This is a genomic window from uncultured Methanobrevibacter sp. (assembly GCF_902801725.1).
GTDB lineage: Archaea > Methanobacteriota > Methanobacteria > Methanobacteriales > Methanobacteriaceae > Methanocatella.
Window position 1 is genome coordinate 1 of sequence record NZ_CADCJB010000010.1, and the last position, 50,383, is coordinate 50,383.

Annotated in this window: 12 protein-coding genes and 1 pseudogene; 1 reads left to right on the forward strand and 12 read right to left on the reverse strand. The window is 35.5% G+C overall.

The features are described 5' to 3' along the window. The 11 genes from QZV68_RS03045 to QZV68_RS03095 all read right to left on the reverse strand — a co-directional run. Positions 1-5,634 (reverse strand): right-handed parallel beta-helix repeat-containing protein (locus tag QZV68_RS03045; RefSeq protein WP_296878468.1); only part of this gene is annotated, 5,634 nt, incomplete at its 3' end. Between the two features lie 642 nt (positions 5,635-6,276). Continuing rightward, positions 6,277-29,688, reverse strand: coding sequence for an Ig-like domain repeat protein (locus QZV68_RS03050; RefSeq protein ID WP_296878470.1), 23,412 nt, complete (start codon positions 29,686-29,688; stop codon positions 6,277-6,279). 1,712 nt (positions 29,689-31,400) lie between these two features. Further along, positions 31,401-42,068: an Ig-like domain repeat protein gene (locus tag QZV68_RS03055; RefSeq protein ID WP_296878472.1), complete on the reverse strand. Its 10,668-nt coding sequence runs from the start codon at positions 42,066-42,068 to the stop codon at positions 31,401-31,403. Positions 42,069-42,568: 500 nt separating this feature from the next. Continuing rightward, on the reverse strand, positions 42,569-43,150 hold the full coding sequence (locus tag QZV68_RS03060; protein WP_296878474.1) for a 30S ribosomal protein S3ae: 582 nt from the start codon (positions 43,148-43,150) through the stop codon (positions 42,569-42,571). Positions 43,151-43,553: 403 nt separating this feature from the next. Beyond that, the gene (locus QZV68_RS03065) at positions 43,554-44,948 is read right to left on the reverse strand and encodes a glutamate--cysteine ligase (protein WP_296878475.1); all 1,395 of its coding nucleotides are present in this window, start codon (positions 44,946-44,948) and stop codon (positions 43,554-43,556) included. Between the two features lie 69 nt (positions 44,949-45,017). After that, positions 45,018-45,338 carry a NifB/NifX family molybdenum-iron cluster-binding protein gene (locus QZV68_RS03070; protein WP_296878477.1) on the reverse strand — a complete coding sequence of 107 codons (321 nt, stop codon included), beginning with the start codon at positions 45,336-45,338 and terminating at the stop codon, positions 45,018-45,020. Between the two features lie 83 nt (positions 45,339-45,421). Next, positions 45,422-46,180, reverse strand: coding sequence for an S-methyl-5'-thioadenosine phosphorylase (mtnP, locus tag QZV68_RS03075; protein WP_296878479.1), 759 nt, complete (start codon positions 46,178-46,180; stop codon positions 45,422-45,424). A 5-nt stretch (positions 46,181-46,185) separates the two neighbouring features. Then, positions 46,186-47,634 carry an RtcB family protein gene (locus tag QZV68_RS03080; protein ID WP_296878481.1) on the reverse strand — a complete coding sequence of 483 codons (1,449 nt, stop codon included), beginning with the start codon at positions 47,632-47,634 and terminating at the stop codon, positions 46,186-46,188. Between the two features lie 133 nt (positions 47,635-47,767). Continuing rightward, positions 47,768-48,715 carry an alpha/beta fold hydrolase gene (locus tag QZV68_RS03085; protein WP_296878483.1) on the reverse strand — a complete coding sequence of 316 codons (948 nt, stop codon included), beginning with the start codon at positions 48,713-48,715 and terminating at the stop codon, positions 47,768-47,770. Positions 48,716-48,814: 99 nt separating this feature from the next. Next, positions 48,815-49,135 (reverse strand): hypothetical protein, encoded by a 321-nt coding sequence (locus tag QZV68_RS03090; protein ID WP_296878485.1) that lies wholly within the window; start codon positions 49,133-49,135, stop codon positions 48,815-48,817. 33 nt (positions 49,136-49,168) lie between these two features. Next, positions 49,169-49,591, reverse strand: a complete 423-nt coding sequence (locus tag QZV68_RS03095) for an archease (RefSeq protein WP_296878488.1) — start codon at positions 49,589-49,591, stop codon at positions 49,169-49,171. A gap of 88 nt (positions 49,592-49,679) precedes the next feature. Here QZV68_RS03095 and QZV68_RS03100 point away from each other — a divergent pair, with 88 nt between their 5' ends. Then, positions 49,680-49,856 (forward strand): hypothetical protein, encoded by a 177-nt coding sequence (locus QZV68_RS03100; protein ID WP_296878490.1) that lies wholly within the window; start codon positions 49,680-49,682, stop codon positions 49,854-49,856. A gap of 116 nt (positions 49,857-49,972) precedes the next feature. Here the strand turns inward: QZV68_RS03100 and QZV68_RS03105 are convergent. After that, positions 49,973-50,383, reverse strand: a pseudogene (locus tag QZV68_RS03105) (AAA family ATPase); the annotation flags it as partial.

The window sequence follows — 50,383 nt, forward strand, 5'->3', positions numbered from 1 at the left end:
ATTAATATAAATAGCTCCACCTTCATCTTTTGCAGTGTTGTGGTCGAAACCAGACCCGATAATGCTTGTATATTTACCTTCCACATAAATGGCTCCTCCCTGGGAACCGTCACTGTTTACAGTACAGTCTGTGAAATTGGATCCTCTAATTGTGGTATTTGTACCGTTGATGTAGATGGAACCTCCATAACGGTTGGATCTTGAATGTTCGAATATTGAATCTGTGATATTGGTAGCCATACCCTTAATATAGATAGCTCCACCGCGAGCCTCATAGTTATTGTCAGCGTGAGTATTCGTGAAGTTGGATTTTTCGATTGATGTGAAGTTTCCGTTAACCATTATCGCTCCACCACCATTATTTACTGAACCGAAAGCATAGGTACTGTCGAATGATGAATCTACAATTGTTGCATTTTCCCCGTGTACATAAATGGCTCCACCGGATAATGTGGCATTGGTATTTTTGAATGCACCGGATATTGTAGAGTTATGCCCATCTACAAAAATAGCTCCACCACAGGTTGCGTTGGAAGTGTCAAAAGTACAATTGTCAATTGTAGTTTCGTTACCAATGATCATAATTGCACCACCATAGTTTAATGCATAGTTATTGCTGAATTCAGTATCTGAGATAGTGATATTGTATCCAGTAATCAGCATTGCACCACCGTCAAGCTTGCTCATGTCAGATCCTTCGCTATAGGAAACATTATTGTAAGTGAATACAGATTTACTGATTGTAATATTTGAACCGATAAGGGAAACTGCCCCTCCTCTGGAAGTGGATGTGTTATAGCTTATACCATGGTTATCATGACATGTGATGTTTACGATAGTACCGTAGTCACCTTCCCAGTAGATTGCACCACCGTCGTCACCGACAACATTGCGTTCGAAAGTGGAATCAATTATCATACATTCATCACCTGCAACATATACTGCACCACCATCGGAGTTGGTGTAGTGGTCATAGAATCTTGAGTTCCTAATGGTAGCATTATAACCTTCAATGAAGATACCTGCACCATTACCATCATTACCAACAATATAATTGGATTTGAAAGTGGAATTTATGAGCTGACCGTTGATTGCACCTAAATACCAGTCGATTGCACCACCATCACCATTTGCAGAGTTGTTTTCAAACCATGAGTTCTTAACTATACCGTCACGGTTTCTTTCAAACTGAATAGCTCCACCACGACCATTAGCTGTGTTATTGATGAATGTACCGTTGTCTACAGTACCATATGAACCCATCCAACAGATAGCTCCCGCATTACCTCCTAAAGATGTTAAATAAGAGCTTCCAGTACGGTTATCATATGTTTGAGTACGTCTAGCATTATTATTAATGAAATTAGTGTCCTTTATTTCAAGATAGTTACCGTTGACATAAATGGCACCTGCAGACCTCAAAGCAGTGTTGTTGATAAAGTGAGAACTTTTTACGGTTGCATTTGATGCTCCGGTAGCCCAGAATATTGCACCACCATTCAATCTTGCCAGGTTTTCTGTGAAATCACAGTCAACGAATGTGACGTTGGTACAGTTTTCAGTTTCAGTACCAGTTAAATAGATTGAACCACCATTATATGAAGCGTTATTTCTATAGAATGTGGTATTTATAACAATACCATGTGAACCAAGCCATTTAATCGCTCCACCATCACCACCAATGATATTGTAACGATTTTCTGTTTCATTCGTATTTGGATTGACAGTTGTTGAGATGAGAGCCCCATTTCCTAAACCTACTGCCTTGTTATTTTCAAATATGGATGCGTTGATGATTCCATAGTGTCCCTCCCAGAATATAGCTCCACCATCATGGATTGCAGTGTTGTTGATAAATGAGACATTATACATAGTAGTGTTGGATGAACCTTCAGCATAGCTGATTGCACCACCGTCACGTGCAGCAGTGTTGTTGATGAATTTTGAGTCTTTGATTATTCCTAAAGTTGCACCTATATCAAATCCAATTGCACCACCATCACCTGTCAATTCCCTATTCAATCCGCTGCTGGTATCATTATCATTATTATAAGTGTTGTTTGCAGTACCTAATGCACGGTTGTTTTCAAAGATACATAATTCAAATGTTACATTGAAATTGTCCTGCAGGAAGACAACTCCACCACGACCGACTGCAGTACAGTTGGTGAATGTAACATTGTAGATATAAATATTGTTTCCTGTAAGCATGATTGCTCCACCGTCACCACCGGTTGTATTGGTATCCCAGTGGCTTGCATCCCATCCTGCGTATTTGACTTTGCCGTCCTTGCTTGCCTCAAGGTCTCCACCATGGGCATAGGTATCCTTGATTATGATGTTTCTGAATTCACCATAGTCCCCGTCGTAGTAGATTGCACCGGCAGAACGGGCGGCTTCGGTATGTGTAAAGTTACAGTCGATTACCATACCGTAGTTAGCACCGGCTAGCCAGTCAAGACCTCCACCGTTGGTACCTGAAGTACAGTTTTCGAATGTGCAGTTGAAGTAGTATACGTGATTTCCACCAGTCATGTATGCTCCACCACCACGACGAGCAGAATCTGAATCCAAGAAATTACAATGAGCTATTACACCATTGTCTCCAGTCCAGAGGATTGAACCTCCGTCACCACCGAAATACTGGTCAATAGCCCAATCAGTAGGTGAAGGTGAAACTTCGGTGGTCTCATCGAGTTTCAACCAGGAGTGGTGGTGGGCTTTATCATTATAGATGGACACATATAATTCGTATTTGACCTTTTGAGTTCCGTTATAAATCTCAAGAACATATAAGTAATCGTCAGTGTCTATGGAAGCCGGAGGCAATTCAGTAACATTAATCACCTGGTCTAAACTGGTTACGTTAACATGGTGAGAATCAATGGCGATTCCAACTGCCTTGTTTCCAGTGAAATTACAGTAGCTAACATTACCGCCGTCACCATCCCAGAAGAATGCTCCACCAGAACGGTAAGCAGTATTGTTGACAAATGAGGAGTTGTAAATAATTCCATTAGCTGACCCCCTTTCAAATGCAATCGCACCTCCGTCACGTGCAGCAGTGTTGTTGTCAAAGTAACAGTTAGCAATAGTACCGTTGAGTGAACCCCTGTAGAAGTCTATTGCTCCACCATTTACACCTGCAATGTTGTCTGTGAATTTGGAATCATCGATTGTAATGTTTTCACAGTTACCGTATTCTAAACTTCCCTGCAGGAACATTGCTCCACCATGCACCTTAGCAGTGTTTTTATCGAATGTGACATTTTGAATAGTACCGTTGTTACCTGTCCACATGATAGCTCCACCGTGACCACCATAAGTCATGTTTCCAAATGAGTTGTTTGCAAGTGCAATACCTAATGCAGAGTTGTTGACGAATTTGGAGTTGATTACAGTACCGTTCATTCCGAACCAGAAGATTGCACCACCAGAACGTTTAGCTGTGTTGTCTATGAATGTTACATTATTCACAATACCGTTGTGGGAACCTTTGTTCCAGTCGATAGCACCACCGTTTGTGCCTGCAGTATTGTTCTTGAAGTAGGAATGTTTGAATGTTGTATTGTCAGAGTCTTCTTCTTCACTGGCCTGGAGGAATATTGCTCCACCACGTTTTGCTGCGGTGTTATTTACTAAGTTACAGTATTCAAGATCTCCTAGTGCTCCGGACCACATTACAGCACCACCATCACCTCCAGAGGTGACAGGACCTACAACACTGGTTGCATTTACTTCACCCAATGCACGGTTATTATAGAATTTTGTGTATCTGATAGTACCATTGTGACCGTTCCAGAAGATTGCACCACCTGAACGTCTAGCTGTGTTGTTGATGAAAGTTGCTCTTTCAACAAGACCATCGTGTGCTCCGGCATGCCAGTCGATAGCACCACCGTTTGTGCCTGCAATATTACCTTCGAAGTAGACATTGGTGAAGGTAGTGTTTTCACAGTTACCATGAGTACAGTTTTGCAGGTATACTGCTCCACCTCTACCACCAAATGTATATGTATCATTGAATTTGGCCTCATTGCCTATGAATCTACAGTTGTCTACAGTACCATTAATACCAGACAATATGATAGCACCACCATCACCAATATTACCATGAGTATCAATAGTTAAACCTTTAGCAGTGTTACTAGTGAAGTTAGAGTCTAATATTTCACCATGGTGACCACTCCAGAATATAGCACCACCATTGGAACCAGCAGTATTTCTGGTAAATGTGGATCTAGATACTTTACCGTCATGAGCACCTTCATGCCAATCTATAGCACCACCATTAAGACCTGCAATGTTACTTTCAAATATACAATCGGTAAATGATGTATTTGTACAGTTATTATCAACACTACTTTGCAGGTATACGGCACCACCATTATGTAATGCATCATTATTGATGAAGTTAGTATATTCAACTTTACCTATAGAACCAGTCCAAAGAATAGCTCCACCATTACCACCAAATGTAGGATAGATTACAATGCCTTTATCATGTGCATCAACTGTACCTAAAGCATGATTGTCTGTGAAGTCACAATGACTTACAGTACCATTAGTACCATACCAATATACAGCACCACCACTACGGTATGCAGTATTGTTTGTGAAAGTTGAATAACTTAGCATACCATTAGTAGTACCACTTTGCCAATCGATAGCACCACCATTAAGGCCGGCAACATTGTTTTCAAATTTACTCTTGGTTACTGTTGTGTTGGTACAATTTTCAGTTGAGTTACCATGAACAAATATTGCTCCACCACGGTATTTTGCAAAGTTATCAATAAAGTTACAGTTATCCTTGACGATACCATGACTACCTACCCATAGCACAGCACCGCCGTCTCCACCACCAGTAACGCCATTGATTTCATTGATGACTTCACCAGTAGCCTTATTGTCTGTGAAGTTGGAAGCGGAAATTGTACCATAATGTCCACTCCAGTGTATAGCACCACCGGAACGTTTGGCAGTGTTGTTGGTGAAAGTTGATTTAATCACTTTACCGTTTTCAGATCCGGCAAGCCAGTCGATAGCACCACCATTTAATCCAGCGACATTGCCATTAAATTCACAGTTTTCAATAGTACTGCTTGTACTATGATCCATATATACAGCACCACCATGACCTACAGCAGTGTTGTTGATGAATTTACAATCTATTAATGTTAATACTCCACTTGAACTTATAGACCCTCCGTTTCCTAGAGCATTACCATTGATAAATGTAATTCCTTTTATTGTTACAGTAGCTCCGCTAGCAATATTAAATACCCTGGCCTGATTTTTAGCATCAATAGTTACTTTTCCTTCACCGTCAACTGTAAGATCAGAACTTATAGTTATTCCGTTGGATAATCCAGAGTCAGTGCTACTGTATGTATAGTTTCTTACTAATTTTCCGCTAGATATATCATCCTGCAAGTCTGAAAATGTTCCTGCTTCTTCACTTCCTGCCTGCAGCTGATTATCTAAATTAGGAAGTGAATATGCAGAGACATCACCATCTGCTGTTAAAACAACAGAATCTGTTGAGTTTCCATCACCTGTTGCCGCAACGGCTTGAAGTGAGAAAAGACAACACATTATTAAAAATATAATTAATATCTCTTTTCTTGACATAATACACCCCCTCCATCTTATAACACATGTTAAATAATAAAACATGGTATGGAGAGTCTATAGTAATTACTATTTTAATATTACCTAATATATAATATTATTCATTTAGCAAACTGTTCAATTTAATGTACAATATTTAATAAATATTGAATTATATAGAACATAAATTGTTTAAATAAAAAAATTGAATTAAAATCATTTCAGTTTTAAAACTAAAAAAATAGAAATTAAACTAAAAAAAAGATTGAAATTTTAAAAATATACAATAAATAATACCCTCCCCATTAGAAAAAAAATCAAAATTGTACTAAATAGTACAAATAAACAAAAAAATTAGAAAAATACTAAACATTAAATAGAATTATTTAATAAAATGTATACTAAGAAATAAGAAAAAAGAAAAAAGATATGCAAATAAATTCTCAAAATCCTTAAAAAAACACTATTAAAAAGCAAAAATGAATATAACAACATATATGTCAATTATATCATACATGAAAAACCACAACAAAATATAAAATAGGAATACAAAAAATAAACAAGACATTCAATAAAAAAAAGTAATTCAAAAAAGAATTCATTGAAATAAAAAAAGAATTACTTAAAAAATAAAAATTAAAGAAGATTTAGTTTAAAAATGAATTATTTTTTAAATCTTCTAATTTGAGTTGATCCGATAGTCAATAGTGCCAACAATAAAATCCACAACGGATTACCGGCAGCATAAGCGGACAATCCCATTCCATCACTAGTGTTTTTGGAAAGTTCTGCATCTTGTTCATGTTCTGTATCATTGCGGGTATTATTATTACCTTCAACAAAGATATCAGTCACTGTAACAGTTGCATTATATTTTGAATCACCAGAATATTTTACAACAGCTTTATAAACTCCTGCAGGCAATCCAGGTATTACCAATATAGCTTTTCCATTTTTAACTTTGGTTGTGAATTTTTTACCGGCAATAGTAACAGTTACAGTTCCTGTTGCATCACTTGGAAGTTTAATTGTAACGGTTGCATCTTCACCAACAGTAACATCATCACTACTAGCGGACATTTTAGATTGTGCCTTTTCAACAGCGAATTGTACTGAAGAAGTCATTGCTTCATACTTGCCGTCACCAGGATATATTACTTTTGCAGTGTATTTGCCAGCATTAAGTTTTGGAATAGCAACTTTAGCTTTACCATTTATAATGTCAGCATAATAACCGACACCATTAATTTCAACCAATACTTGACCGGTTGCATCTTTTGGCAAATTAACATTAATGTATTCAACTTTTCCAACAGTCACATCTTTAGCTGTAGGAGTCATGGATGATTTTACCTTGGATACTATGAATTGAACTGAAGTTGAATTTGCAAGATACATATCATCACCAGAGTATTTTATGACAGCATTCTTATCACCTGCTGTTAAACCAGGAATAGAAATTTGAACTTTACCATCTTTAATGACACCAGTATAGGAATTACCGTCAATTTCAACAGTTACAGTACCAGTAGCATCTTTAGGAACAGTAACAGTGATTATCTCATTTTGACCAACATCAACATCAGTAGATGAAACTGACATTGGAGCTTCATGTTTTGGAATATCCACAGTCACATAAACCTTTTTGCTTGCATAATTACTGTCACCAGAGTATTTTACTTCAGCAGTGTAAACTCCAGGAGTGGTTTTATCCAAGTTGATTGATGCAGTACCGTTTACAACATCCACAACATATTCATCATCACCGATTTTGACAGTTACAGTACCAGTAGCATCTTCAGGCAATGTTACAACAACAGTTCCATTACCTTTATCGACAATGCTCACTTCAGGATCTATTTTAGATACAGTAAAGATTGTAGCATTAGTTGAAGGCAAGTACTTTTGATCACCATTATATCTTACGCTTACGAAGTATTCACCTTTTGGAAGACCGGATATGACCAGTTCTCCTTTTCCGCCACTTACAGCAACTGAATATTTAGTGTCGCCTGACGGAATATTTAATGTTCCGTCATCCAAGTTGAAGTTGTATTCTTCTCCACCTATTATTACAGTTACATTACCTGTTGCATCTGAAGGAACAATCAATTTAATGTTCTCATTTTCACCAACAGCAATGTTCACTGCTGTTGGAATTACGAATGAATCAAGTTTTACAACTTTAAATGATTTTGAAGTGGAACTTGAACCATATTTGTCATCACCAGTATAGGTTACATTCACTTGATATGTTCCTCCGCCCAAGTGTGGGATTTCAGCTACTCCAGTACCGTTTGTTACGTTGACATAATATCCGACACCATCAATGTCAATTAATACTTGACCGGTAGCATCATTTGGAAGTTTTATAGTGACTTTTAAGTTTTCACCAACATCAATATCTTCAATAGTTGCTTCAATAGTTGAATCACATTTGTCAACACGGAATTGTGCTGTAGTAGTATTTGCATTGTGTTTATCATCACCGTCATATTTTACAAATACTGATTTGCTTCCAGCAGTTAAGTTTTCAATAGCGAATGTTGCTTTACCATCCTTAATATCTGAAGTGTATTTTTTACCATCAATTTCAATAGTTACAGTGCCTGTTGCACCTTTAGGAACATTCACAGTAATAATTGCATTATCACCGACATTAATGTTTTCTACGATGACAGACATTGGAGTGTCTTGTTCTGGAACAGTCACTTTGCTTGTTAATGAAGTTCCTTCAGTGTTTTCATCACCGGAGTAGATGACTTCAACATCATGAGGTCCAGGAGTTGAATCATCAACTGTCACAACAGCAGTACCGTTAACAATAGGTGCAGTGTATTCCTTATCGCCAACCTTAATAGTAATATTACCAGTAGCATTTTCAGGAACAACAACCACAACAGTGCCGTTGCCTTTATCAACTACTTTAATATCATCAGCACTGATTTTATCTTTTGCCACTTCTAATTTAGTGGAGTTAACGCTAGATGCATATTTTGTGTCACCATTATATTTAACTTTGACATCATAGTTACCAGCTTCAAGATCTGAAACAACCAATACTCCTTTACCGCCTGAAACAGGAACAGTGTAAGACTTATCACCAATAGTTACAGTCACAGTACCAGTAGCATCACTAGGAACAGTCACTTCAACGATAGCCTTATCACCATAAGTGATATCATCAACTTTAACTGATACCGCTGAAGGAACCTCATCCACTTTAACAGATTTTGATCCTGCTTTAGATGGACCATACTTATCATCACCAGGATATCCGGCAACGACTTCATGATTTCCACCGGTTGCGCCAGGAACTACTAATTGTCCTTTACCATTTGTAATATTTACATAATATCCGACACCGTCAACATCAACAAGAACAGGGTCAGTCACATCTTTAGGTGCAGTGACATCAACAATAATAGTGTCTCCATCGACAAGTACATCAAATTTAATTTCAGGAGCTGCTTTGGATACTGTGATGTTTGCAGTAGTATGATTACCTGCATAAGTATTATCACCGGAATATTCAACAGCAATTGTCTTATCACCATCAGTTAAGTTTTTAATATTGAATGTGACTTTTCCGCCGCTAACATCTTTAGTGTATTTCTTACCATCAATTTCGATGGTTACACTGCCTTTTGCATCTTTAGGAACATTCACAGTGATTACTTCAACATCTCCAACTTTAATATTGTTTACTGTGACAGACATTGGAGTTTTGATTTTCGGAGTTGTTACATTTGCTTTTGTAGAAGTGCCTTCATTGTTAGCGTCACCAGAATAAATTACCTCAATTTCGTGAGTTCCAGGAGCAGTATTTTCTAAAGTTATTGTTGCAGTACCATTAACAATAGTTGCATTGTAGATTTGGTCTCCAACTTTAACTGTTATATTTCCTGTTGTATTTTCAGGAACAACAACTACAACAGTACCGTTGCCTTGGTCAATGACCTTAAGGTCATCAGGACTGAGTTTGTCTTTAGCAACTTCCAATTTGGTGGAGTTTGTGCTTGATTTGTATTTAGCATCTCCATTGTATTTAGCTTCAACAGTGTAGTTGCCTGCACCAAGGTCAGGAACAACCAATAGACCTTTACCACCTGAAACAGGAACAGTGTAAGACTTACCCTTAATAGTTACAGTCACATTACCTGTAGCATCTACAGGAACATTAAATATGATTACTTCATTTTCTCCAGATGCTATGTTTTGAGCAGTAATGTTTAAAGTTGATTTGTTTTTGCTTACCTTGAATGTTGCTGAATCAGATCCACCTGTGTAGTTATCATCTCCGAGGTAATTTACATTAACTGTGTAGTCATCAGCAGGCAAAGTATCAAGTTCAAGTACTGCGTTACCTTTACTTATATTAGCATAGTATGGAACACCATTAATGTCAATCAATACTTGGCCTGTAGCATTTTCCGAAACAGTTACGGTAATTGTCTGTTTGCCACCGACAGTGCTGTTTGAAATTAATACACTTACAGAAGCATCAAGTTTGGTTACTTCAAATGTTTTTGAAGTCCAGTTGCCTGTTAAGTTCTTATCTCCATCATAAATTACAGTTACTGTGTGTTTTCCACTAGCAAGTACCGGAGTTGTGAAGTTAGCTTTACCGTCTTTTATCGGGGCCGTGTAGTTTACACCATCAATATTGATGGATACATTACCTGTTGCATTAATGTTGCTTACAGTTATGTTAATCACTTGTTTTTGACCAATTGTGATGGAATCTTTCATTTCCACATCAACTGTAGTGTTTTGTTTGATTACATTGAATGTTGCAGTTGCAGTGGCTTTGTTGTAGTTGTCACTTCCCATGTATTGAACTGTAACTGGGTATTTACCTGCAGTTAAATTATAAACATCTACACTTGCCTTACCATCAAATTGATTATTCCATCTGGTTGCTCCTAATACTGCATGACCATTATTCAAGTAAACTTCTACACTTTTACCGTTGACAGTAACATTTACTTTTCCTGGTGCATTAGATGTGATTTTAATAGATTCTACGCCACCATATATAATGTCATTAACATCAACTGTTATTACAGGATCTGCTTTTGCCACTTCGAATTTGGAATCAGCAGATGTTGAGCTGATATTGTCATTACCGTTGTAGGTTACTTTAAGTGTGTAGTTGCCTGCATCTAATTCTGAAATAAGATATTCAACTTTACCATTTACAAGAGATTTAGTTTCACTTGTAATTCCATCACCGGAAATAGTTACAGTACCTGTTTCATTTACAAATACTGTTACAGGTACTTTTTCACCGTAAGTTACATTACCGACAACTACATTAACATTAGTAGTTGCTTTGCCAACAGTGAATGTTGCTGTGTCATCGTCTCCGACATATCTGTCATCGCCAGCAAATACAGCTTTGACTTCATGGGAACCTCCACTTAGTCCAGAGGCATTGAATCCACCTTTACCTTTAACTATAGCAACATAATAATCTCTACCATCGACAGTCAATTTAACAGTAGTGTTGATAGTAGGATCTAATTCAACAGAAATAACTGCAACATCACCATAGGTTACAGGACCTGCAACACTGACTTCAATTGAAGTAACAATCTTATTGACTCTTAAGATTACTGGGTCAGAAGTGCTTTTGTCATACTTACTATTACCTGCAAATACTGCATTAATAATGTAGGTACCGTTAGTAAGATCAGTTAAGACAAAGTTACCTGTACCACTGACAAGACCGACGGTATGATTAGTGCCGTTGACTTTAACTGTGACAATTGCATTAATTGGAATAACCTTATTAGATTCATTTAGTAACTGAATACTGACAGTAGCATTATCGCCAACATATATGGAATTTTTATCAATACTGATGGATAGATTAGTGACAATCATATTGGACAGTAATGTTTTTGCATCTGAAGTGCTGCCAGCATATTTATCATTACCTGCGTATTCCGCTTTAATTGAATAAGTATCATTAGCCAAATTAGTAAGATAGAATTTTCCATTACCATTTGTAACAGCAACTTCATATGACTTATCAATAATGTTAGGAGAGCTGAGTGTTACGGTCACATATCCAGTAATGCCAGGATTCATTGTAACTTCAACTAAGACATCATCACCTGCAGGAATAGGAGAATTGAAGTTAACATCCACAGTAGTTGCGACTCTGTTAACAGTGAACTCTTTAGCAGCAGATGCCTTACTATTATACTTGTCATTACCTGTGAAGTTAGCAACAACCCTCAAAGTAGCATTATTAACCGGAGTGTAATCCAAAGTAGTAACATTAGCATCCACAACATGAACAGTATAATTAGCACCATTAATCATGAACACAACATCACCAGTAACCTTCTTATTCAAGTTAGCAGTGAAAGTCACAGGACTACCAACAACAATAACAGCAGGAGCAGTAACATCAGAAACACTAATAGTCAAATCATTTTTAACAACATAGAATACACTATGATTGCATGAAGATTCATAATTAGCATCAGCTGTTAAATTAGCAACAATAGTGTAAGTACCATTAGCCAAACCACCAGCAATAGTCACTTTATTATTAGTATCAACAGTGTAAGATTTACCATTAATAGTAACACTTACAGTACCAGTGGAATTAGCAGGAGTTAAAGTAATTACAATATCATCACCGACATTATAAACCTCTTCAACACTAATACCAATACTTGAAGTTGCTTTAACAATAGTAAATGTTGCAGTATCACTGGATCCATAATAATTATCAGACTCAGCAATTGTAGCAACAACAACATAATCATCAGTAGCATTAGCAGTGAAAGTAACTTTATTATCAGTTACAGTATAACCATTATTATTAATTTTAACAGTAGCAGTACCATTAACCGGAGTCAAAGTAACAGTTACAGTATCACCAATCACATAAACATTATCCACACCAATTACAACACTGGAAGTTGCCTTATCAACATTATAATCAACATCAACAGATTTATTAGCATATTTACTGTCTTGATCAAATTTAACAGTAACAGATTTCGCACCAGCATCAGTCTCCTTATCTAAAGTAATAGTAGCCTTACCGCCTGAAACAGGACCAGTGTAAGACTTATCACCAATAATTACAGTCACAGTACCAGTAGCATCACTAGGCATAATAACAGTCACAACAGAACTACCACCAACAACAGTATCAGTTGCAATAACCTCGAAATCATAAACACTAACTTTATTCACAATAACCTTATGAGCATTATCCACACTATCAGCGTATTTATCATCACCAAGATATTTAACAGCAACATAATAAGTATTATTAGCTAATCCTGAAACATAAACAGTAGCCTTAGAATCAACAAGACCAACACTTTGAGTCTTACCATTAACAGTCACATTAACAACACCAGTAGCACCACTAGTAACAGTAACAACAATCTTAGCAGTCTCACCAACCTCAATAGTCACATCACTCAAACTAACAACAGAACCAAGCCTGTTAACAGTGAACTCTTCAGCAGCAGAAGCTTTACTGTTGTACTTGTCATTACCAGTGAAGTTAGCAACAACCCTCAAAGTAGCATTATTAACCGGAGTGTAATCCAAAGTAGCAAAATTAGCATTCACAACATGAACAGTATAATTAGCACCATTAATCATGAACACAACATCACCAGTAACCACTTTATTCAAGTTAGCAGTGAAAGTGACTTTATCACCAACATAAATAGTAGCAGGAGCAGTAACATCAGAAACACTAATAGTCAAATCATTCTTATTAACACTGAATTGGGCAGTAGTTGAGTAGTAATAGTATCTGTCATCACCGATGTATGCTGCAACAACAGTCTTATTGCCGTAGGTTATGGATGGGATGTAGAATGTTGCATTACCATTTGCATCAGTTACATTAGTAAATTTAATACTATTGATTTCAATAGTTACATTTTCAGTTACGTCTTTAGGTACGCTTACAACGACTTTCACAGTGTCTCCAACATAAATGCTTTCATTGTTGAATACTTTAATAGTCATTGGAAGTGAAGTTTTGTTTACTGTGAATAATGATGTGAAGTTTATGTGTTCGAATTCAGTATCATTTACTGTAGCAGTAACTGTGTAAAGTCCTGCTGTAAGGTTAAGGCTAGTAATGTTGAATGTAGCTTTATTATTTGTGAATGAAGTATTTCTGAATTTATTTCCATTTACCCAAATGACTACATCATCAACATGGTTAGGAACTTCAACAGTGATAATCTCATCGTCGCCAACAGTAATGTTCATTCCAGTTACATTAATTCCATAAGTATTAATCTTGTTAGGAGTGAATTCACGGTCCCATATAGCTTCAGTGAAGTTTTCGTTGCCGCCGTATTCCACAATGATTTGGTAAGCTTTATATTCTGTGAGAATTTGGGTTATGAAAGGTTCACCAATAAGAACGTTAGGATATAGTACTCCACCAACAGTGACATTTAACACTTTTCCTTGAATCTCATTATTAATGTAGATTTTTACAGTAGCGTTTTCATAAACAATTCCTTCGACTATACAGTCTAAACCAGGATTTGCTTTTTTAACTTCGAATGATTTGTTTACTTTATCTGTATTGTTAATGTTGTAGACTGCATCACCGGAGTAGCTAGCATAAACTGTGTAGTTGTTAGCTCCTAAACCGGATACGATCCAATTGACTTTTCCGTTGTTGATTGGTAAAGTAATTGATTTAGTATTATTGATTCTGATTGTAATGTATCCTGTAGCAGCATTATTGATTGTTACAGTAATGTTTGCAGCTTGACCATAAACAATATCTTTAACAGTAATACCCATGGTAGTGTTTAATTTAATTACTTTGAAAGCATTTCCTGTTTTATTTACAGCAGCATGATCAACATCACCAAGGTAATAAGCTTTAGGAGTGTATTCTCCAACAGGTAAAACAATGTCTAATGTAGCAACACCTTGTTTAATATCAACTGTGTAGTTGTAATCACCGATTTCAATTAATACTTTACCGGTAGTTACGTTAACCATTGTTACGGTAATTTTTGTAATGTTTCCTATAACCACACTGGTTGGATTTGCAACAACACTTAAGTCAGTGCCTGTTTTAGCTATTTCAAAGACAGTTCCATTAAACTGACGGGTGTAGTTTTTATCTCCATCATATCCTGCCATTACCCCATTAGTTCCAATATCCAATACGTTTACAAATCTGGCAACACCGTCAGCAATACTCTCTTCATATTTTTGTCCGTTGACATAAATCACTACGCTTCCGGTTGCATTTACAGGAAGTTTTACAATAACATCATAATCATCTCTGGTTATTACGAGTGTAGGATCAGCCTTTGGAATATTAGGAGCGAATCTTTGTGACAATTTGCCATAATTTAAGTCACCAGGATACTCAACAATTGCGGAATGTTGGCCTGCAGAAAGATTATTTAATTTTAAGGTAGCTTTACCGTTAATAATATCAACAACATATGAAATGCCATCAATTTTTATGGTTAGTTTATCTCCTAAAAGATCACTAGGAATGTTTGTTATATTCATTGTTGAATATTCGCCATACGGTTTATATTCAACTTCAGTTATTGTTACTTTCCAGTCAGCAGGATTTACTTTGAATTTAGTTTCATTCTCATGACGAGCATATTTTGAATCACCATTATAAATTACTTTTGCAATATATTCACCGCCAGCAAGACCTGCAATATTATCCCATACAGCAATACCATTCTGATTAATAACTGCATTACCTTTAAACTCATCATTAATGTAAATGGACACTTCACCAGTTACACCTGCCGGGAGAGATACCCTTACAGCAGCATTTTCTTTATATGTAATGTTATCAACTTTAACATCCATTATATAATCAATAGCAGGACGTACTGTAAATGAAATTTTAGTAACATTACTAGCGAAGAAAGTTGAATTTGGATAATATGTTACATTGATATTTGTGTAAGTATTAGGAACCAATCCTGAAATATTGAATTTTGCCACTCCATTATGGATATATGCAACACCGATAACACCATTAATATTTATTGCAATGAAACCAGTTGCATTTTCATTGACAGTTACATTAATCAATAAACGATCTCCGTAATAGATAGGGGTTGTTACGTTTGCAGTAATGTTTGTATTGAATTTTTTCACGTTGAATGTTGTGAAATTGATTTGATAGTCATAGTAAGTACCGTTATTGAACATTACTGACATTGTATATTCGCCAGTGGCATTTATTACATTTCTATAAAGAGTTTCATTAATACTAACTATTTTAGTACCGTTATCCTCAAGTTTTACCTCAGCAAGCACTTCCTTACCATTTATTCTAATCCAAATATATCCGTTTTCAGTATTTGTAGCATTGGTTGTTATATTAGCGATAATATCTTGACCATAGAATATATCATCCACTAAAATCTTAATCCAAATCGGACGTGCTTTTAAGACTGAAACAGATGTATTTGTAACACCGAAGTGGTAATTATCACCGTTATATGTAGCGGTGATTGTGTAAGTTCCGGTATGCATATGGGTTTTTGTGACATTTGCAAAAGCTATAAGCCATCTTCCATTCACAGTAGAACCATAAATAGTACCAGTTAACTCTTCACCGTCAATCATAAAGTAGACTTTCTGACCAATAATGGTGAAATTACTGTATACCCCATCATATGGAAGAGTTATTTGAGCTGTAAATGTAATGTTTTCATTAACTTCTTTACTTTGGATTATTTCAAGATTAGTGCGCATTTTAACTTTTAGAGTTCCTGCACGGTAGGTACATTTAGCCAAACCGGTATCATTACCCATGAGTAAAAATACATCCTGAATAAATGCAGCAGGACAATGCCATCTATTATATGTTAAATTATATTTTGCACCTTGATCATATATGGTATTATTATTGTAAGTGCCTAATGAACTTACAGAAATGATAGTATTGTGATTATCATCAGTAATATTGGCGAAGAAAGTGAAAGTTTGATTCCATTCGACTTCATAAGTATCATTATTCAACATGTCCAGATAGGTTTGGGTCATTATTGTACCGTTGTTAAATATTACATAATCAAAGTTGTTTCCTTTAAGATACAATTTACCGTCGTTCCATACTGAATAATCGACAGGATTATATTTACTGTCGTAATCATTTTCAAGATAATGCATATCTTTATTTGGATTTGGACCAGTAATGTTATTGTTGGTTAAGTACACTGTAGCCGGCCTGTAAACCCATATTGCATCCCTACCAGTAAAGTTAGAGTCAATGACAGTAGAAATTCCATTATTAAAGTATATTGCACCACCGTAATCAACAGAAGCACCATATTCAGCAAAAGTACTGTTTTGTACAGTTACATTACCATCTATGTAAATTCCACCACCATTACCGTCAGGGGTTTTGGTGTCATAGAAAATTGAATTTTTAATTGTTGTATCATTTATGTTGATTAAATAGAATGAACCACCATTTTCAAATGCTTTGGATTTATTTACTTTGAGTGAATCAAATGTTAAATTGGTTGAATTGATCCATGAGATAGAACCACCGCTTAAACTGGACATAGCATTACCAAATGTTAAATTATATAATACAGAATCATTACAGTTTACTGCTGAAATGGATCCACCATTAGCGTTGGATCTAAGATTCATAAATTCTGAATTGGAAATGTATAAACCAGTTGCATTTTCCCAGTGAATAGCTCCACCTTCACCGAAAGCCTTAAGTGAAGAATCAATGTAACCTGCACCCATACCATAATCAAATATACAGTAAGCGATTGTGGTATTGTCGGCGTTATGACCTGAAATTGCACCACCGCTTATTAATGCTAATGAGAATGTGAAGTTTGTATAGGTTATCTTAGCGTTGTTACTGTATAAAGCGATTGCACCACCGTCACCCAATGCACGGGAAGATTTGAATGAGGAATTGAATATTGTAATATTGGTTGAGTTTACACCGGCAAATATTGTACCACCATTTACTGCAATTGAGTCAATAAATGTAGTGTTTGCAATTAAACCGTTAGGACCTACCCAATCAATAGCTCCACCTTGACCATATTTAACATCAGTAACATAGTTGGTATCAAAGTGGGAGTTAAGTACTTTACAGTTTGAACTGTCTCCTCTTACATATATAGCTCCACCACTTCTGAAAGCAGTATTGTTGATGAAAGTGTAATTGTTAATTTTGATTCCATCTACGTCTAACCATGCAAGAGCCGCACCAGCAATGTCTGCATGGTTTTTAATGAAAGTATTGTTTCCACCGAATCCACCGGTAGCGTTAGCTTCCCTACATAATGCAGCACCATATTCACCAGCATAGTTATTTGTGAATCTAGCGTTGTTAAGACCCATCATACTAGAGTTACAGTCAATAGCACCACCGTTTTTGGTAGCTCTGTTTCCGTCAAATATATCATTGAATAATCTACTGTTACTGGAAACACCATTCAGGTAGATAGCTCCACCGTAGACAGCTTCGTTAGCTGTGAAATTAGTGTAGAATATATCACCTGCAGATGCCATCCAGTCGATAGCACCACCATGATCGCCAGCAATGTTTTTGTCAAATACTGAGTAGTATATTGTATTGTTCTCACCGGTACCACCTACCATGAGTGCTCCACCGTGTTGTCCTGCAGTATTTGAGTAGAATCGACTGTCATTGACTGATACACCTTTTGCTCTTAAATTGATAGCACCACCATCGATTGTAGCGCCGTTTCTTGTAAAGGTTACATTGTTGATTTTAGTGAATCCTGATTCTACACCTGCAGCAATAGCACCTCCAACGTCTGCATGGTTGTTAGTAAATATTGAATGTATGATTGTTGCGTTGTTAGCATTGATGTCGATAGCTCCACCAATTCTTAAACCATCACCAGTTACATTGTTACCTGTGAATATACAATTTTCAACAATACAGAAGTCACTGTAGTTACCTACATAGATTGCTCCACCTCTTTCACCGGCAGTGTTGTCTGTGAAGTTATAGTAATTAATGTGAATGTTTTGAACACCAAGCCATGCAAGAGCCGCACCGGCAATGCCCGCATGGTTGTAATTGAATACGTTATGGTGTCCATGACCATATCTTGCACCGGATTCCCTACATAAAGCTGCACCGTATTCACCAGCATAGTTATGTTCAAATGTTAAATTGTAAATTCCAACATATTCAGCATTACAGTCAATAGCACCACCGTTTTTGGTAGCATTATTGTAAGTGAATTTTGTATTGGTAATATTGGTATAATTTGATCTTCCGTTTAAGTAGATACCTCCACCGTAAACTGCAGAGTTTCTGGTGAATGTGGAATTGACAATTTCACCTTCATGAGCAATCCAATAAACACCAGCACCATAACCGGTTGCAATATTTCCATCGAACAGTGATTCATGTATTTTATTTTCAGTACCTACACCGCCGACATATATTGCACTACCGTTAATAGCACCATTGTTATAGAATTTACCGTCATCAATATGTACGCCTGAAGCATGTAAGTTAATAGCTCCACCACGTTCATAAGCAGTATTGGATGAAAATACAGTATGATTAAATATAGTATTACCTGAACCTGCACCTATATATATTCCTCCTCCTAATCTGGCTTTGCCTCCGGTAAAGCTTGTGTTTACAATAGTTGCGTTAGATGCAAAAATGGACATTGCTCCACCAGTACCTAAAGTAGAATCAAGATCTTCTTGAGTAATATAATAGAATATTGTTTCAGTAGCCTCTACATCTGTGGTTAAAGCTTTGGAAGGGTCAATGGTAGATTCAGTTCTATAAATCATGCGTGTGCCATCCCATGCTGTCCAAGCGAATTGTTCACCACCAATCCAACCATTTGTTTTATTGGTTACATAGTTATTTTCAAATTCACATTCAATAACAGAACAGTTATGGCTGGTCGGACTTACATAAATAGCACCGCCGGCAACATCAGCATAATTATTAATGAAGGTATAATTTGTAATCTTAATACCAATAGATCCCATCCATCCTAAAGCTGCACCAGCAACAATAGCATGATTATTTTTGAAAGTGTTATTGGCACCGGAACCACTTTTTGCATTAGTTTCCCTACATAAAGCAGCACCAAATTGTGCAACATTACCGTCAAACACAGTATTTAATAAAACCATTGTAGATGCATTACAGTCAATAGCACCACCATCATATTTAGCATGGTTTTCTTCAAATACACAATTTTCAATTCTACTGTCAATTGAATTTTTACCAAAGTATACTCCACCACCATAATCAGCATGGTTATCGGTAAATCGGGTATCAATAATAGTACCTGAAGAAGCAACCCAGTCAATAGCTCCACCAAGACCATCCATTGCTGTTTCATTACTACTTATAGCATTATTTCCTTCGAAAACAGACCCATATATATAATTATCAGTACCTACACCGCCGACATATAATGCTCCACCTTTATTAGCATTGTTGTTGTAGAAGTTGGATGCATTTACAGTAACTGAAGATGCGACAATACTAATTGCACCACCAGTAAAGACTGCAACATTATCACGGAAAGTGGATTTGGTAACATTGATTTCACCAGAACCCTCACCTACATACATTGCACCACCTTCATACGCACGGTTGTTAGTGAAAATTGAATTATAGACAGTACCTTTTTCTGAATACCATTCAATAGCACCACCATGACCGTTTACAGCATTTTCCACCCAATTGTTGTCAAAGACACAATTAAGTATTTCACAATTTAAACTGCCTTCACCGACATAAATTGCTCCTCCACTATAACCTACATGGTTATTATAGAAGTGATAATCATCTATGGAAATACGTGTTGCATTTATCCATGCAAGTGCAGCACCAGCATATTGCGCATAGTTACTAATGAAAGTATTGTTTTTACCATGACCTGCAGTAGCATTGATTTCCCTACATAAAGCCGCACCCATATATGCGAAGTTTTCTTTGAATGTAGTATTGAATAATCCCATTTTGGAAGCATTACAGTCTATAGCTCCACCATTAGTGACTGCAGTATTATATACAAATGTTGTATTTATAATCAGACAATTTGGAGCGGTAACATTATAATATATTCCTCCACCAATTTTTGCAGTATTGTTATCAACAATTGAATTGGACAGGGTACCGTTTGCTCCAGCCCAGTATATGGCTCCTCCCTTATTACCATCATGATACATAGGGTCACCATAAGTACCATTGGCATTACCTCCAACCAATACGACATTATCAATAGTAATATTTGAAGAGGTAATGTAGAATATTCTTGAATATCCTGCTGCATCAATACGCCATCCTTGACCATGGATTGTGAATGGGTGAGTAATATTTGTTAAATTAATGCATCTGTCATCCATATCTATTGTTGATCCTTGGTATTCTGGGGTGAAAGTGAAAGCCCTATTTAAATAAATCTCATTTTCGCCACGTTCAAGAGCATCCTCAATTAATTGTTGAAGGAGTTTGAACGGACCCATAATCTTACCGTGAGCTTGTGCAACTGAAGAATTTACTTTATACATATAATTAGCATCTTCAAATGAAACAGTAATATTATAGTATTGGTCAGTCATAAGGGTATCGAAACCTACATATAACATTCCATCCCTATAATGAGTTTCGATGTTAGATGAATTTACAATTACAGTTCGGATTACCTCATGAGTAGTTGCATTGGTTAACTTCACAACAAACCTAAGCTTATAATTTTCATACCAGTTTCTAGGAGCATCAAGATAAACAGCAATAAATGGAGATTCCCTATCAGAAACAACCTTGATAAGGAACATATAATCATAGTTATCTTCAAATAATGATTTGGAAATAATTTCAATATTGGTATCATTTGTTCTAACAGTAGTTCTTCCTCCACTTACTGGAATACCAATTCCATCAAAGTTATTATAATCTCTGTATTTGTTAACCCCAGAATTAGTGACATACAAAACAGCAGCACCATTATAAATAGCAATGTTTTTAAGGAAAGTACAATTTAGTATTTTAAGATAATCATCTGTACTGGATGTACCACCATAATAAACAGCACCACCATTTTTAGCATATGAATCTGTAAATGATGAATCTTCAATATTTGCTTTTTTTACGCCTTCTTTGACATAAACAGCACCACCATCTCCGGTCGCTTTGTTTCCTTCGAAAATACAACTGATAATTTTTTGATTATCATTTTCAACATAAATGGCTGCACCTTCTGCAGTAGCGGTATTATTAATGAACTTACAATCATGAATATTATAATCGGAACTACCTGTAAATCCGGAATATATTGCACCACCCTGGGCGGCATCGTTTCCTGTGAAATTTGAAGAACCTATATCAACAGCATAACTACTTTTAATAATGAAAATAGCACCACCCTTATATGTAGCACTATTATTTATGAAATTATTCTTAGATGTTTTTACCTTATAATTAGCATTAACATAAATAGCACCACCATTTGCTGCGGAATTATTTATGAAATTATTGTCTGAAACAGTAGCTATGTCCGCATTAGGATTAGTGACATTAGGGATATATATTGCACCACCATCTCTAGTTGCTGAATTATTTATGAAAGTCATGTCTTGAATTGTGACCTTTTGTTTATTCCAGTATAATCCACCACCATTTAATGCTGAGTTATTTATGAAAGTCAAATTAGTGTATGTCATAACAACATCAGTAAGATATATTCCTCCACCATTACGTGATGCCTCACTATTAGAAATCTTGAAATTATTCGCAGTAAATGCCTTACCAGCATAAATACTTCCACCGTCACCACATTCATCACCACCAAATATGGCTTTATTACCATCAAAAGTAGCATTGGTCATAGTACAAGAAGTAATTGAGCTATGAATAGTGATACCTCCACCAAAGTTAGCAGTATTGTTTATGAATGTAGCATTTATGATTGAAATTTTATTAACAGATTTTAATAAAATTGCTCCACCACCTAAGTCATTATCACCATCTTTTGTATTACCATAAGCAGTGTTATTTATAAATGTGTTGTTTATTAAGAAAAATCCAGATCCCTGAGTATTACCAGTTTGCAAGTATAATGCACCGGCTTCCCTTAAAGACCAGCAATTTTGGAATATATTGTTACTAATAGTAAAATTCTGACCCGGTCTTGCGTACATTACTCCTCCCTGAACCCAAGTACCTTCAGGTTTGGAAGAAGTAGCAAAATTTCCATCAAAAAGACAGTTATCAAGGAAAAGATGACTACTTTTATCCCATAAAATAGCTCCACCATCAGCCTTACCAGTAAGGGAGCGGACTGAATTATTGAAGAACTTGGAATAGCTTATACCACAGTAAGATCCACCTTCTCCGAAATAGATGGCTCCTCCTCCTTTAGTAGAATGTCCTGGGTCTGCATAAGCAGTATTATTATCAAAAATACAACCTTTTACATAATCGTATTTTGCTGCACTCCAGAAGAGAGCTCCACCATCAGATTTTGCAACATTATTTGTGAAGTTAGAATAATAAACATTACAATGTTCACCTGTAGAATAGAAAGCTCCACCATCATGATTTGAATAACCGTTATCCAAGGAGGAGTTATAAACATTACAATAGTGACCTTTCAAATAAAGAATACCTCCCTGATAAGCAGCAGAATTTGTGAAATTGGAACCTATAATCTCAGCATTGTTACCCTCAATAAAAATCGCACCACCTAAATTATTAGCACTATAAGAAGTTGGGGAGACTCTTGCAAAGGTTAGGTTAAATGTGGAATTTTTGACAGTAGCATGGGTACCTTTAATATAAATGGATCCACCTTGACCGTTAGGTGATTGTGAAATAGTTGAATTAATACCTGAAATTTCAGTATTTTGACCACCAACATAGATAGCACCACCATTACCGTGAATCGCAATAGTAATATTGAAGTTTGAATCAATTATAGAAGCTAAGTTACCTTGAACGTAAATAGCACCACCGTTACCTTCTTTGTGAGCTCCAGATTTAATATAACCTGTAGCATTGGATTTACCGAAACTGGATTTCTCAATTATTGCATTATTTCCTGCAATATATACAGCACCACCATTATAATCAGCGGAAGTCATTGAAATAGAAGAACCATTAATAACAGTATTAGCACCATATACATAAATAGCACCACCTGTCTGTGCATGGGCCTGTTTCATAGTGGAATCTATAACTTTTGCATCTGCACCTTTAATATAAATAACACCTCCATAAAGGGTAGTGTTACTCTTAGATATGTCTGCTCCTTTAATGGTTGTATTAGTACCTTCAATATAAATTGCACCACCATCTTTTTCTGAGAAACACATGGTTAAGTTAGTGCCTGAAACGAAGGAATTATCACCTTCAATATACAATCCACCACCATCTTGAGTGGAATTGGTCAATGAAATGAAAGAATCAAGAACTTTGGAATCATCACCTTCAATATAAATTGCACCACCATTTACAGCAAAGCTCATTTCAGCAATAATTCCTTTGATGGTAACATTGTTACCTTGGATGTACATGAGTCCTCCTTCTTTACCGTTTGCCCTAATGAAAGTGGAATTTATAACATGGGAATTGTCACCTAATATGTAAATTGCACCTCCACCAGTGGTGTAAGTCTTACCTGTTTCCACTACTGTTTGGGAAACGTTATTTCTATCGAATGATGAATGTGAAATGGTAACGTTGTTACCTGTAGCGAATATTGCTCCTCCAGCAATCAAAGCACCGGACATTGTGAAACTGGATTTTGTAAGTGTTACATGGTTACCGTTAATGGAAATTGCACCACCGTTTGAGTGTGAATCGCCTAAACTTATTCCTTTGTTATCGAAACAGGTAATATTGGATATGTAACCGTAATCTCCTCTCCAGTTGATTGCACCACCATCGTCTCCAGCGATACTGTGTTTGAAAGTGGAATTGTATACATTACAGTGAATACCATCTACATATAATGCACCACCATCTTCAGTAGCGTTACAGAATTCAAAACTACATTCAGTAATTATAGTTCTGTTACCGATAAGCTTGATTGCACCTGCATTGTTAGGTGAATAACATCTGACAAATGAAGTATTTGTAATGTTTACGTCATTACCTGTTACAAATATTGCTCCACCGTCAGTTTCATTAAGTTTTGCTTTTTCAGTTGTATTTGCAAACAGTCCTCCTAAAATAAATTTGGAATCTGAAACAGTAATGTTTGAACCGGTAAGACAGATTGTACCACCTTTACTGGTTGAACCGAATCTACCTAAACCAGTGTTATTGTAGAATGTGGAACCGTATACTGAACAGTAATCGGAACCGTGGTCAAAGTTAATTGCACCACCATCGTCGTATACCGTATTGTTTTCAAATATAGAGTTTATAATGGTGTTGTTAGTGGAACCTTGGTCAAAGTTGATTGCACCACCATTACGGCGAGCGAGGTTGTAGTAGAATTTGGAGTCAATAATTTTACAGTTGGTTGCATATACATCAAATGCAATTGCTCCACCGTGACCGGTTAATTTAAGATCAAGCTCTGTATCCTTATTAGAGTCATTTCTTTCCTGAGTATAATTTTTCCAGGTGTTATTTGCAATACCTTTTGCATAGTTGTTAATAAAGGTACATAATTCAAATGTTACATTGGTGTTATCCTGCAAGAACACTGCTCCTCCACGACCAACTGAAGTACAGTTTATGAAAGTAGCATTGTAGATGTATTCGTGATCACCTGTAAACATGATAGCACCAGCGTCACCACCAGTAGTGTTAGTATCCCAGTGACTTGCATCCCAACCGGCATATTTTACTCTGCCGTCTTTACTTTGTTTTAATGCGCCACCATTGTTGGTAGCATTAATTATTCTAATATTTTCCATTCTACCATAGTCACCGTCATAGTAGATAGCACCGGCTGAACGTGCCGCACGAGTATTGTTAAATGTACAGTTGATTACTTTACCGTAGTTAGCACCTGCTAACCAGTCAAGACCTCCACCGTTTGTACCGGAAGTATCATTTTCGAAATAGGAATTTTGGAAAGTAATATTATCGGAACCGGTCATGTAAGCTCCACCACCACGACGAGCAGAATTGGAGTCAATAAATCTACAGTTATCTACAAGACCGTTGTCTCCTCTCCAAAAGATTGTTCCACCGTTTCCACCGAAGTACTCATCTGTAGCCCAGTCAACAGTAGATGGTCCGGTTTCAGTTGTGAATTCTATTGCATTCCAAGCTGTACCATTATATACCCACATTGTATAATTAGCACTACGATTGGTAACAGGGTTATGTCCTTGATACTGAATATATATTTCTTTATCTGCAGGGATATGAGGAGGTATATCTGTTCCATTAAGTTTCAATTGATCAAGACTTGTTATATCAACAATATCCCTGTTAATATCTGTACCCAATGCAGCGTTATTAGTAAAGTTACAGTCTTTCATATTTCCATTTGTACCGTCAAATGAAATTGCACCACCTGAACGGTATGCAGTGTTGTCATCAAATGAAGTATTCAATACATAAGCATTGGATGAACCTTTACCGAAACTTATTGCACCTCCAAGGCGTACTGCAGTATTGTTAAGGAATTTGCTGTTTTTGATTGTACCGTTGGTTGCACCTACATCAAATGCAATTGCACCACCATAACCGGTTAACCATAGGTTCAATCCTGAACTAATATCCTTATCATCATTGAATGTGTTAAGTGCTTTACCTGATGCGATGTTGTTTTCAAATTTACATGAATCAAATGTTACGTTATGGTTATCCTGTAAGAACACAGCTCCTCCACGACCGGAAGCATTACAGTTAGTGAATGTTACATTGTAAACATTAATGAATGAACCTGTATACATAATAGCACCAGCGTCACCACCAGTAGTATTTGTATCCCAGTGGCTGGAGTCCCATCCAGCATAAGTTATTAAATCACCTTTACTTGTTCTGAATGATGAGTTTCCACCATTGGATTTGGTATTTATAATAGTGATGTTTTGCATGTCACCATACCAACCGTCGTAGTAGATAGCACCAGCTGAACGTGCAGCTTGAGTACCGTTGAAAATACAGTTGTAAATCTTACCGTAGTTAGCACCTGCCAACCAGTCTACTCCTCCACCGTTGGTACCTGAAGTACAGTTTATGAAAGTACAGTTATCGTATTTTACATAGTCACAACCGGTCATGTAAGCTCCACCACCACGACGAGCGGAGTTGGAATCTATGAAAGTACAGTTGTATACATCACCAAGGTCACCACTCCAGAGGATAGTACCACCGTCACCACCGAAGTACTGATCTATTGCCCAGTCAACCGGGGAAATGATTGATTCAGATACATTAATATCAATTGAATCTAATTCCTTCCAGGAATATCCAGTACCATTAGGATTGATGACAAAGTAAGAGTGGAAATGAAGAAGACCATTATAAGTATAATTAAATACGACTAATTTGTCTACATAAGGGGATGGGTCAAGAGGCATTGAACTATTTTGAAGAACAACAATATCACCTAAGATTAATGTTCCATCATCTTTACGCTCAATTTTATCTCCCATATTTATAGGATATGTGTGCTCCCAGTTTGTACCGGTTGCTCTGTTGTTTACAAATCTTGAATTATGAATAGTACCATTATGACCATTCCAGTATACAGCACCACCATTACGTTTAGCAACATTGTTGATGAATACTGAATTATTAATTACACCATGTTCTGCACCTTCTATCCAAGCAAGTGCACCACCGTTAGTCTCTGCAATATTATCTTTAAAGTAGGATGAAATGATAGTACAGTTAACAGCACCAGTATTGAAGAAGATAGCACCACCACTCATATCAACACGGTAATCTACTGTAACACCTTCAGGAACTACACCAGCATAATTGCTGGTAAAGTTACAATAACTGAAAGTAACATTAGTATTATATCTTAAGTGAATAGCACCACCAAGGTAAAGAGCAGTATTTGAGGTGAAGTTACAATTTTCTATATCACCTAGAGATCCTCTCCAGACCATAGCTCCACCATTACCGCCTATGGTATCAGTTACGATAACAACACCTTCAGGAACTGTACCTGTCCAGTTACCTACTGCATGGTTATCTTCGAATGAACAATTTATCATAGTACCATTGATACCATTCCAGTATGCTGCACCACCACTACGCCATGCGGTATTGTTAATAAATATTGAATTGGTTAATCTACCATCATTAGCACCTTCTTGCCAATCAACACCACCACCATTAACTTCAGCAGTGTTGTTTTCAAATATACAATTATCTACAGTAGTATTTGTACTGTTTTCTGTAGAGTTACCGTGTATGAATATAGCTCCACCACGGAGTTTAGCATAGTTATTAGTAAAGTTAGAATCTTTAACAATACCATGACTACCTACCCATATTACAGCACCACCATCTCCACCACCGACAATGCCACCAATTTCACTAATGACATCACCAGTAGCAGTATTGTTAGTGAAAGTAGAACTAATTATATCACCATAATGACCACTCCAATGTATAGCACCACCACTACGTTTAGCAGTGTTATTAATGAAAGTACTGTTTCCTACATAACCATGTTTAGCACCAGCAGACCAATCAATAGCACCACCATTAGCACCAGCAGTATTGTTTAAGAAGTAACTGTTAATGAAAGTAGTGTTATCATCACCATGATTACAACTTTGTAAGTATACTGCACCACCACGACCAGTATCATTCTTAATAGTATTATGAGTAGCAACATTATCAATGAATCTACAGTTATCTACAGTACCATTAATACCTGCCCATAGGATTGCACCACCATCTCCCATGTTACCATAACTACCATTACGTAAAGCTTTAGCAGTATTGTTGGTGAAGTTAGAATCTTTGATTTCACCATTGTGACCTCTCCAGTATACTGCACCACCATTTGCTTCTGCAATATTGTTCTTAAATACAGATTTAAGTATATTACCATCAGTAGCACCTTCGTGCCAATCAATAGCACCACCGTTAGTGCCTGCAATATTACTTATAAAAGTACAACTATTAAAGGTAGTATTAGTACAATTACCTGCTAAACTACCTTGTAAGTATATAGCACCACCACGACCACCAGAAGTCCTAGCAGCATTATATTCAGCTTCATTGCTAATGAACCTACAATTACTTACAGTACCATTAGCACCGGTCCACATTATAGCACCACCATAACCACCATAGGTAAGATTGCCATAAGAGTCTTTAGCTTCAACAAGACCTAATGCCTTATTGTTGGTAAAGTTGGAATCTTTGATTGTACCATAAGTACCAAACCAATATACAGCACCTGCAGATCTTTTAGCTGTATTGTTAGTGAATTCGGAGTTACTGATTGTTGCATTAGTTGAACCATCTGAAAAGTCAACTTTTTCTCCTCTTGCAAAGTCAATTGCACCACCGTTAACTCCAGCAATGTTGTTTTTAAATACACAATTTGTAATCTTATCTCCTTCAACAGATCCGAAGAACACAGCACCACCATTTTCACTAGCTGTGTTGTTAATGAAATTACAGTTTATTAATGTTAATTTACCTTCTGAAATTATAGACCCTCCATTACCAGCGGCATTACCATTGATAAATGTAATTCCTTTTAATGTTACAACAGTATCTTCACCTGTAATATTAAATATTCTAGACTGCTTTTTAGCATCAATTATGACTTTGCCATCACCATCTAAAGTAATGGAGTGAGTAATACGTACTTCATTTTCTCCATCAGCTTTAGTATAGTTATTTTTAGCAAAGTTTGTAACGTCACCATTTACTATACTCTGTAAGTCGTTAAAGTTCTTTTCATTAGCAGCCCCCAAGCTATCTGTATTAGAACTAGGAAGTGCAAATGAAGAGACATCATTATCAACTGACAGGACTTCACCGTCAGTGCTATTTGATCCACTGTCAGCAGCAACTACTGCCTGAAGTGAGAAAATAACACATATTAATAATATTATTCCAAATATCTCTTTTTTATTCATAATACACCCCCTCCCTATTTTTTCTCAATATGAAATTTATTTCACTACGATGTAATTTTTCCATATCAAGGGAGAGTCTATCGTGCTATTTATTTTTGTTATTAACTAATATATATACTTTCTTTTTGTACATTTTGATAGCAAAATAGAAATATAATCAGATAATTATAATAATATCTAAACAAAATATAATAAAAAAATTATATAAATAAATATACTATAATAATTTAAACTAATAATGAATAAAAATTATTTAGTTAAACCTAAATTAAAATCATTTCATTAATAACGAATGAAAATAAACATAATATGCCATAAAAAGCAATGAATGAAAATAATACCAATATAATAAATTAATAATAAACAATATTCATAATATTGCTTAAAAATCAATCCAAATTGACTAAAAAATGAATTTTTTATATCCAGTTAAAATTGTCAAAATCCATTTCCAATAAACGAAAGACAACAAAATCAGACAAAACAAAATTAAAAGTAACAAATTACAATAAACTTAACCAAATGTAAACTAATTTGAAATAGTTTAATAATTAAAATAATAAAAAATGAATAACAATATAACAATTATTATAATAAAAAATACAACTATTTATAGATAAAATAAAAAAATTGAATGAATATAAACTGAAAAATGGGAAAAACAAGACCAATAACCCAATTCCCAGACACCCTTAATGAAAGTTTTTGCTTTAAGAAACCCCAAAAAATGGGAAAAAATAGGGAAATTTAAAAAGATGATTTGCATATCGACCAAAATACCAGGTAATTAAAAAAAATCCATGTATAAAAAAATCTACAGTAACTTTTTGATTTGGCAATTTTTTAGCTGAAAAAACTAGCCTATTTTGACTAACAAATGTATATGTAATGAACCATTTAGACGCATTTTGAAAGGTCAATTTCAAGATTTTCCAGCAAATTCCAAAAAATCAATGCAAAAAAAATATGACCACAGATTATACGGCCCACAATTAATTAAATTATATGATTTTACAGACTAAAAAAAATGATAAAAGATATTGTAATTGAAATAAAAAAACTAAATCAAAAATATACAATATACATTATTTCCTAAATTTTTTGATACTGCCAAATTAAACTGCAGGCAGTAACATCCCTAACTGATCACCCGTCTCTACCTGGCCAATTTTTCATACTTGCAGAAAGAGAAGTGATGATGATTCCTTGACAGATGTTTTATGAAATGGACATCAATGCCATATATTGAATCATTGGCCAAATTTTTTATCAAAAAAAATAGCCTATTTTGACTAACTAGTGTATATGTAATGAGCCATTTAGATAGATTTTGAAAGGTCAATTTCAAGATTTCACAAAAAATTCCAAAAACTGAATCTCAAATAAATGCAACCGGAATAATTTTAAAAAATATTGTTGGTGGAATTGAACAATCCAATATACAATTTACATCATTTCCTAAATTTTCTGATATTTCAAAAGTGAAAAAATAACATCAGCCAGAGTAATTAATGTGAGAATACTGTTATCCCTAGCTTTAACATGATGCTGCAATAAAATGGACAAAAATGCAAACCCTATAAAAACATGAAAAAGAAAGTAAAATCAATATAATGTTAAAAAAAAGAAAAATAGAATTTTTAGTAAAAATATAAGAGGTATTGAACATCTCCCCCTGCAGAAGCAGGAGAATTCATGTTCAATAGCCAAAATTATTTTTTAAACCTATTTAACCGAATAGTAGCAATTGACAGCAATACACATAAAATCATCCAAATAGGATTACCTGTCGGATATTTCTCTAAGCTCGCACGGCCATGAGAATATTTACCTGAAACAGTAGTTTCATTATCAGTCTTATTCTCATCTAACGGATTGACCTTGATTGATCCTGTTGTGTTTGCAGACAAGTACTTATCGTCACCTGAGTAATATGCAACAATCTTATGTTTTCCGACTTTAAGACCCGGAATGACAAATATTGCCTTACCGTTCTTAATAGGAGCAATGTACCTTTTGCCATCAACATCAATTGTTATTGTACCGGTTGCATCGTCAGGAACGGTTACAGTAATCACACCATCCTTGCCGACGGTAATTGCAGGTGCATCAATATGTACAGGAGGTTTTAGCTTGTGTACCTTGAATGTGGTTGAATTATCACTTGGAAGGTAAACAGTAGTTCCGTTATAGCGTACATACACATCATATTTGCCTGCAGGCAAATCAGATACATAAAGTACTGCCTTTCCGTCCCTGATAGGAACGACATATTTCACACCGTCAACAATAACATCCACATTGCCTGTAACGCCTTTTGGTCCCACTTTAATATGGATAATTGCCTCTTCACCGATATAGATGTCTTTGGCCTTAACAGTGATTTTAGTCGGAATATTTCTTACATGGAACAGGTCACTTATATTGACGCTTGTGTAGTTTTCATTTCCAGGATATATTGCAAATGCAGGATAAGCACCAACAGGAAGGTTTACCAGATTCCAAGTTGAATTTCCAAGATAGCTGTTTTTACCGGCACCCAATACATCAGTTGTTACGACTCCATTATCAAGAGATATTGTTACTGTAATTCCATAGACGGTTACGTTTACAGTACCTGGAGCATTGACTGTCACGTTGAGTACTTCAATTTCTCCAACCCAAATGTCTACAACTTCGATTGTGATAACCGGAACTGCACGTGCTACATTGAATGTGCCTGATGTTGAATTAGGGACATAGTTGACATCCCCTCCATAGGTCACATCCACTGTGTAGTTACCTGCTGCAAGATCATCAACCGGCAATATGACTTTACCGTTTTCAATTGGCACATCGGTGTATGTTCTTCCGCCGACTGTAATGTTTACAGTGCCTGTTGCATCATCCGGCAATACCACTACGAGATTTTCATCGTCGCCATAAGTGATATCATAAGTGTAAAGCTCAATTGGAGTATCCAACCTTACGACTGTCACATTGTCGGATGTGTAGTTGTTGTTTGTTGGGTCAGTGTCGTTTTCAGAAGATGTTACAACAACTGAATTCTCAATTATGCCAAGTGAAATGACTTTAACGACCAGAGTCAATGTTGAAGTTTCACCATTTGCAAGATTTCCTACATACCAAATGTTTTTATCAACATCATAGGTACCCTTGTCTGAAACATATCGAACAAGAGTTACATAATCTGATAATTTTTCAAAAACATTTACGTTTGTTGCATCGCTTGGTCCATTATTGCGGACTGTGATTACATAAGTCAAATCGTCACCATATCTGGCTTCCACCACATTCACGGTCTTGTTGACTTCCACATCAACAATTGGAAGTGCAGTGACATTATCTGAACTGCCGTTGTTGTTGGACTTGTCAGTGTCATTTTCATTTGAAGTTACATTGACTGTGTTTGGTATTTCACCAATGCCAATGACTTTTGCAATTATGTTTAAAATAACAATTTCATTGACTTTCAAATTACCTATTAAAGCAATGCCTGATTTGCTGTCATAAGTAATGTCGCTACGTGAGGCGTCAAGATATAGGAATTCCAGGCGAGGATCCAATTTATCAACTACAACAACGCCAGTAGCATTGCAAGGACCTTCATTTTTAACGACAATTGTGTAAATGACCTGGTCAGTGACATTGACAACTATTTTGTTTACTGATTTTGCAATCTTAATATCCACAATCGGTAAAGCGGTTACATTATCGGATGTGTAATTATTGTTGGATTTGTTAGTGTCGTTTTCATGGCTTGTTACTGTTACAGTATTTTCAATGGTTCCGTTTGCAATCACTTTAACAGTCAATTCCAGCCATACAGGAGAATTGACAATTAATTCGTCAATATGCCAGATATTAGTTGAACTGTCATAGGTACCAATCCATGTATTGTACCTGACGAATTCTACCAGCGGACTTAAATGTTCAAATACATTGACGTCAGTAGCAGTCCATGGTCCCAGGTTAATCAGACTGATTGTATATGTGATATAATCAGTTACATTTACTCTAGTCACATCGACTGTTTTAATGACTTTTAAATCAACAATCGGCAATACTGTAATGTTTGTAATGTTAGCATGGTTATTTGTAATGTTGGTATCCTTTTCAAAGACTGTTACATTAACTTCATTTGAAAGGGTGCCCACTTTAGTAACATTTGCTATTATGATTAAAGTTGCGCTTTCGCCCACTTTCAAATCACCAATAGACCATGTGTATCCATCATATATTCCTTTTGTCGCTTCCCAGTAATAATCACTACCAAGACAGTCACTTAAAGCTTCAAGAACATCTATTCCTGTAGCATTACAAGGACCGTCATTGGTTACTGTAATTTCGAATCTGATTTTATCAGTAACGTTGACAAAGCCTGTAACATTTACATCCTTTGTGATTTTGACATCCACAATTGAAATTGCAGTAATGTTTTCTATAGTGAATTCATCATTTGAAGGGTCAGTGTCGTTGTCCCAACCGAATATTTTAACATAATTTGTGAAGTTACCCGGTGAAGTAACACGAGCAATAATTGTTAAATTCAAATGTTCGTCTTTATCTAAAAATCCAATAAACCAGGTATAACCATCATATGTAGTGTTCCTAGGTGCAGTATAGTTAACCAGTTCAAGATGAGGATCCAATCCTTCAAGTACATATACCCCTGAAGCATTGAACGGACCGTTGTTATAAGCTGTGATTGTGAACTTTATTAAGTTAGTAACATTGACGATGCCTGTAACATTGACTGTTTTGGTAACGCCCCTGTCAAGTTCAGCCCGCACCACAATAGTAGTGATATTGTCCCTGTTGTTGGTAAGGTTTGTATCAACTTCAGCGCATGTAACATTAACTTCATTTGTAATATTTCCAGAATACATTATTTGGGCAACAATCTTTAAAGTTGCTGTGCTTCCATTAGCTAAATTGCCAATTTTCCAAGTATAACCGTCAAAACTACCATAGTCTGTATAATATCTGCTCATTTTAAGTGAAAAGCTTAGAGGTTCTGCCACATATACATATGTAGCATTACAAGGACCATTATTTTTAACGGTTATTGTGAATTCAAGCCAGTCGTATATATTCATTTTAGTAACGCTGACATTGACAGTTTTATTAATCTCCAAATCAACAATAGACTGTGCTGTGATATTATCGATTTCATCCCTGTTATTGGATTTGTTGGTATCATTTTCACTGCTTGTTACAACAACAACATTTGAAATTGTTCCGTTAGATATTACGGAAGCTTCAATAGTTAAAACCAGACGAGACTGAGCATTTAACTTACCGATATACCAAATACCTTTATCTTTATCATAATTACGACGACCATCACTTGTAGTATAGGATTCCAAATGAAGATAAGGACTTAAAACCTCACTGACATTAACATTAGTGGCATCAGACGGTCCTGCGTTGAAAACAGTTATAACGAACTTGATTTTGTCAGTCACATTGACGACACCTGAAACATTAACCCATTTAGTGATTTTCAAATCAACAACAGGCAATGCTGTGATGTTCTTAATGCTGTCCTTATTGTTGGACTTGTTGGTATCGTTTTCCCTGCTTGTTGCAACAACAACATTTGAAATGGTTCCATTAGATTTTACCTGAGCTTCAATAGTTAAAACCGCAACAGACTGATTAGTTAAAATAGGGATATGCCAAATACCCTTACCCACATCATAGGATCCGTGAGTTACATCATAATATTTCAAACGAAGGAGTGGGCTTAAATCTTCAGTCACATTGACATCAGTAGCATCACAAGGACCCTTATTTTTAAGAGTTATTGTGAATACGATTATATCAGACACATTGACAACAGTATTTTTGATATTGACTGTTTTGGTAATTGCCAAATCGACAATAGGCAATGCAGTGATATTCTTAATGCTGTCATTATTGTTGGACTTGTTGGTATCGTTATCGTTACCTGTAATTGTTACCGCATTGGTAATATTACCTGCTGAAATAGCTCGAGCGATAATAATTAATTTTAAGACTTCATCCTTATCCAATATACCGATATTCCATGTATAACCATCATATGTAGTGCCTCTAGGTGCATCATAGCTAATCAATTCCAGATGACTATCCAAAGTTTCCCCCACAAAGACACCAGTAGCATTGGCAGGACCATTATTTGTAACTGTTATAGTGAATTTGATTTTATCGGTTACGTTGATGAATCCTGTGACATTAACCTCTTTAGTAATATTTAAATCCACATTAGCCTTTGCAGTAATGTTTTTAATAGCATAACGGTTATTAGTATAGTTCATTTCATCTTCATGACATGTCACCATTACTGCATTGGTAATATTTCCTGAATAAATAACCTGTGCAATAATTTTTAATGTTGCATTGGTTCCGTTAGCCAAATCACCGATGTACCATGTGCTATTGGTATAGTTATACACGCCCTTGGACGGAGTATTGGAAATCATGAGGAGGTGATAATCCAGATATTCGCTGACACTGACATTGGTAGCATCACAAGGCCCGTCATTGTATACAGTAATTTTGAATTCAATTTTATCAGTCGCATTGATTATATCTGTAACATTTGACTCCTTGACAATGCGCATATCTGTATACGGAAGTATTTCAAATACTTTCCAGTCAGAGTCACCTGTGTGATTTATATCCCCATCATACCTGGCAGTCACATTATAAGTGCCCGGCATCAAATTGAATACCTCTTTTATAGGAAAACCTTGACTGCCGTTAACAACATTAACTGGGAAAGATGTATGAGCAGTATCATTGAATGTTATATGAACAGTTCCGTTTATGTCACCCCATGCACCATCTGTCAGATAGATAAGGAAACTTTGATAGTCACCATAATGAATTGGACTATTAACAAAAAGGTTTACAAGACTTCTGTTGGACAATGTATCTCTTAAATAGGTATAATACCTGTCAGATTCATGAACATATGCAAAGTAGTATTCTTCACCTTCTTTAGCATCAAATATGTAATAAATCCTACCATTCTCATCAGTGGTTAAGTTTGCAACGTTTATCCTCTGACCGAGGCCATTGTATGTTTCGACTGTTACATTTATATTTGCTTCCCTATCGCTTTTTTCTGGTGGAGAATAGGTTACAGTTCTTCCTCCAACATCCCAGTAGGTTACATTGTCACAGGAAATGAAATCATTACCATCGTGCCAAATTGCATTTAACAGATTGTCGAATCCCACAAATACTGCAGTAGTGTAATTATTTCCATGCTCATCATAGCCAACAGCCTTTTCTATGAATTTATTTGAATTTGCCTGGTTGTCTAGAAGAACAACATCCTGCAAATAGACGTTTCTGAACTTATTTCCATATATTGCAGAACCTTGGAATGCAGTATTGTTGGTTAAGTTGGTTCTTGTGATTTCAGTATTTCTGTTATGATTCATGTTAACATTATTATAGTATATGGCACCACCCTTTTCCTCAGCAGTGTTGAATTCCAAGGAAGAATCATATATTCTGATTTGATGATTATCTATGAAGATTGCTCCACCTCTCTTAGCACTGTTGTGTGAAAATGAGGCATTGTTCAATACATCATCTCCAGCAATTCCATATCCAAATAAAGCACCACCATCAAGAGCAACATTGCCCCTAAAGGAAGTGTTCCAGATATTAGTAGGTCTAACACTATATACTGCACCACCATAATCAGCAGTATTTTCTACAAATGAAGAATTATAAACATTAAAGTCATCAGATTTCGCATACAAATAAACAGCTCCACCATAAGAGTTTCCATTTCCTGTTGAAGCACGTGACCCTATGACAGTAACATTATTCATAGAATTTATGCCCTGAGCATTTTGGAAGCAAATAGCCCCGCCGTGAATATCACCAGTATCTCTTGAAGCCAGTGCATTAATGATGTATACATTATTTAAACTGTGGACATTATCCAAATAAATTGCACCACCATCAGCACTATTTGCTGAATTTGTGACATTTGTTTGAGAGTATTCAATATATATGTCGCTGATAGTAGGATTGTTACCTTTCCAGTAGATTGCTCCTCCACGACCGTTGGCTAGTGTATTTGAAATGGAAGCGTTTATTAAAGTACCTGAATTACCATCCCAATAAATAGCACCACCATTAAAGTTCATTTTTACAGATGAAGCAGATGAATCATCAATTTGAATATTGGTCAGTTTATTGGAAGCTCCGATAACGCAAATAGCTCCACCATTACCTGATTTTGTATTGCTTTGATAATTATTATTTGTAGATGACTTGGATATTTTAATATCATCCAATATACAATCAGTAGTTCTTAAATAAATGGCACCACCGTTAGCAGATTCACTTTTACTATTATCAATAATATTTGATGAAGAATTGAATATTGTTACATTATTCATCTTACCGTTGGCTCCAGTCCAATATATGGCACCACCATATCCATCAAGCACCTCAACATTTTGAATAGTGACATTAATTAAAGAAGAAAATTTACTTTCTACGTAAATAGCTCCACCCCAATTCTTATTGGCTGTAGAATTTATGATAGCACAATTGGAAATTGTAATATTTTCATCTTCCGAACCAATACGAATTGCAGCACCACCTAAACCATATGTGTTACCTGGATAAGTTTGATTAGTGTAAGAATTGTATATATAACAATGGTCAATTACTGAACCGTCAGCATGCTTTTCTTTCATAATGATTGTTCCACCACTGGCCATAGCTTTGTTACCGTCAAAGGTATTGTTGTAAATCCATGAATCACTCATTTGATTTGCAATAGCACCACCATGTTTTTTTGCAGTGTTATTGTAAAATTGATTATTGGACATCATTAAACGATAACCTTTACCGCCCTGGTCACCAGTGTAAAGAGCACCACCGTCACCATATGCTGTATTGTTAACAAACAGACAGTTATTGATAGTACTGTTACTTGCATAATACCAGTCGATAGCACCACCGTGATGCCCATATGCAGTATTGTTGATGAAAATACAATTTAAAATCAAACCACCAGGAGGAATAAAGTTAGGATCACCGGCAGTCCAGAAAATTGCGCCTCCACCTTCTTTAGAACCATGACATGCATTATTAGTGAATGTAGAACCTAAAATAGTATCGTCACCATGACCTCCTTTCCAGTTAATGGCACCTCCGTTTCTTACTGCATCATTGCGGTCAAACCAGCATGAATACACTGATGCATTTGAACCACCAATATCCAAAGCACCACCATCAGTATATGTTGCATTGTTGCATGTGAAATTAGTGTTGGATATGATAGTATCATTTCCAAAAACCATAATAGCACCTGCAGACTTTGCTGTATTATTATCTAGATTACAGTACATAATCTGGGTGTTCTCTCCGTTAATGTATATTGCACCTGCCGTATTTGCAGCACATAAAGTGAAGTTGGAAAATGCAACAACAGTTTTTACATCATCAATATAAATTGCGCCTCCAGAATTTGATCCTTTGGCAACACATTCATAAAATGAGGAATAACGAATTTTTGTTTCCTGACCATCCACATATATTGCTCCACCATTACTATTAGAATAGACATTTTCAAATTTAGAGCCTTCAATTGTGGTATTAGTTCCATTAATAGTTATTGCCCCACCATTTCTAGAAGAAAAACTGTTATTGAATGTAGATGATTTAATAACCGCCTGTTCACCTACAATGTAAATGATTCCCCCATCTCTAGAAGCGTGACTTTTATTAAAGTTGGATTCCTCAATAATTGTCCTTTCACCTTTAACATAAATTGTTCCACCTTGAGCATAATTACCATAAACTTCATTGTTATTGAATTGTGATGTTGTAATGTGAGTGTCCGGCCCATCAATGTAAATAGCACCCCCACCATCAACATTTACAACATTACCTTTAGCTATGCATCCCTCGAATTTGCTTCCGGCAATGTTTGTACCACCACCGGCAACATAAATAGCTCCGCCATCTTTATTGGCAATACAATCTGTAACATTGGAATCCTTGATTAAAGCACCCCATGCGTATAAATAGACAGCACCACCATATGTTGCAGTACTTGATTCGAATGTGGAATCATAAATTTTAGCATAGTTACCAAATACATAGATGTCTCCACCAGAAGTACCTTGACAATTATCAAAATTAGACCCATTTATAACTGTATAAGCACCATTAATGTAAACAGCACCACCTTCCATCCTAGAGGAATAATCTGAGAAATTAGATTTTGAAATATTAGCATAAGTACCATCTACATAAATTGCACTGCCCTGATATGGATCTTTCCTATTATATTTTGAAGAATGTTTGAAAGTAGAATTGTCAACCAAAGTATTGGAACCGCTTATATGGATAACTCCACCTAAATATGCATAACAGTATTCAAAGTTACAATCCAAAACCTTAGCATCACTACCACTAATTTCGATTGCTCCACCGTGAGCATAATCATTTTTAGCTGTACTTCTTGTAAAGTTTGAACGTGAAATGGATGCATCTGCACCATAAATAAATATTGAACCACCATCATAGAGAGTGGTTGTACAATTATCAAATACGTTTTCAGTGATGTTTACATCATCACCCCATACTGATATGGCACCACCGTAATTAATGGCATCACCATATGCAAAGTCAGAGTTTGAAATGGTTGCACTATCACCCTGCACATATATTGCACCACCGGAACCGCCTAAGACGCCTTCTGCGCTGTGGCCTGATGCAAGATTATGCCTGAACAATGAATCATTTACAAGAGTATTGAGACCGTCGATAAATATTGCACCACCAATATATGCCTGAGTTGCGTCAAAAGAACAGTTTAAGATTTGAGTGTTGTTACCTATAATATAAATTGCACCACCATTATTAACAGCAGTACAGTCTTTAAATTCAGTTTCATTAATTATTACGTCATTTCCTGTGATGAAAATTGCTCCTCCATCCACTTTAGAAGAGTCTTTACCCGCATCAATGTAAGCTTCACTAGCTGTAAAACTTGATTTTGAAAGGGTCAGATTATTTCCTATAACAGATAATGTACCTCCACGGGTACTTGAAGTATTAACACCATCAGGTTTTGTTTTACTTATACCTTTATTATTATTACATGTGATATTGTATATAATACCGTTATCACCTTTCCAGTATACTGCACCACCATCGTCGCCAGCAATGTTGCCTGTAAATGTAGAATTGGACAAAGTACAATTATCCCCTGCAACATATAACGCAGCACCTTCCAAATTAGCGCCATTTCCTGTGAATTTGCCATGATCGATTAAGGCATCATGACCTTCCACATAAATAACACCACCAGATAAGTTAGCATTACAGTTTTCAAATTCACATCCAAGGATATTTGTATTATTTCCAATAATGTACAAAGCACCACCGTTTTGACCAGTAGAAGCGCAGCTACCAAATAAACATTCAACTATATCATTTTCATTACCGGTGATGAATAGAGCGCCACCATTAGATTTGACACTGCTATCAGTGAAATTGGATTTGCTTATTGTAACATTGGAACCGGTAAGACAGATTGACCCACCTTTAGAAGTAGAATTCTTTCCTTCGGTTGGATTATATCCGCTTATACCTCTATTTCCTACACAGGATATATTGAATATTGTACCGTTATTACCTTCCCAGTATACTGCAGCACCGTCATCCCATGCAATATTTTTGGTAAAATTGGAACTGGTTATATTACAATAATCTCCAGCAACATACACTCCAGCACCGTCATCGACTGCAGTGTTTTCATTGAAAGCTGTGAGGTTAATAATGGTATTGGGTGCGCTGATATAAATTGCACCACCTTTAAAAGCATTATTATTATTAAAATATGAATTTGTTATTTTGGAGATTTTGCCGGAATTATCCGATTCAATATAAACAGCACCACCATAATTGGTAGCATTGTTATTATTGAATGTACAATTAATAATATCTACTGAGGACCCAGGATTTACTTTAACTGCACTACCATCAATGCCTTTTGCATTAACGAAGATAATGTTTTTTAAAGTAACGTGGGAATTTCCTGCGATATTAAAAATAGCCCCTTCCTTTTCTGCATCCAATTCGTTGTTCTGACCATTTATTGTTATGCTTTTTGAAATGTCAATTACATGGCCACCAGAATATGTATAATTCTTACTTAACAGTAATGTATTGTCTTCCGGAGTTGATTGGATTTCACTTTCAAGTTCAGAGAAAGTTCCGGGCGGATCTTGCAAAATCTCATTATGGTTGTCTGTCATCTGAATGGTGTTTTGATCATTTGCAGCAGACAAAGAAATATTATTAACATTATCGTTTGCTGAAGCAATAGTCATAACAGAAAAAAACACGATGAACAAACAACAAATAACAAGTATTTGTCTCGTATTCATTAAATTACAACCTCATTTTTCAACAATATAATACTAATAAGCTTGCCTGAATATTATTAATTATATATTTAAGATATATATGCTTTTCTTTTATTTTTTCCAAAAAATATTAAAAATATTTTATAAAAATGAAACAAGATAATTCGACTGTTTAAAAATGAAAAATAAATGAAATGATATTTAAAATTTTAAAAAAATTCTATAAAAATTATTCATTCTACAATAGACGATAAACAACATACCTTGTCAAAAAATAAGAAAATTTGCTAAACTGTAAATAAAAATGAAAAAAGAATAAACATATTTATCAATTTAAAAAAAATTAATAATTAACTAGAAAATAAAACAATATCTTTTTTAAACTAATAAAAATCTACAATATACAAGAAAAATGAAAAAAATGCCATAAAAATGAATCAGATGAAAAATTTAAAAATAAAAAAAGAAATGAAAAGCAATTATTCAATTACTTTACTTTTAATGATTTCTACTCTTTTGAGAGGGTAGATTTTTTTAGCATTGTGGTAAATTTCAGATGCTAATTTACCGTTTACGCAAACTTTTACCAAATCATCAAATGATTTTTCAGCAGCGGTTTGTCTGAGTAAATCTTCGATAACACTTCTCATGTATTTTTGTTGGGAAGATTTAGCTCTTCTGATAGTTACTGCTAAAACTTGGAGTTTGATTTTGCGATCATCTTTAGTTGTAACTACTGCGGAAGCATCGATTCTGGAGGTTCCTCTTCTAATCATACTTCTTACATAATCAGTAGTGGTTTTGTGGCCAGTGAATTTTGTGTTTGCAACATCACCTGCAACATTATCAATTTCAAACCTGAGTTTGATGTATTGTTTTGAGAAATCTCCAGTTAATTCTCTCATAGTAACTTCTACGCCTCTTCCGATGAGAAGTTCAGGGTCTCTTGCAGGAGTTTCTCCAATTTCTTTATCTTCAAAGTTCACTGGTGTTTTGATAGTATACCAGGATTTTTCTTTCCATGTATCACGTACTCTACGTCTTGCTTTTGCTTTTGCCATTATATCAACCGTTTTTTAATAAGTAATATTATATAATAAATATAGCTTTCGCTATTAAAATTTTAAAAATAGTCTAAAAATACAGTATTTAACCAATATAATACTAACTGTACTGCAATAAGGATTATAAATAATTATTGATTTATAATCAGTTATTTGACTATTGTGAGTTATTCTCACTTTATTTAAAGAAAATATTTGTAATTAAGTTTTAATTAATAAAACCCGCCCATAAAGGTTATTTTTAATTATTTTATTCATGGTATATAAAGATTTTTAAAATCGACCCAAATTTTAAAAAAAATGAAGATTTCAAAAAATATATTTTGAAAATTCATCACAAAATCATCCACAAAAAACAGCAAATAATGCTTTAAATGACGAAAATAAGCCCTAAAATTACTTATTGCTGACGATTGAAAAGTGCAATAGGAACATATTTCTTATACAATCCACACTCATCAACGTCCATATTGTTTACAAAATCCTTGCTGGTCTTCTTGTTGCTCATGGAAAGCATCATATGAGTGTTTATATATCCCCTTTGGCTAATCAGCTTCAATAGCCTTTTACCATAGGTCAATTGAGGGTCTGCTATACGGTCGAGCATCAATTTCAGTGTGTTGTCCTCATCAAGGTTCAGCACCTCACACATGCCATGCATCTCATTGATGATTTCAGAAGCCCATTTTTTAAGAGTGATTTCCTCACCATCCCTTAAAAGCCTCATTTTATCATCATATGCCCCTTCAGCAGTTTTTTCCTCATTAATTTTTGCTTCCTTTTGCCAATCTTCATAATCTGATTCATTTTTAATCAGCATATAAATTAAAAACAAGTGCAAAAATTCCATATCATGACGTATAAGACCACATTTATAAAACGGATTAATATCAAGAGTTCTTATTTCAACATACTCAATTCCATCATCTTTAAGTGAATTCAACATGTCTGATGGATCTTTTGGCTTCAATCTGATTTGAGTGTAGAGTTCTTTTGCTTCGGACAAATCCCCTGCATCAATAAATGACTGCACATCCCGAGTAAAAGCTTCTACAGATTCATAACTAGGGCGCAAATCCTTTAAATTTTTATATCCGCATGAAGAATTCCTAAATGATGGTCCTTTAGTACTATAATAACTGCCATACATATCTCGGGCATCCATCAGGTGAATGCAGTCCTTTGAAAAGGAATCATGCAAGCCAATTGAGCATCCTGTCAGATAGATAATCAGCCAGCAATGCCTCAGGTAATTTCGGGCAATCTTCAAATAGACCTGATTTTTAAATTCCCTATAAGAAGAATCAACACCTGTGATTTTATATAACTTCCCCAAAACATCTTCAGCAAAAGAAAAGTTAAAATGAACGCCTGAAATCATCTGCTTTTTAAATCCGTACTTTTTAGCCAGTTCAATTCGGTATTTTTCAGATGCCTCACCTTCTTCACCATACCTTGCAATAGGAATCTTTTCCGTATATGGCAATATGCATGGAATTGACTGAAACCATAGATATTCATCATCCGGAAGGGAAGCATTGACCAAATCCGCCAAAAGAGAGAATACATTAAATGCTTCATCAATTGAGTCAAAAGTAGGTGTTATTATTTCAATTTGGCTTTCAGAAAAATCAGTAGTTATCAGGGGATTCTTTAACTTATCTCCAAAAACTTCAGGGTGCGGTGTTAAAGATAGTTTACCATCAGAATAGGCTCTAAGACTTTCCCATTCAATTCCAAAAGAGCCTTTTAATATTTCATCAGCAGATAATTTACACAAATTTGATAAATCCATTTAAATCCCCTACTGTTACTTACTATATAACTTGCGTTATTTAAATATTATTAAAAATAAGATGAAAAGTTAACTTTTCATGAAATTAACATGATCAATATATCTTTGCAACACCTCATCAATCGGTCCTTCATCCATTACCAATTTAATGCCTTGGTCATCTGCTTTTATTTTTGATTTGAACCCATATTGAACAGCAATTAAAACATCACAGTCACTGCAAGTTTTCAATACCTTACCGCCCTGATGTTTTGAATCTTCAGCAATTTCAATGTCCCTTTTTTCGACAAATTCCAATTTGTCATCCCAATCATAAACATAAACAGATTTTCCTTTTCCAAGATGCAAATCTACATTTTCACCATCGGAAGATACAACAGCCAATCTCATTTCACTCACCTACATATTAATTTAAAAAAAAGCATTCAATCAAACATGACATTTAATTAAATGCTCTTGCAATTATAATGATTTTAAACTTCTGCACCATCTAATGCATGAAGACATGTGCAATCTGCTTCATCATCAACATTTTTTATAAAATTATATATCAATTCAAGTAGCTCAACTTCTTTTTCAGCAACCATTTCGAAAACTTCATCAATTGTCAGAGCATCATCTGAAATTCCTGAAGCATAATTGGATACGATGCAGATTGAATTATAGCACATTTCCCTTTCACGAGCCAAAGTAACTTCAGGAACGCCAGTCATTCCCACAAGATCGCCTCCAAGCATTTTAAACATTTTAATTTCAGCAGGAGTCTCGAATCTTGGTCCTTCTGTACAGACATATGTTCCGCCTAAAATCACATCCCCTGATTTATCCAAAACATCCTTCAAATTGCCACAATAAGGTTCTGTAACATCTATATGGACCACTTTATCTTCATAAAATGTTTTTACTCTATTCTGTGAAAAATCTAAAAAATCATCTGGGATAACGAATGAACCTGGAGGCATCTCCAAATTCATGGACCCTACAGAGTTTGTAGCAATTATCTTTGTAACACCAACATTTTTCAATGCATCAATATTGGCTCTGAAATTGATTTTGTGGGGAGGAATGCTATGGCCTGATGCGTGGCGAGGAATGAAAGCCACCTTTTTTGAAAATATATCCAAAATGGAAACTTCCACATCACCGTAATCGGTTTCAACCAGTTTTTTAGTGCATTTGTCAGCCTTGTTGGTAATTTCATATACCCCGCTGCCGCCGATTATACCAATCATCAACATCATCCTTTTGTAACAGCCAATGGTTTAACACGTGCAACCAATTTTGCAATTCCTGTGCTATCAGATACGCGAACAACACTATCCACATCTTTATAAGCTCCAGGAGCCTCTTCGGCAATTACATGCTTACTGCTGGCCTTGATTTTAATTCCTCTGTTTTCCATGTCTTCGGTAATTTCATCTGCGGAGTAATCCTTCTTAGCCTGAGACCTTGACAATACTCTTCCTGCACCATGAGCTGTGGATCCGAATGTTTCCTCCATTGCAACTTCAGTTCCGTGCAATACATATGATGCAGTCCCCATAGTTCCCGGAATCAATACCGGCTGTCCAACATCTCTGTATTTTTCAGGAACTTCTTCATTTCCAGGACCGAATGCACGGGTCGCTCCTTTTCTGTGAACAAGCAAATCCTCTTCACGGTTATAAACCTTATGGTTTTCCATTTTAGCGATATTATGAGCCACATCATAAAGAATATTCATTTCCATATCTTTTGCAGACTTTCCAAGTACATCTTCAAATGTTTCACGAACCCAATGAGTTATCATTTGTCTGTTTGCCCATGCATAATTTGCTGCTGCAGACATTGCCATTATATAGTTTTGAGCCTCTTTTGAGTCAAGTGGAGCACATGCAAGTTGCCTGTCAGCAATATTGATTTTATAATTTTTATAAGCCTTGTCCATTATTCTCAAGTAATCGGAACAGATTTGGTGCCCGCATCCTCTGGAACCTGTATGAATCATTATGACAATCATTCCTTTGGAAAGACCATATACCTCAGCCACTTCCTCATTATAGATTTCATCAACGACTTGGATTTCCAAAAAGTGGTTTCCTGAACCAAGTGAACCTAATTGAGGAATTCCTCTTTTTTTAGCTTTATCGGATACGACACTTGAGTCAGCATCAACCATACGGCCGTTTTCTTCAAGAACTTCAAGATCTTCGCTCCACCCGTATCCATTTTCAACAGCCCATTCAGCTCCAAAATCGAGAACCTTGTCGATTTCACCTTCTTCGAGTCTTATTTTGCCTTTGCTTCCAACGCCTGAAGGTATATTTTCAAATAGCTTTTCTGTAAGCTCATCTATATGTTCTTCAATATCTTCAACAGTCAGATTTGACTTAATTAACCTTACACCACAGTTAATGTCAAATCCGACACCTCCAGGAGATACGATACCTGTCCTTAAGCTGAATGCAGCAACACCCCCTATTGGAAAACCGTATCCGAAGTGAATATCAGGAAGTCCGATAGAGTATTTCTGAACGCCCGGAAGACAGGCGACATTAACGATTTGCTGTACAGCACCCTCTTCCAAATTCTCAAAGCTTTCGTCATCAATGTAGAATCTTCCAGAAGCTCTCATCTGTTTGTTGTAAGAGCCTGAAATTTCATAAACATTATCCCTAACTTTTTTAATTTCGTCTTTAATAGTCATAAAAATCACAGAATTATTATGCTTTAATATTTATAGGAGATATTTAAATAAAGTTTCGGTAAAATCAGGAAAAATGAAAAAATATGTGAAAAATAAAAAAAATAGAATATCCCAAAGACGCTTAAAAAAAAAATTATTCATCAACAAACTGGTTTAAAAAGGAAATAACCTTATCCCCCATAAGAGCATAGTCCTCTTCCTTGAAATAATACTCTTTTTTAGTATTTTCTTGAATTAAAACTACTGAATCTGGAACATTATCCCTGAATAAACCTGTATCTAATATTGAATGGAAATAATTATTGTTTGTTCCAACAAAAAGAGATTTAGCCTTTATATCCGATAATTTATTGACAACATCAAATTTCATGTCGCATTCGTTTCTGAATTTGAAATCGTAGATGTCCCTAAAGAAGCATTCATCAGCAAAATCCTCAAAAATCACAGAAATATCATCATTATCAAAATTATCAAATGCAAATTTGGAGGATGAGTGGGCAAAAAGCAATGCGTTAATTGCAAGGAGCGCTTTATTTTTAGATGCACTATATTCATCACCCAAATCATCTACAGATTCAATTATAGCTTCAAAAGTCTTTGAAATGATGAATCTGTAACCGGAAACTTTAGCGGCGCTGTTTACAACAAATATAAATTTCATTTCATCAGGATATTCACAAGCCCATGTCAAAACCTGAAATCCGCCAATCCCTTCACCAATCAAACCCAAAATCTTTTTAATTTTGAATTTTTCATCCAGAAACTGCCTTTTGAAGTTTACCTGATCTCGGCAGTTATAACTTGGAAAATCATCATTCAATCCTGTTGATGATGGAGAACATGAACCTGGAGTTCCCAAAGAGCGTATAATGATAAAATAAAATTCATCAGCAAAATTGCTATTGTCTATTATATAACTATGGGAATTGCTTAAAAATGAGTAAATTCCCCGAAAGGTAGAGGAGAATATGATTGCATTGGTAATGTAACCGTCATCATCATATTTTGGAGTTCCATAAGTTGAATATTCAACTGCAACATTGTCAAGAACTCTCCCATATTCAAATTCAAAAGAATCCATCACGTGAATTCCCCTTTCGTTTAATGAATTAAAAATACTAGACATCAATAATAGGTATTACTTAAAAATATTTAAGTATTTTGATAACAATCGGCAAAACTACTTCCGAAATAGTGTCAATATACCTGCAGTAAGCAGAAACAATGCGCTAATCACATTAATATAATCCGCACCGACAATGACAAACATAGTTGCTATTAAAAAGCCTATACCTGCCAATTCCTCATTTTTTCTCAAGTAATATGTTGAAATGATTCCCAAAATAGAAGCCAATATTGCAATGAAACCTAAAAATGAAGTGTGTACCTGCCCAAAACTTTCGATAAAAATTAAAAAAGAGCCGGAAGTTATTCCAATAATGGAACCTAAAATACCCAAAATCGTTTCAAAAGTTCTTGAAATAGTTTTACGTCGTTTCATATTAAAATATATGGTTTTTATATTATAAATAACTTACAAATCGACAATAGCCTGAAGCTCATAGTGATTGATTTTTTTGACATCCATCATATGAAATGTTATTGCCTTAATTTCTGTTTTTCTTTCATGTTTTTGCCAATCGATTGGTTCACCGCAGATTGTTGCTTTGAGATTAAAAGCTCCGTCAAACTTTTCTATTTCAACATCAAAACTGGAAAAAAGCATAAAATCCACTTCATGGCAAAACAGCAACTCTTCAAGGTAATCATACAGCAAGGAAACTTCATCTTCCGAAGTTATTTCAAATGATTTGGAAATATCTGAAGATATATTGGAAGTATCTGAAATTATATTAAAAATAGCCAATCCTGCATTTTCAAAAGCCTCATTTAAATTATTCCCATAAGCTTTGAATCCAATGTCAGCAGTTACATCAAAATACTCATATTTTTTCATGATTTTTACCCCAGAATATTACTTTCCAAATGCTCTCTATCTCTTAGTTTATATTAGAATTTTAATAATAATAAGTATAGTGATTGATATGTTTGGCAATAAAGACACCACATTAAAAGCAGATTTAAGAAAAAAAAGTTCAATAAAAGATGAAATAAGATACAGTGACTATGATATTCAATCTTGCATGGTAATGCTTTGCGTGATAGTTGCATTACTATTATCCGTTATTTCTGTTGTAGCAGCAACACCAGGTTTGCTCTAAACTTGGTGCAACTATTTTTGAAAAAAAATACAATACCAAACCCTTAAGGCTGCACATTAGATAAAGCTTACCATGCAAAATCTAATGTTAACAGAAACTAATTTCCCGCAGGAAAATTAGATGACATATTCATCGGGGTTAAAACGCAATATAATTTCACGGGAATTTCCCTTAACCCCTTTTCCTGTAAATTTAGTATCAATCAACCTAACAAATTCCAGTTTGTCCAATGTCCTATTGAATGAAGAGCGACGAGCGCCGGTTTTATCCTCAAATAATTCAAACAGTTCTCCCGCAGTATAAACACCATCATAATCAGCTATTATTTTTAAAATAGCCTTTTCAGTGTCGTTTAAAGAATTAATAGTACGTTCGATATTTACAGATACAAGCGAGTCAATGGCCTTTTCATAGTGTTTTTCTAAAATTTCTCTGCTGGCGTCGGCTTCGGCAATATTTCCGCAGGATTTTAGAAGGTTGATTCCTATTCTCAAATCCCCGTTTTCATAGGTATACATTGCAATCTG

Coding starts and splice junctions, on each gene's coding strand:
- QZV68_RS03050 (WP_296878470.1), bottom strand. CDS start 29,688: ATGAATAAAAAAGAGATATTTGGAATAATATTATTAATATGTGTTATT.
- QZV68_RS03060 (WP_296878474.1), bottom strand. CDS start 43,150: ATGGCAAAAGCAAAAGCAAGACGTAGAGTACGTGATACATGGAAAGAA.
- QZV68_RS03065 (WP_296878475.1), bottom strand. CDS start 44,948: ATGGATTTATCAAATTTGTGTAAATTATCTGCTGATGAAATATTAAAA.
- QZV68_RS03070 (WP_296878477.1), bottom strand. CDS start 45,338: ATGAGATTGGCTGTTGTATCTTCCGATGGTGAAAATGTAGATTTGCAT.
- mtnP (WP_296878479.1), bottom strand. CDS start 46,180: ATGATTGGTATAATCGGCGGCAGCGGGGTATATGAAATTACCAACAAG.
- QZV68_RS03080 (WP_296878481.1), bottom strand. CDS start 47,634: ATGACTATTAAAGACGAAATTAAAAAAGTTAGGGATAATGTTTATGAA.
- QZV68_RS03085 (WP_296878483.1), bottom strand. CDS start 48,715: ATGGATTCTTTTGAATTTGAATATGGGAGAGTTCTTGACAATGTTGCA.
- QZV68_RS03090 (WP_296878485.1), bottom strand. CDS start 49,135: ATGAAACGACGTAAAACTATTTCAAGAACTTTTGAAACGATTTTGGGT.
- QZV68_RS03095 (WP_296878488.1), bottom strand. CDS start 49,591: ATGAAAAAATATGAGTATTTTGATGTAACTGCTGACATTGGATTCAAA.
- QZV68_RS03100 (WP_296878490.1), top strand. CDS start 49,680: ATGTTTGGCAATAAAGACACCACATTAAAAGCAGATTTAAGAAAAAAA.